Below are 56,171 nucleotides of genomic sequence, written 5' to 3'. Positions count from 1 at the left end.
GGGTCCCTCGTGCATATGCGGTCGCGCTACCTTCTGTTCAGGGGACTCATCCGGACGGCACATCCCTTTAAAAACCTGATACGGGCCGCGAGTACAGCTGGAACCTGTGTCATCTGTCGTGTTAGCAGGAGATGACACAGGCTCCAGCTGTGTGAATTGCGGCTCTGTTGAAATCCCGGCCTTGCCCCCTTTGCCCTGTGCTGTTCTTTTTGCGGTTCCCGGAATGCCGGCACGTTCCTTTACAGGTCCGATGTCTGCTGTGGCGGAAGCCGGAATGGCGCCGTCGTATAACGTTAGGGATACGACGGCGCGAGACGGGCTTATCGGGGACAGCAGGCTGAATCCATTCCCCCGAACCGCACGTTCCCGTGCTGGAAAAGACTGAAAGTTCTCATAATACCGGCACATGGCTTTATGCTTCCGATGTATCCCGCGTATGGGTCTTCTGCGGAGTCCGAAGGCGACGGTCAGCCGCCTTCAGACTCGGAAAGAAGACGTTGGTACGCGGGATGCCCAAACCTATTCCTTGAACTTTCCCGGTGTGCTCCGGTAACGGGTGCGGGACAGACGGCACATGACTTTAATTTCCCGATACATTACAGGCGCAGCCAGAATCGAGATGGGATTAACCGGGTGTTAGACCGGTTAATCTCGATATGGATTCTGGTTATAAGCCTGTAACGTTGAATAGCCTGCCCGTCCACCCGTTCTGCCGTGTGCCCGGCGTAACTTATAGCGATGCCACCAGCGTGTTGTACACCGCCCGGCTGGTCAGAAGGGCGTTACGCATGCAGCCGACAGTCAGGTAACCCGGTATGTCCCGGTCTGTTTTATCGCGGTTGGCCTTCACGTTGCGTCCCCGTCCCCGGACGATGCAGCCATCCGGTTTGGTTCGGACATATCCCAGACCGCCGATCTTGCACCTGCCCGTCTGAATGACTCTAAAGCAGTCCATCACGAACTTGTTCAGCTCGTTGAGGTCACTCTTCACATTACAGACCGGCAATACCTGTATCGCCCAGCTGAACTCGCCCTTGTACAGGTAACGGTTCACGGCGTCCACGGCTTTTACCAGTGTCGTGTCCCGGCAGCGGATTGTCCGCCGCTCGATCTCGTGCTGGAAGGTCTTGATGCGTGATGACGAGAGCGAGACCATGCCGCCCTTGATACTGAATCCTAAGAACTTGAACCAGACATCGGCTGCCAGGTATTCCACTTTCTTGGGATTTAGCTTCATGGATTTATCTTCCAGGCGTTTTTGGAGTGTGTCCATCGCTTTTTCATAATCCTTGCCGATAAAAAGCATATCGTCGGAATACCGGACGTAGTAGCCGTTCATTTGTGACAGTTCCCTGTCTAGGTCGTAGAGCAGTACATCCGCCAGCCAGCTAGCCACAGCACAACCCTGTTTCAAGGATTGATACTTGCTTTGCAACCGGTTATCTTCATCGAAATAGAGGTCCGAGTGGTAATATTTCCTAAGTACGTCTATCAGGGCAGACTGGCCGTGTTTGGCCTCCACCTTGTCGAACGCCTCGTCGATGAACCGTATCGGAACACTGTCGAAGTATTTGGAAAGGTCGGACTTCCAGCCCAGACAGCCGCTATTGCCGGTTTCTGTCATCCGGTGGCTGACTTCCGTAACTACCTTGCCGCACCCTATACCGGTCTGGTAGGACTTGCACGAAGAGTGCAGCATCTCCGGCATCAACTCGAAGAGCAGGTCGTTGGCGATACCCAGTACTACGCGGTCCATCGGCTCGTTTACGTACACTGTGCGGAACTCACCGTTGTCCTTGGGTATCTGCGCCGTGTGGGGAGGGGAAATCTCGTACTTTCCCCGGCGCATGGCATAGGCCATCGCCATACGGGTATGCTCGTCGGTCAGCCGAATAAGTTGGTCTTTCCTAATGTCTTTCAGCACGCCTTTTTCAATGGCCTTCGTCCACCGGCCTATGTCGAAGAACATTTGCAATATCTTATCTTCATTCATAGCACTCAAAACTTTTTTGGGAAAGGATAAAATTCAGTATGTCCATGCCGGATTCTACGTCACATTCCTGCTCGTACTCCTCGCCCGTGTAGTAACTGTAACCCATGATGAAGATTTTCCCGTCTTTCCGGAGCGATGCGTTCGTGATGACCAGTTCCACGGGGTCACGGTCCACAACATGGAGATAGGTCGAGGATTGTTCACCGTTGTCATCAAGGCTGCCGCCACACTCGGAAAGCAGCTCCACGGACAGGGCGTAACATTTTTCATTCAGGGCTTTCTCCGCCACGTGATGGTTGTTCATCTCTTCCGTAAGTGTTCGGATGCGGTCACCGCGTCTCTGCTCGGGAACCGGTTCGAAAGCGGTTTCGAACATCCAGACAGGCATCCATTTATGGAAAACGGCGGGTCCCAAGCGGCATATGTAAACTTCATCGTTCTCTTTCTCCGTCTCCGGGATATCCATTCCCAAGGCTCGTGCTGCCGCTACGCTCATGCGCTCGAAACCGCCGAGGCAGGAAGGTGCCGACTTCAAACGGTAGGGACGGATGTTTCCTACAGGGACACCCATTGACATAAGTAGCATCCCCTTAAAAGTGTCGGTAACGGGAGTGGTTTGCTGTTTGTTCATTCTTTTATTCATTTTCTGGTCTTTGTACATACATTATGATTTCTCACGCATCCTCCGCAAGGGCCACAAGCCGCTCTTCCGGCAGCAGGAACTCCTCGTCCGTGAAGTAATAGCAGATTTTCCGGTCCACGGCCTCCGCCTCGTCCGATATGGGTGCGCCGTCTTTGCCGACCAGCACGTCTTGCAGACCCGTTACAGAGACCAAGGTTTTGTATTCCCCGCCCGTTCCACGGAACAGCGTCAGTTCCCTGACAAAATATTCCCTGTCATTCCATGTGATAATCTCAAACATTTCCTCCACTTCCGGGAACAGCCGGCACAGGACCGGAAACAGTTTGCAGGCATCGCTCCGGAGCATCAGGAAGACACATTCCATCAGGCATAGTCCGGCATCTTTGAGCATGGGCAGCAATACGTCCGTGCCTGCTCCGTTTGCCTCTGCCACTATCAGGGCTTTCCAGTATCCTTCCTGGAATGAGTCCGTCCAAGGGATGAGTTCGGCTGCCCTGACGGAATAGGAAACCGCGATTTCTTCCGGATTGTCCTCGTCCGTGGAAATCAGTCCTATTTTCGTGTCATCTTCGACAGGCTCCTTTACCGGCAGGCAGACTTTCATTTTCCGGAACGTGTCCGTGTCCTCGTCCGCCCAGTTGACAAAGCCGCCGAATCTTATAAAATCATATCTGCTCATTTGTCATTATTGTTTATTGTTATTTACCTTACAATTCTTCCGGTTCTCCATCGTTGATACTCCGGTAGAAACGGTCTCCGTCCGCCCACTTCTTGGCGGTGATAGCCAGCTCGAAAGCTTCCTCTATGGAAAGGCCGTCGGCGGGAAGGGCATCAAGGAGTTCTCCCATGCATACGTCATTCTCGCGATACTCTTTCTGCACCTTTCCGAGTGTCATTCTGCCCTTGTCCGTCTTTTTACGCCACAAAAGCATCTGTTGTATCCAATTTTTCATGCGATTCTTTTATTAAAGGAAATCCTTGGCATAACTGCGGGCTTCATTGAAAGTGTTGAAGCCGATTCCACTCATGCAAGAGATTGCCCAGTATCTTAATTTCCTGCTTTCGGCACGGGCAAGATAGATTTGCCCGATACAAATCCCGTCTTTGAGAATGTCATGCCGCTTGTCTTTTGTAATCCGTACCATGTTCCGACATTCACTTGTCCATTTTCCAAAATCCGTAATCGGACCCGTCACCGAGATGAGCACCGAAATAGTACCCCTCCGGTGAGTAACTATCGAGCGTGTCGAACAGCGATTCCAGCAATCCCGCCGCGTCATCGCTGTTCCACCAGTCTGCTTCTTTGTCCTCCATGGCATGGGCGGGGATGGCATTCATCACCTGCACGTATTCCGGTGTGTCACGGATAACGTCCAAGAACGCCGGAATCAGGTCCTGCGTGCGCATCGTGCCGTGGGAGATACTCTCTCCCGGCACGGCATGGAGGCGGTTTTGTGTCCTCTCGTCTATGAACATGGCATTTAGATAAAGGGCAGACGGGTATCTTCCAGCATGGAGGCCAGCATTTGACACATCTCGTATGAAGCACGGTTGCGGTCGTCAATGCAGCGTGAATCACGCCCTGCCATAGCGGTAATGGAAGCCTTTACCGTTCTGAAGAATGTCTGTTCCAGTGTCTTGTGGAAATAAGGAAGAGCCTGGGCGAAACGTTCGGACTTGAATCCCAAATCGTTCATGGCGTATTCCAGCTGTTTGGCCGCCTTGTACTCGCGGCTGTTCTCCAGGCTTTCCGGAATATCACCGAACTGTGCGGTCCGGAGCTGGCGTTCCAGTTCGATGACGGCCACCGAAAGCAACAGCTTGATGGCTTCCGGGTTGCCGATACCGTGTTTCTGCCCGTCAGCGGTATGGAACTCGATCAGGTTTACACTGTTATTCTCTTGTAATTCTTTGTAGCATGCGAGGGTCTTGCTGAGCGCTTTTGCTTTCTCTTTATCCATAATTTTATCTGATTTGATTGTTATTGCACACAAGTACGTCCCCAACGATGAAGTCTTTCGACGCCGGGTGATGAGCACGGAATATCCTGCTCGCTTCAAGATTGAGGGACAGAGGGATAAGTTTGCCTTCCTCGTTGACGACCATTGTCGTGCTCCCGTCCAGTTCCACCAGTTCGATGTAGCCGCCGACAATCGCCTGCATCTCCTCCAGCGTGAAGTCTGAGCCATTGGCTGGCTGCACGGGTTGGCGTGTTCCGTCCGTTTTGATGATTTCTGTCATAGTTGCTTTGAAATTTTAAGATTCATGACTCGCCAGTATATCCAAAATCTGTTGCAAAGGGAATTTTTCAGTCCAGAATCGCTCGTCGGTATGTTTGCCGTACGCCCGGTATCTGGCTTCCCCGTTTGCAAATACCGCCAAGATATGGCTGACCAGCACATTGTCCGGCGGAACCAACCTTTCCAGTTCCGTTTCGGTCAGTTCCACGAAGCACCAGTTATTGTCTTCCGGCAAGTCCTCGCTGCCCAGTATCCCGTCCTCGTCCGGCTGGTAAAAACCAACCGATATGTCATAAAAGTTCAAAGACTGGAAACTGATGTCATCCTTGAATGGCTTGACGGCTTCCAGCCTGCCGGACTGTGTCTGTCTCCACTCTTTTGACAGGTACACGATTGCAAAGTCGCAGCAATCCCATGCACTGTCAGTTCCTGCCTTGAGCAGGAGGTATGGGGTAGGTTCATTTGAGATTTTCATCGTATTTCCCTCCTTTTATGCCACGCGTGATACCGTTTCACGGTGCGTAGCTGGTTAATGATATGGCCAAAAAGCTCGCGTGAATAGATGCGGTAATGGAACACAGCCGAATACTCGCATACATTGCCGTGAAAGTCCACGTGGGAGCGGTCATCCGCAAAGTCGAACAAGTCGCCCTGGATTTCCAGCGTGTATTTGTTCTTCCGTAGCCAGTCAAAAAACTCGAAGATGTCCTTCTTTTGGGAGTAGAAAGTGCAGTATTCGTAGCGGTTTCCGCGCAGGTTCCTCAGCAATGCCGCCATCTCGTTCCGTTCCCGGCGGTCGCCAAATTCGGATCCCGTCCGAGTGGCGAGGTTCTTCAGGAAATATATTTTACCTCCATACTCGAAATAGTACGGTATGTAGGTGACCGTCTTTTTGTACCAATTGACATATTTGACAAAGGAAGCCTTCTTGACGATGGCGGGATGCAGGTTTACTTTCTCCATGTGTTCCCGAATCTGGCGGTAGATTTCCGCATTGGAAAGACGTATGGGACGTTCCGCCCGGAAATACCTGCCGTCCGACTCGAAACAGAGCGCGTACAGGTTTCGGTAATACGGTTCCCCGACAAAGAACCAGTCGCTCTGCATGCGGGCCGGAGGCAGGCATTCCAGCAGTTCGTAATAACGTTCCTCCGTAATTTCATGGAAGGGCTTGCAAAGTGCCCGGGTATAACGCTTCACAAGCAGTGTCATGCGTACCGGTGATACAGCGACCAGGTACGGGTTCTTCTCCCTTTCGCGCAGTGCTTCCAGCGTCTCGCCGCCGTAGTCGCTGTGCATGTCATCCGACATCGACGTGAGGCATGTCCCGTCGAAATAACGTGAATCGATGATGTATCTCATGGGCACTGGATTAAATGGTTATTTTCAACACCTGACCGGCGGCATATTCGGCATTGTGGGTGAGCTGGCGCTGCCATGCCTGGTTGCGTGGCGCCCACTTGAAAGCGTTACGCTTCAAGGTTGTACGCATATCGGTATCGGGTATTTTGTCGAAGAGGATTTGCAGGCGGTCTTCTTCGAAGTTGTAGACCACCTTGCCGCCATCGAACGGAATCTCACGATTTTCACGGCTTGCCCGTTCCTGCTGCTTTTCCCGCACCTTGCGGACGAGTTCGGGATACTTGAAGATTGAATGGCGTGCCGTGACGACAGGTTTCTTGACTTTGTCGTTCCACTCTCGCAGACGAGCGACGGCACGGTCGATGATTTCCACGTTGCCATGGTTGACATAGGTGGAGAGTCGCCCGGCGAGGTTGCTGACGAAGAGAGCCCGGCTATAGCCTCGTGCCGTACCCGTATCGATACCGTGAATGGTCGAGGCGGCATCGTCGATAAAGGCTTTGACCTTCTGCCACTCCTCCTCGAGACGCTGTTCTTCGGGCTTGGCCGCTTCGGTAGCCTTGCGAATCGCTTCGAGTGCACGTTCTCGCCATTCCCGGAACGCCGTGACGCTCTTGGCGTGGCTGTTGCAGGCCTTTTCGTTGCGGCCCGTGTTGAAGCGTGCAGGTCCCGTAATCATCGCGCTGGCACAACGGCTGTTGGCGGCGATCATGGCAGAGAAATAGCGTTTGTAGTTTTCCATGTAACGTTCCCGCTGCTGCTCGGGCATCGACTGCAAATCCTCGTGCAGTTCCTTTTCGTGCGAGGCGATGTCTGACTCACCCCGCTCGTCGGGTGAGAAGGAGGTGAGGTTGTAGGAGCTGCACGCCTGCTTGAAATATTCTTCCAGATAGCCCGGGTGCGCCACTTCCACAACTTCCCAGTCCTTGAAGTCCGCCGGGGCGAGGATTTCTTCCTTGCCCGGATTCCCTACAAGATGGGAATAGCTGCAATACCCGTGTCTCTTTCCCCTGAAAAGAAACGCTACCGGTTCGCTTTCCGGGGCATCCACACGCCGCACCATGGTCACACGATGGGCATTTTCCTTTGTCAATAATGTTGTTTCCATACCTTTCTTCTTGATTTCGTTATTTGATTGTTTCCGATTTTTATTGTTGCTTCATCCGGGCGGCATGGTCCATTACAGAGGCGAACCCCACCTCGATACCTATCTGGTATCCGCCCTTGATAGTCGATTCCAGCTCCGCCTCGCTTTCGATCAGGGATTCCGAATCATCGGCATAAAGCCTGTACAGGGAGAATACGTCTGCCTCCCATAGCTTCCGGGCATTTTCCGCCGATACAAGCAGCCACACGAAACCGTCCTCACGGGTTACCTTGACGGCGGCTTCGCTATGGCTCAGAGTCCGCCACTCCTTGATGTCCAGTGCCACCCTCCACACGATATACATCAGCGCATCGTGGCGGCTTTTAATATCAGGGGAATCGCACAGGCGGCTGGCCACATCTTTGAGTGTCCGGAAAGAGTCCGCCATGAACTGCTCCACGACATACGGCTTTTCGGCAATGGCGGAACAGGCATCGTCCGCCCTGCCTGATTCCGGAACGGTCTGAATATCCTCCTCTTCAAGGAAGATTTCACGGTGCAGGTAGTCCAAGTAGTAATATGATTTCATTCCGCTTATTCTTTGGGGGTGAAAGTGATTCTCGTGTGCCCGTCATAACCGAAGGACGGTTTCAGGCCGAAGGCTTCGGCATCACTGCTGATGCAGCAGATGTCCCAAATCTCCAACCCTCCGGCGCAGGTTATGACGGTATTGTTTTCAGATATTTGCGGCGACTTGTCTTTCAATGCAGCCCCGCCGCAGATGCCGCGTAGAATAACACCACGCTGGTGGGTAGTAAGTTCTTTCGTTTCCATAGACCTAATCTTTTGCTTTTACACCGAACATGTTCTCCATTGTACTGGCGAGGGCTTCCTTGAAACCGTCGCTTACGCCCCAGTATTCAAGTAACCCGTTGCCGATGACCTGCATCTGTTTGTCGGTGGGCATATCGCCATCATACCCGTATTCCTTGAGCAGGGCACGGCTGATGATGACACCTTTTATCTCGTTGATTCTATGTTCCTCTCCCATAGCCGTTAATACATCTTTACCCGCAGACCAGATATCTGCTTTCTCGTTATTTCTGTCATTTTCTTTATCCGTTTATAAAAGCATAGGGGCATTCCGCCCCCATAGTTGTTATTAATTCATATTATTTTGCATGATTTTTTCCGGAACACCTATCCGGCATAGATGTACTTGAGCTTGGGCACTCCGTTCTGGAGCACGGTGAAGGCGTTTTCTTCCACCTGCACGTCCTTTGCCTTTGGCCACCATAGCCACGAGAGTTTCCCGTCGGGTTTGAGGAATGCCACGGCATTACCCTGCACTTTCCCGACCTCACGCACGCCGAGGTCTTTTCCGCCCTCGAACAGCCGGACGCACCGCCACTTCGAGCCAAGCGTCATTTTCCGTTTCACGTCTGCTAATGTTTTCATACTCATTGCGTTTTTATTATTGCATATAAATTCTGCATTTCCGGTTGCACCGTCTCAGGCTGTCCGCCGAGAGCGGATAACTGCGGTTCAAATGGTCGGGAAACCCTTCTCGGAACATCAGCTCCGCCGTAGCGTACTCCTTGCACCATTTTCGCCGACGTCTCCCACGGGCAGGTCTCGTTTCCGGCATCCGCCTTTTCGGAGATTTCGGCACACGCCATTTCCCACCGACAAACACCGCTTCATATTCCCGTTGTAACACGCCGCTGCAATACGCCGCCACGCTGACAGCGGGCACACTTCCGAGCTGTCCCGTCGCGGCAAGGCTGTCAAGCGTATCGGTGGCAGCCTTGAAACTGGCAAAGCACCCGTAACTGCGGGTGCGCTTTGCGTCAAACACTTCTATCATATTTATTCGTTTTATTATTGGCACATCCGTTCTCCGCTTCCCCGCACAGGATAACAGCGGAAGCACGGCAGGCGGTTCCGCAGAACGCCAGACCGTGCTTAACCGTGTTATATACAAGGTAGGCACAACGCCTCACGGCGCAAGGAAGTCATATCGGAGGGAATTTTAGAAAAGTGCGGGCATTTCAGGGTGCAATCCTGACACAGTGTATATCAATGCCCGAAAAAGCGCGCACGCCCCGCAGTTTCCGCAGCACGTGTGCGCGTCATGTCACTCGCCATCGTCCCCGCTGTCAATTCCTGCGGTGATGTTGCATATCTCCTGCAATGCCGATTCTATCTGCACAAGGTCGTCGATGTCGAACTTCACGGCATCGCAGTCCTTCTCCCACACTTGGCGGGCTATGAAGACGGCATCATGCAGCGACCGCTCGGACTCTTCCAGAGCGGTCTTCAGGTCGTCCACGGTGTACTCCCCGTCCTGCGGCGGAGGTACAGTCCCGGCACCGTTTTTTGCCGGGAAATTCTTTTCGCCTATCACGTTACAGTTGCTTTCGCCCGAAATGAAAAGCGCGTATCCGTGGCATACGTCACAAGAACACGCGCTTACGACGGCAGATACGAAAAGGGCAGGCAGTCCCACACGTTCAGCGGGCTGCCTGCCGTCCTTTTGCCTTTTTCGGGCAGGTTTCAGTTACTCCGTTGCCCTTATGCCGCCTTTTTGCTTTCGTCGGCAACCGTTCCGGCAGGCTGTTCCGCCACCTTTTCAGCCTTGCCGGTCTTGGTCGTTTTCTCGGTTGGCTTTTCGAGGCTGGCGAGGTTCGGGGCGAAATCCATGGCGTTGCGGATAGCCTTTGCAGCGGCATGGATTGTCTTTTGGAAATCACGGTTTGACTTCTCGAGGTCTACTTTGGTCGGCACAAGACCGATACGCGCCCAAACGCTGTCGGTAAGGTCGTACTTCTTGATACGATTTCCCGACTTCTCGCAGATGATGATTTCCGCAGGGGTTGTGGCACGGAATTTCGAGCGTATGCCGTCGGCATCGGCACGCAGTTTCTTTTCCTCCGCAATGGTGTGCCACATAGTTGCGACCATGTTTTTAATCACACGGAAAATCTCGTTGTCCGACTTGTCGGCAGGCTCAAAGTCCGCACCGAAAAAGTGCTGTGCCGTCTGCACGAGTTCACCGTCCTTGTTGGTAGAGTTGTAAACCAACATGATACCTGCAAACGAACCGATGTTTGCATACTGTTCCTTGTTCAATTTAGAAGTTGCCATAATGATAAAATTTTAGAAACACTGCGCAAAATCACGCATTGCGGGCACTCGGGGAGTCGAACCCCGAACTTTGCACCATAGCGCAAAGTGTGGCATTTCCTGCCACGCGCCCAAAAATTTGCCGTGCATTTCACCCTGCACGGCAAAATTTTTCGTAACTTTGTCGCACTTAAAACGTACCCCATAGCAGAGCTATCCAAATGAGCGCATTTTCGGCATATCGTATCTTTGCACGAGTTCTACTCATCGTGTCGTGGCTCTGCGCTGCTTTACTCCAATTTCGGCAAGACGCTTCTCTGGCACGTTCCGGATCTTTTCCAATCCGGCAGCTAACAGTAAGGCGGTGGGCGGCTGGTGATTATGGGCATAACATTGGCAATGCTCTTTTCTCAAGCTCCGTGCGGACTGTTTTTCCGCTACCGTGCATTTTATCTCCGTGCGCACAAGGGCGCAATTATGGCATTATTCTTGCACGTCCTTTTCAGTGGCGGTATTCTCAATACTCCCAGCGACTTGCAAAAGTCTTGACGTATTTCCGGCACTCGGAATAAATACGATTTATCCCGTTCCATAAATTTCCCTACTTTCGTAGGTTGGCAATACTGGTATTATTGCCCCGTGCGAAGCGTGGTTATTTAACGCACTCTTTAAGCGTACCTAAACGCACACGGTGTTGTTTCGGGTGTTACCCTTTGACGGCTCAACAACTCACTTTCGTGTAAACGCCGTTTTTGTTTCTCGCTCTCGGCGGTCTTTGCTTTTCTGTTTTTTAATTCTGTTTTTTACTATCTATTTTTTTATTCGTTTTTCTCCGTACTTGTTTGCCGTTTGTTTGGCTTTCGAGTACATGACTATTATAAAACCGTTTTTCAGAACTGCAAAACTTTTTGAGAAAAAAAATTTGGAACGTTCCAAAAACAGCCTTTTTGCGAATATGGAACGCACGCGCGCGAAGTGAATTTGTAAATGGTTGAATATCAATAAAATAGAAAAAATGATTTTCTTTGAAAAAAATTTTTCCTTTGCAAAAATCAAAAAAGCCCCGTTTCAACGTATGTATAAAATCAAAATCAGTTTTGTCTATTGATTATCAGATTATTAGCTGCTTAAAATGGATAAAATAGGACTGAAAAGATTTTTTTACTTTCAATTTGTAAGCAAAGATAATGTAAAAGACGTTTTTAGGCTTACTTTATACAAAAGTAAACCTAATAAATTATTGATATTCAATGGTGTAATAAAAATAAAAAGATTAGGGAGGGTGTACCCTCGGGTGCGGATTCGGTCTCTGTCCTCGGGCCGTTTTTTCAAGTCCGGTTTTCCAAAATGGCTCAAAATGCGGCTTTCGGATTGAAACTGTAAGCAGGTATCAAAAAATATACAGTAAAGTACTTGTATTTATCATGGTTGCTTAAGGTGCTGGTGTTCACCATGTCCCATATTTTTGAAATATTCTCATTTGTGGATGCCTGTCCTTTCAATTTTCACGGGTGTACAGACTTTCTGCACGATTTCCGGGTTCCGGCTTGAAGTTGTTTTTTAGATACGCTGAAAACGCATCAAAAAATATATAGAGACACGTCGGTATATTGACTGTTCTTAACCGGATTGGACGACGGAAAAGGAGGATGTGTATTCCTGTCATTCAGTATGTTCGGATATGCTTTTCACAATCGGACAATCTTGTAATGTTTTGTTCCTTAATCATATAGAATATACAGAACGAAGCTATCCACATGGATTCCGACTTATTTGTACGGTTTTTGTGACTTTATACAGGAAACCGTGGAAATGCAGAAGAAATGGGGTTCAGTCACCTGCCTTTTTGGTGAATTTTTGTATATTTGCCGTATTGTATCCACTTATGTATGAAGTATGGCATTTTGCTGTTACAGGAAATATCTGGATAAAGAATCGAAAGAATGGAATCATATCATAAGAAGAAAATCGGGAGTATTCCGAAAGACAGCACGGGTGGGTCGTCCATTCGCAAGGGAATGGTCGTCTTCAACGGTGGGACATCGGAAACCGGACTTGTGGGAGATGTCACGGGTAATTGCGTGTCGGTTCCGGTAAGGATGACTGCGGGCAGAGAACTCGTTACCGATGACGCGGTCATGTTTCTGAATGATTGCCGGGAAGCGAGCGCAGAGCAAAAGATTGCCCTCCAACGCCTGCTGAACGAAGGCCATCTTGCATGGGACAAGCGCCGGGGTGTATGTTCGGAATCTCTCTATGCTCCCAAAGACGGACAGTTGGTAAAACTCAGTATCCTGGATGAGCATGTAATACTGGGGGCTTTCAAGGAAATCGACGCAAAAGGACGTGTTGTGCTGTATTGCCTGCTGGACGAAGACGGGAGCCTGCGCTATTCCCTGCATGAAACAGTCGGGTACGCGGTGAATCTCCAGATACTGCCTATCGGAACCAGTGGCCGTAGCAGGCTTTCCGATGCTCTACGCCAGAAAGGGCTTGCATGGAACGGACGGCTGAAGGAACTCGAACGGCTGGCAACACGTGTCAGACGCGGTGACAAGTACTATTACCTGAATGACATACTGGAAATCCGTGAATGCAGGGACAACAACAGGCCGGCGGACAGGAAACGGTTGGAATGCGGGAACTATTTCATGGAGCGGAGGGATGCCGAACTGGTACGTGACTGCGTGCGCTCTGTCGTAAGGCTGAACCGCGACAAGGATGCCAGACGGTAAGAGGGTGACGGTATAAGGTATTCGTTCTGTTTCTCTCTCTTGTATCTGGGGAGGAAGTGGTCCTTTAATCCTCATCTTATCCGTTTTCAACACTTTCCGATTCAAAAAAACAAAAAAACAGACGGCGTGCCGTCTGTCATGATTTGTTTCTTTTTTGGTATCTTTTTTCTTTGCGTTAAAGAAAAAAGTACATCTTTCTTCTTTCTTCTTGTATAATACTACTTATAGTATTGTTGCTACATTTGTAACACCCCTCCTGTCAGATACACGGTACATTTGTACCACATTGAGGGGAAAGATGTGGCGAATTTCGCGTCTTTCCACCCAAATTCCACTATCGGGAGCATGAATCGCAAGCCGATGTTGCCGCTTCGGAAAATTGCAGTCGCCTTTTGCAGGGCAGCATTGCAAGAACGAAAACGGTCTGATTTTCACGTGCAGGAAAATAACCGCAAAAAGAGATCCGATAAAACATCTATATATGAAAAATATCCCCTATATTTGCATAAAATTTACATATAACTGCGATATAATATGATTATTCAGTTCACAGTCGAAAATTTCCTTTCGTTCAAGGAGCCGGCGACCTTGTCTTTGGCTGCTTCCGCGCTGAAAGAAAAACAGACCCGGTCCGATGAGATTGTTTTTGAGCTTGAAGGTACGAACCTCTCTTTGCTGAAGAGTGCGGTCATCTACGGGGCCAATGCCAGCGGGAAATCGAATCTGGTCAAAGCACTCGATTTCTTCAAATGGTTTGTCATCAATTCCTCCAAAGGCGTGCAGTCCGGCGAAAGCATACGGGTGGAAAGTTTCCGTCTCAACCGGAGGACGGAACAGGAGCCCAGTTATTTTGAGGCGGTCTTTGCCGACGAAACGGTCCAATACCGCTATGGGTTCGAAGTCGATGAAAAACGTGTACACCGGGAGTGGCTTTATCAAAAGGGCAACAAGCGCAAGGCAAAGGAGGTGGAACTGTTCCTGCGTGACGGCGATGAGTATGAACTGCATCCCAAATTTTCGGTCGGCAAAGAGGTTGTCGCCAAAAAAATGGTGCGCGACAATGCGCTGCTTCTTTCCGTGGCAGCACAGTTCAACGAAAGCGTCTCGGTGGAAATCATGGGATGGTTGGCCAACACCACGATTGTTCTTGGCAGCAGCGACGAGCGGATTTGGGAAATGGCGATAGCCCAGATCGATGATCCGTCCATGAAAAGGCGTATTGTGGAGTTTGCCCGGTTTGCAGACTTCGGAATCGACGACATACGCAAGGTTGACAATACAGTCATCAGTTCACACCAGCAATATGACGAGGAGGGCAACGCCACGAAGACGGTCACTTTCCCGTTCCGCGTAAACGAATCGGAGGGTACGATCAAATACTTCTCGCTGGCTTATCCTATAATCGACGCGTTGGATCATGGCAAAAGGCTGGTTGTCGACGAGTTCGACTCGAAAATGCACCCTCTGTTGACAAGTCGCATCATCGGGCTGTTCAATTCCAGAGTGACAAATCCCAGGAATGCACAGTTGATTTTCACGACACATGACACCAACCTGCTTAATGCAAGCCTGTTCCGCAGGGATCAGATCTGGTTTACACAGAAAGATTCGTTTGGAGCCTCGGAACTCTATTCGTTGGCGGAATACAAGGTTCGCAACAGTGCACCTTTCGAAAAGGAGTACCTGATGGGGAAATATGGCGGTATCCCTGTCATCGGCCAGTTTGAACGGTTATTTGACCTGAGGGAGGAAGAATATGGCAGCACGGACGAACAAGCGTGATCCACGCGCGGCACGGACACTCAGGCGTATCAGTTTTGTCCGTGAGGTCAAACAATCCTTCCTGATCATCTGCGAGGGGGTAAATACGGAACCGGATTATTTCAATGCATTTCGCCTGACTTCCGCCAATATTAAAGCGGTAGGCCAGGGACTCAATACGGTAGGTCTTGTCCAAAAGGCTTTACGGATGAAAGAAGAAGAGCGGAAGAAAGGACGCGAGTATGACCAGTGCTGGGTGGTATTTGACAAGGATGACTTTCCCGATCGGGACTTCAACCGGGCTATCGGTATGGCGGAAGCCGGTGGCATGAGGGTGGCATACAGCAACCAGGCTTTCGAGTATTGGTTCTTGCTGCACTATAACCTGGTACAAGGCCCGATGCACAGAAATCAATATGAAACAAAGCTATCCGGCTTGTTGGGCTTCTCCTACAACAAGGAAGCCGGTACAGGCGGTCGTGTTTTCAGGGAGCTGGGCGGTAAACAGGCTCAGGCCATCACGAACGCAAAAGCCGTATTGCGCCGAATGGAGGGAATACCGCCGGCACAGGCGGAATCTTCGACAATGGTGCATCTTCTTGTGGAAGAACTGAATAAGTATATTTAGCATATTCTGTCGTTTGCCCGGATAATATTGTACCCGGCTACCACCTCCTTCCGGTTTTATCGGATTTTATGTCGCAAAAACACAAAAACAGACGGCAAATCACAACGATGCCGTCTGTTTTTATTCATTTACGTTCCGTGGACAGATACGCTCAAACTTTTCGGTGTCTCTCTTTCCATTGGCTGACCTCTTCGTCAGAGACGGATGCCACGGTCCTTTTTTCCACATCGAACATCCGATGACAGAATGCCCTGGTAGAAAAAGGATTTCCAAGTTCCGCCAATATCCCTACAAGCCGGTTGTAGGAATCCATGTGCCACAGGTAATCGTACATCCCGCTGACCGGCACCCGTTCAAGCAATCCCATACGCGTTGTCTTTTCCACGCACTTGTCGAAAATCCGCGAACCCATCTCCATGTTCTCCATGTAGTACCGCTTGCTGCGCAAGGTGTCGTAACCTTTTTCACGCAGGCGTGTACGGTCTGCCATGTACAGCATGAAGATGACCTCTTCCGGGGTGAACGCGCCGACCAGCCCGGTGAAGCATTTCATAAACGGTATCACGTGTTGCCTTTTGTCGTCATTCCCTTTCATGTCCGTTTTCGCGTTCGTTCGTCCGTAATGTTTCCGCTTCCCCGTCATCCTTAATCGACGGATTGACATAGAACTGGCATATCCTGCCGTTTATCATCGGTTTATACACGGCGTATCCCAGTTTTTTGGCGTAACGCCCCACGGATACGCGGTTGGCGAACTTGCCGGTATGTTCCGTCAGGTGTTCCGACATCTCCCCGACGGTCATTCTGCTTTTCAGTTTCATATCATTCGCGTTTAAATGTTTTCCTGATAAAGGATAGCCGCGACTAATACGAACTGTTTGCAAATGGTATGAATTAATAAGAGGCGGTTCCATGAAATCGGCAAAGGAGGAATCAACCGGTTATACTGATACTTCATTCATGAAACCGTCCCTCATCTATTTTCCCATTATCCGGACAATCTCCCGTATCGTGTCGAAGTTCCGCTCGTCCAGCCATTCTTTGGCCACGTTCCACGAGAGCGACATTCCGAACTTCAGGTTCTCCATGGTGATGGTATGGTGCGACAACCTGCCTTCAGTGGGCTTGAGCCCTGCCGCATGCAGTTCACACAGTCCGTCCTGAAAGAATGTGCACCCGCCTGCTTCCTGTTTCGCCTGTACCATCGGCACGATATACGGGATTTTTCCTAACAGCAGGCCTACCGCCCACCGAGTGGGTGCAAGACGCTCCCTGTATCCGGCTTTCAGCAACCGGAGGATGTCTTCCGGCGTACCGAGGCACGGTATCCGGCATTGCTGCCTGCACAGACGGCAACGGCACTCTACCGGCCGTCTTCCTGTCTTGCGGATGATCCGCTGTAATGCCGTTTCCATCGCTATGCACCCGGTGGGCAGTATTCAGGGTTCCTCTTGCGCCACAGTTCTATGATACACTCCCGTCCGGCCTGTGTCCATCGTTTGGTGGATCCGAAAGTATATACCTTGCCCCGGCTGTTCTCCCACGTGTAAGGCACATCGCATTGCCAGGCCCGGCAGGAAGGAAAGACCACCCATTGCCGCTTCTCGTACTTGCAGATGCCCTCTTCGGCAAGGAACTGGTGCAACTGTCGCGGCGATATGCCGAGTTCGTCAGCGATGCGCGTGCTCTTGAACCAGTCCCTGTTCTCGATAAACTCCTCGTAGAATACGATTTTCGGCAGGGATTCACTCACCACCTTCCGCAGTTCCAGAATCAGTCTCGTCGCCGATTCCATATCCTGCGGCATGGGACAATCCATACAGGGCAGACCGGGTGCCGCCACCCTGGGGCGTTCGCGTACGATTGTCTTCCCTCGTTTCACGGAGAGTTTGCCGATAGCCTCGCCCAACCATTCCGCCAAAGACAGGTCAGGGGCGATCCATCTGGCCAACGGTATGACAAGCGGTGATTCCAACCAGGTCGCACCGTGCCCCCGCCCCCGTGTGGTGAAGACTTGCGACTCGTATTTCCCGGTATGTCCGTTGCCGGCCATTTCCCTGCGGAGCATATCCGTGGAAGCGATGCGTAGCCATTCAGACGGGATTTTCCCGAAGTGCATCGTGATCTGCGTGGCGTTGACCATCAGCTTGTCGCCGACACGCCGGAACGTGACGGGGAACCCTTCCTCGAAGTGCATGACGATGTCGTCCTGCGGGACGGCGTGCAGCTCCCCGGCTTCCAGTTCCAGAAGCTTGTTGCCCCACACTTCCAATTCATCAAGCAGGTCACGGGGTATAATAGTCTCCTTGCGTACCAGTTGTAAAAGCCGGCGCATATCGATGGGACGGAAACCCCACTGTTCCCTGCCGTTTTTCCGGAAACTGATTTTCAATGCCGTCGGGCAAACACGGGCGATGGCGCCGTTTTCAAGCAGTTCGTCCCGCTTGAGTATATCGCATATATCCACGGCGCAGATATGGAGCTGGCCGTTATGGTTCCGGGAAACCCTTATGTTCCAGTCCCGGAACGGAACATTCCTATTTTCCCTCATAGGTATTTCCTCCTTTCTTTTGGTTATCAGACTTACGTTTGTTTTCAAGCAAGGCTCTCTTATGTGCCATCTTGCGCACCGGATAGTACGTGCGTTTCTCGCCGCAAAGGGCGTCATAATCTTTCAGCATCAGTGTGCCGAGGTCGGCCAGCTCGATTTCCACATCCGGATGCAGATGCCTGAAATAGAGTCCGCCGCTGCATACATACTTGCCCGTGCAACAGAATGAGATAGCCTGCAAGTTGCCTTTTGTCAATTCCGCCGCGCTGTGCAGCGAGCGCGTGACCGCTACAAGAACCTGTGCCCCGTTGAAGATGAGCACCATCTTGGGTCGTTTAAATGTGCTGCGTCTCATGTTGTTCTAAAATTTGCGTTAATTCCTCCTTTGTAAATCTAAGACCGGCAGCCTGTACCAGCCAAGTGTCTGAAACCGTAAATCCACCGGACAGCAGTTCGTCCACGCGCTCCAGAAGGTAGACACCGAACGCGGGATCGATGTAAACGACAAATAATAGAGCCAGACATTCATCAATTAACAGGTGTCCCGACGCCTCGTCACGGATGATCATCTTTTCCCTGTCTATTCCGTAGGCGTCTGCCAACGCCGTTGCCCAGTGATGGAAAGCGACACGGAAATCACGGACATTATGCCGGCGTGCATCTCCTTTGGCCTGGATGAAGCGTGTCGCGTCGAAATAGACCGGTCCGTCTTCCCGTAACGTTCCGAAAAGCAGATCGGGGAACTCCCTGTACCGGATTATCCGGCAGGGAATCTTTTCTTCTTTCATGTTCTCTTTTTCATTGTTCTTGGATTTGTATCTAACGTGGTGCAAAGATATATCTTTTTAATATGAAATACACTATAAATATATACATAAATTACACTTTTAATAAATTGTTAATCACTGATAATAAGATGTTTACAACATAAATAAAACCGAAATATCTATATATTTAAGTTGTATATTTCGGTTTGTAAATCAAGCATTAAGAGTCCCGTTCTCCATATATTCTTTTAGCCGTAAAAACCTCTCTTGAGGATTGTCTCTACTCTTTGAACAAGAAACAAAAAAATTATGGCTACATCGGACAAATCATTTAACGGGGAACTCTTGGAGAGTATTTTTAAGACCTCCAAAAAGACAATTCAGGAGTATGTCCGCGAAATCGAGCGCAACAACCGCTACCGTTCATGCCGTCAGGATACCGGCTCGGGATATATTCTCGATGACCGCGCCCGGCTCATTGACCTGTATGAAGCCTGCCTGCAACAGGACGCTCATATACGTTCCGTTGTCGAGACACTGGAAAGCCAGATTCTCGGCGACCGCTATATGCTTGCCCGTGTAAACGAAAAGGGAAAATACATCAAGGACGTGGCGAACTCCCTGAAGATACAGGGTTCGCAGTTCGACAAGATAATCAAGGGCATAGTGGAATCCAAGCTCTACGGGTACACCCTGCTTGAAATCATGCCGCATACTGACCCCAGAACGGGCAGGCTGGCGGAAGTCAACATCATCGAACGGCGTAATGTGTTGCCGGACCAGAAAACGGTACTGAAGCGGCAGGGACTGTGGGAGCCGCATTGGGATTTACATGACCCGGCATATTACCGTTGTTATGTACTGGTAAACTCCGGCGACTTGGGACTTTTTTCCGCCACGACCCCTTTGATACTGGCCAAGAAATTCACGGTGGCCAACTATGTGAACTTTTCCCATACTTACGGACAGCCGATTATCCACGGAAAGACGGTCAGCGAGAGCAACGCCGACCGCAAGAGGCTGGCTAACGAGATAGCCAACGCGGCACAGAACAAGGTGGTGGTTACCGGCATTGAGGACGAGGTCGATATCAAGACATTCACCATGTCCAACTCGGAAAAGATATATACCGGGCTTATCGAGTTTGTGAACAAGGAAGTTGCCAACCTCGTGCTCGGCTCCGAGTCGATGGCCGGAGGGATGCAGTCGTACGTGGGTTCCACGAAAGCACACCAGGACATTTTCCGCGACCGTATCGAAGTCTACCGTCGGTATATCGAAAACGTCATGAACGAGGAGATAATCCCCCGCCTGGTGGCTATCGGGTATATCCCCGGAGGATTGGAGTTCCGGTATTCGAACCGGATAGAGATGAGCAACGAGGACCGCATCAAGCTCTATTCGCTGATCACGGACAAATATGAAGTGGCGGCCGATGAGATCGAGAAAGAGTTCGGTATCAATGTGGGCCGGCAGCTCAATGTTATCCCGGGATTAGGTTTCGGAGCCGAAGGCGGCTCATCCGGTCTCAGCCACAACGACCGGGGCATCATGTCGGACGAGGAGTATTTCCGGCGTTACGGACGCCCCCGGGGGGCGAAGGTCGGAAATTTTCTGCGGGGAGCGGAATAGAAGCCCGTCTTCCGCTCCCGGACAACGCTCCGTTCAGGGCTGTCAGGGCATCTGCAACCACGGAATCCGATACGGAAAAGGAGTATCGTGTCATTTTCGATGCATTCCGCAGGCTGATCCTCTATTGGGAGAACAGCGCGGAACGTCTCGACATTATAGAGGACATCATCACCCTGCGTGCCTCTTTCCTCATAGACCGTGCGCTGACAGGTCTGCGAATCGATATGGACCGGGCATTGGAGATACTGAAAAATCACAACTCCTTTACAACAGAGAGGGAACGGCAGCAGCGTGACATCCTGATTGCAGCTATAGACAACCTGGTGGATTTTGCCGCGGCAGAGGAGTATGCCATGCTCGGGGAACTGCCCGAGACAGCGGATGAACAGGACATGGAAGCATACGAAAAGATATGCCGCAGGTATAACCTCGTCCATGCGGAGGAAGAGAACAACCAGGTATTCTTCGCGGCCTCGATGGCCGCATGGTGGATGGCGGTGGATATGGATACCGTGCTTACCTACATGACACAAGGCGATGAACGGGTACGTGCCTGGCATCTTTCATTGGAAGGGATTTCCTTCCGCAAATCCGAGTTTCCTCCGGAGCTGATACCGCCGATCGAATGGGGATGCCGCTGCTTTCTGGTCGCGGAGGGGTTCGCCGCTGTCCGGGCGGCTTTGCCGGATAAGGGAGACTATCTGGAAAAGGTGGATCCGGTCTTCCGGGAGAGCCTGGCAACCGGCGGGCGTATCTTTTCCGATGCGCACCGCTATTTCTCCGTCCCGCTTCCGGGTTACATGAATGATATTGTGAAACGCATTAAAGGAAAGTTCGCCTATGCCCAAGATAACGCTTGATGAGTTTTGCAGCCACTGGGTAAGCAGGACCAGTACGCGCGTCATGGCCAGCCGGCTGGAGTTCAACGTATTCGACTTCGCAACTGCTGCCGGTGACTATACCAGGCAGCAGTTCGTGTCCTCATTCGCTTCGGGGGGATTCAACGGTAGCAAATGGGCGCCTCGTACCTCCAAATGGGGAAAGAGGTTCACCCATCCTCTCATGAACGATACGGGGACTCTGGCCCGGAGCATACAGTCGGAAGCCGGCCGGACAGACATAGTGGGACGGCGTTCGGACCGTACGCGCATCTTCCGGAAAGGCGCCAGGTATTGCATGTGGACTACGGAAAAGAGCTTTCCAGTCAAGGGCAAGCGGGGACGCAGCAAGGAGCGTTACGGGCATTATGCCGCCATACACAATACCGATCCGAAGTTCGGGCTGTACACGGTAAACCAGTATTCCACGCGCCGTCCCGTACACCGGCAGTTCATCGGATTCTCACCGAAGACGGACGACTATATCGCCGCCCATTTCATAGATATGATTTTTAAAGGATTTCCACACCAGCCGTTATGATAAAAGACAAACACCCAGCACCACAGCCCGCACAACCGTCGGCACCGGCGGAGAGCCTGCCTGAAGAAGTTTCCGCGAACCCTTTCGTGGAGATATACCGGGCCGTTAAGCGGGCTGTCCTGACCCTGCGGGAGAATCCGGACGACCCGTTGTCGCCGCCCCTGTTCAAAACCGTCGCTATCGACAACGGCCAGTTCGCCCGCATTGTCCGTGACGATAACACGGAGTATGAGACTGTGTTCCCTGCCGTGTTCATCCACTTTATCAACGTGAGGTACCTGGTACAGCAACAGCGTATCGGTGAGGGACGCGCCACCATGCGCGTGCGGTTTATCCTGAATACGCTCAACAATGCAGACGAAGACAAGGAATGCGAGGCGTTTCTGGTCTTCCAGCGGCTCAATGTAGCCATACAGGATGCCAAGAACCATGAGCCGGCGCTGAGCGAGCGGTGCAACCTGACCTATTTCGACATGCCGCTTTCAACCAATATGTTGCAGGCGTACTGGATAGACTACGAGGTATGGTTCAGGGAATCTTCCGCGTGGAAATACAGGGACTGGGTAAAAAGGTATGTGGTCATGCCCCCGTTCACCCAACACAGCGATGCGCCGCAACATGACAGCGGCGGACACGGCTTCCATCCGCGTCCGGAACATGACGAAGTATCTGGTTTTTCGGATACCGGATCGGAAAATTGAAATCCATGCAGGAGATTTATCCGCACTGCGTATAAACAGACATGAATCAGCAGATAATACAAGACTCATGATACATTTTCTGTACTTGCTGAATTTAGAATGTTCAGCATGCCGGTCTTGATACAAATAGTTGCAACCGGTCTGTAATTTGAACAATCTATTATACTGTAAAGATAATCGCATTTCCATAAATGGATGGATTCTCATATTTCCACTTCCATAAATAGCAGTGCAAAACCTTTTCTTTTTCCACCGCCTACTCTTGTTCAAATAACCCTTGCATATGGATATGAACACACTTCAATATGTCGTCGGAGAGGCGAAGGCAGGCCAGCCGGCTGTTATCCGTTTCTTCGGTCGCGTGACGGAAGAGACGACCTCACGTTTCAATGACGAGTTCGACTTTTTGGAAAATATCATCCGTCCCTCCTGTATCCGCGTGTTGATCAACTCGGAGGGCGGCAGTGTCCTTTACGGCATGTCCACCTATTCCACCATCGCCAATGCCACGGTGGATACGGAATGTATCATCGAAGGGGTCGCGGCATCGATGGCCTCCATCATCTGGGCGGCGGGCAAGCGTTCTCTCATGCGTGATTATGCCATACTGATGATTCATAACCCGATGTTGCCGGACGATGACGGAGGGGAACCGTCGGACATGGTAACGGCTTTTACCAAACAGATCGAGACGATTTACCGGAAACGGTTCGGCCTGAAAGCGGAGCATGTGCGGGCCATCATGGACGGACAGGCAGGAAAGGACGGGACCTATTTCGACGCACAGGCTGCCGTCAAGGCCGGCATCATACCTGCGGAGCATGTCATCCATACCTCGAAGCAGCTTTGCCGTAAAGTGCATGACGAGATAGAAGGATTGACCGATACGGCCGCCATCCAGGAACTGATGAGCCGTGTCAGCGCGGGAAATAAACCTTTCAAAGGCATTGAACCTACTCTTACAGAAACGGAAAACGATATGGCAAACGAAAACAAGACACAAGGCTTTGAGTACGGGGCGATTGCAGCCTCGCTGGGCATGAAGGACGGTGAGGTCAAGGACGTGATGGCACGTATCTCTGAACTGGCCGCGATGGAACCCAAATACAGAGAAATACAGAAATCACTGAGCGACGCGCAGACCGTCATCGCCGGAAAAGACGCCTCCATCCGGAACTTGCAGACAGACCTGGCCGCAGCGACGGCACGCCTTTCCGCCTACGAGCAGAAAGAGAAGGACGAGCAGGCTTCCCGTATCGAGACATTGGTGGAGAATGCCATTGCAGAAGGCAAGATTGACCGTGAGGCGAAAACGCAGTGGGTGGAGATGGCCGGTTCCAACTTCGAGTTGGCGGAAAGCACGCTGGCTTCCATTCCCGCGCGGGAGAAAATCTCGAAGGAAATCGCCGATGACCCTGCCAACATCCAGGCCACGGCGGAAGCGACAAAGACCGCCGAACAGCTGATGGCCGAGAAGGTGGCGGAAGTGGTCGGTGCGGATTTCAAGTTCCGAAAGCTCTGACAGACTATCCGCGGGCGTCCGCCCGATTTTAACTGACATGCCGGAGACCGCAGTGTCTCGCGCGGAAACAGCAGGTATCCGCCAGTCGGCCGAGTTTCATTCTTCAACGGAAAACTTAAAACGACAATGGCTGATACAGTAAACTTTCTTCAAAACGGGTATAGCGGCGAAGTACTTGAGGACTTGCTGACCTATACCGTGCAGGGCAATGATACAGTCCGCGAGGGACTGATTCATATCAAGACGGGCATCCAGCACCGCTATACGCTTCCTGCCATCAAGCTGGGCAACATTATCCAGGACAACGTGCCGACCCCACAACCCATCCACGGAGCCAAGGGCGATGACGGCACGAACGAGTACCAGTTCACCGAACGCCATCTTGAGCCGTCCGATTTTATGGTCTATCTCGAGTTTAACCCGAGGGACTACGAGAAGTACTGGCGTTTCGCGCAGCCGGAAGGCAATCTCGTGTTCCGCGAGCTCGACCCGAAAATCCAGGCGACGATGCTCCGTCTCCTTATGGACAAGAAAAACGAGTATATCGGAAACGCCATCTGGACTTCCGCCCGCGGAGGAGAGACGGTGGCCAAGATTACCGCACCGGAAGGCTGCACGAAAATCGGAGCCAACAAGGAGAAATATTTTGACGGGGTCATCAAACGGATCCTCGACAATGTGAACTCCTCCGATGCCGAGGTGGTTGCCGGAGGGCAGTGCATCATTTCGGGAACGACCGAGCTGACGGACGGGGCCGCGGTGGAGGCGGCGCTCTATGCGATGTGGAGGAAATGTCCGAAGCAGATCCGAAAGAAGACATCTCTGACCTTTGTGGTCGGATGGGACGCCTGGGACGCGTATGACCAATATATCTCGGACAAGCAGGTCAAGTATTCCGAGAATACCGAGGTCAACCGCTATCGCTTCAAGGGCAAGCGCATCGTCCCGGTCGTGGGAATCCCCGAACACACGATGGTGCTCGGCGAGTTCTCCACCGGCATGGACTCCAACCTGTGGATGGGGGTGGATTACGCGAACGACACGGACATCCTGAAAATCGACCGTCTGCAGGCCAACTCCGAGCTGTTCTTTTTCCAGATGCGCATGAAAATGGACGTGAACATCGTCCGCCCGGCGGAGATCGTGGTCCATACCGCCTACAAGAAGAGCGAATAACACACCTTTCTTCATTCTCAATATCCACCCGGGGAGCGGAGGCAAGGCCCCGTTCCCCATTTTCATTCTACTGTTATGGCAAAGAAAATCAACACGGAGGAAACTCCGCAGACAGACAACAATAATATTCCTGCACCGGAGGCTCAGGCGGTGCCCGTTCCGGAAACGGCATCGGAAAACCTCGGGACAGGCGGCGAGACTGAAGACAGGCTGCCGGCCAAGACCGCGGGGAAAGGGAATGCAGGGTCGGAGGAGACGACAGAGCCTCACATCCTGTCCCTGTTGAAAAAGTTCCCGGCATATCCGTCGCTGTACATCGACACGCACGGAGGAACCTATGCGCCGGACACGGCGGCCGCCATCAGGGGCAAGGCCGTACTCTACAGGAATCCTTTCTACAACGAACTTAAAAAGAAATCATAATGGCACTCGGTAATGTATTTATCAAGGATGTGGACGGCAATATTCCTTACGATACCGGCTCGTCGGGCGAGAAGGTGACGGGACTGCTGTTCGACGTGTCCCTCCAGCCGACGCTTTTCACGGAGGGGTATGGTAAAACCAATGAGACCAGGCTCAAGCCTGGCGATGTCTGCTACATCACCTCGTTCAAGTCCGCCGTGAACGACTTCGGTATCATCGAACGTGTGGAGGCAACCGACGAGGAGGAGATGAATGTCAATTTCCTGCACGGCATCCCGGCATACCATATCCGTGAATTTTTCCGCATGTCCGGCAATCCGGGCGGTTCAGGAAAACTCTACGTGATGTTCGCGGACTGTTCGGCGAACTGGGATGCGCTGGAAATCATGCAGCGTGCTGCCGGGGGTATGATCAACCAGATAGGCATATGGACGGAACAGCCGCTGTGGAAAGCGAACGGCGCATCGGAACAATACAACCTCAATCTGGTAAAGGGGCTCAACGACGTGGCCGTGGGGCTTGCGGAGCAGAACCAGCCGCTCTCGCTCATCCTTTCCGCCAATCCTTCCAATACGGGGGCGGATACGACTGAGGGGCGTCAGATTGACCTGAATAAAATACCTTCATGCATCTGTGAATCAAGCCGTATCAGCTGTATATTCGGCCAGGCGCATCACGAAAAGATCTCCACGATGCAGATGTGCAACAGGAACCATACGCCCGTGGGATTTTTGGGAGCGGTTATGGGAGCCATAGCAAAGGCCAACGTGCACGAATCCATCGCATGGGTCAAGCAGTTCAATCTCTTCGCGGACGATTTCCAGGAAATAGAGTTGGGGTTCGGGGACATCAACCTCGACGAGGCAGAGGAGAACTTCCTCAGCCTGAACCGGTACGAGTCACTCTCCCCGTCACTGCTGGACGAACTCGACGATAAGGGGTATATTTTTCCCATCAAGTATGCCGGCCGCGAGAACGGGATCTACATCTCGAAAGACCAGACATGCTCACATGGGGATTTCCGTACCATTGCCCGGAACCGCACCATCAACAAGAGCCGCCGTGCCGTGCGTGCAGCCCTGCTGCCGTATGTGAACTCACCGCTGATGGTCAATCCTTCAACCGGGTTCCTCGCCCCGTCGAAGATTACAGCTTTCAAGACACTCATCGGGGATATACTGGCCAAGATGCAGGCGGCGCAGGAAATTTCAGGATACGCCGTCACTATCGACCCGAACCAGAACGTGTTGGTGGACGACACGCTGCGCATCTCCTATGTCCTTGTCCCGGTGGGCGTGGCCGTGAAGATTTATGTAGAGGAAGGACTGTCATTAACCGCAAATAAGACATAGCATATGGCAATAATCAACAATGTAGCATACTCGTGGTCGATGATAACCCTGTCATCGACCGCCCTGGGAATCGATGAAGGTTCCACGACCCTTGAAGGCGTGTCGGCCATCAAATGGTCGAAGAAGCGCAAGGTCGAAAGTAACTACGGCATGGGAGGACGGCCGGTGTCGAGGGGGTTCGGGAACATTACCTATACGGCGAGCATCACGATGGACTATGCCACGCAACAGCTGTTGCGTTCGGTGTACGGCTCGCTGCTCGAAATCGGCGAGTTCGACCTGATTATCAGCTTTGCCAACCCGATGGCCGGCGAGGACTGGACAACGACGACCGTAACGCTCAAAGGTTGCATCTTCACGGAGGATTGTCTCGAGTCACAGCAGGATGATACCAATATCACCCATGAATTCGATCTCAACCCGTTCGATATCCAAATCGGCTCGGGTGATACAATCTAAGCTGTCATGGATGTAACTTTCGAGGGGAAATCTTCTACCGGAAAGAACGAATGGCTCACGCCTCCCTGCCTGCTTCGGAGGCTGGGGCCGTTCGATTTGGATCCGTGTTCGCCCGTAAACCGCCCATGGGATACGGCGCGACATCACTATACCATTGAGGATGACGGCCTGCAACAACCCTGGTTCGGACGTGTGTTCTGCAATCCTCCCTATGACACTGCACTGATTGTCCGGTTTATCCGCAGGTGTGTCGAACACAGGAATGCCGTCGCGCTCACTTTTGCCCGCACGGACACGCGCCTGTTCCACGAACTGATATTCCCAAACGCCGATTCAATACTCTTTATCAAGGGACGGCTCAGTTTTTACCATGTTACGGGGGAACAGGGTGGTACGGCCGGAGCGCCGTCATGCCTGATCGCCTTCAACAAAGAAAATACCGCGGTTCTGGAAACATGCGGTATCGACGGGAAGTTGGTGAAGCCACGACTTCAATAGTCAACCATAAATTTGTTACATAATAACCCGTCTGTTTGCCGGATATTGACCTTGGCTGACAGACGGGATTTATGTATGGCAGACTTAAATCGAAATATGCGCTTCCTTATCGAATGACGTATGCTCGTTACTGAACACATAGCCCAACTGGTTGCATATGCACCGGGTGTTTCCGATGACCTTATTGATATTGCGGTGCGAGTGGCCATATATCCAGTATTCAATCGGGCTGTCTGCAATGAAACCGCCAAGCTCCACGGTAAATGCCCCATTGAGCGGACTGCCCTTGAACTCCGGCGCCATCAGTTCGAATGACGGTACATGATGAGTGGCGACAATGAGATGTCTGGCAGTACTTTGTTTTACGCTCTGTTCCAGAAAACGGAAACAGCGCGAATGTTCGTCATTGAACCTTGTCCAGTCCAGCGGTTCGCTGCCGTAACGCATCCTGCGGAAATCTGTGATGGCTGCCTCAGTTTCATAGGCATCCTGCAACAGGATATGTGACCACAGTGTGGTAGCGATCAATTCTATATCGTTACCCAATGGGATAACGGCATTATAGTGGCAGGTGATGTTTTCCCTGATTTTGAGCGACCAGCCGTTATACAGCTTGTCTATGTCGAACATCTTGTAAAACTCGTGGTTTCCGGGAACCACGATGACCCGGCTGTAATTTCCGGAAGCCCAGTCCCAGAACGGATGTCTGGAGTAGTTCTCATCTCCGATATATCCTATATCTCCGGCAAGGACAAGCACTTCTCCGGCAACAGCCAGCGGGTTGTGCTTCAAAAAACTGCTGTTCTCCCGAAACTCGAGATGCAGGTCGGATGCGTATTGGATTCTCATTGTTGTGTTATGAAATTGGCTTCAAGTTGTTCCAATAACTGTTCTCCGGAAATGCTTTTAAGTCCTGCCGATTTGAAAAAATCAGAGTTTGGCACTTCTTCTTTGACAGCCAGGCAAAACCTGTCAACATCTTGTTTAAGCGAATCAGGAACTTCGTAGGTGTCGGCAGGAGCAAGCATGGCAACCAGCCGGAATACATCTTTCTTGTGCTTGACGATATGTTTGCTGTCCACTTGTTCTCCATTGCTTTTCCGCTCGGTCATTTCTAAATAGGCCCTGCATTTCAGACAGATAAGACTTTCAATGTTCGCAATATGTACGCCCTCCTCCAACGTGCTGTGTTCAATGGTATAATTATAATAGTCATCATCCATCAAAATGGCTGACAGACTTGACAGGTCATCATCAACCGGAATGGGGGTAATGTGGGCATCGTCCGGGAATTTGACAACCCCGATATTTCGTGAAAAGAGTTCTATCTGATACGGGAAATCCGGATTTCCCGGTTCCTTGAACCTGTAATATTCATGCCTGCATTCCCCGTTCCCGGTTCCCTTATTCCTTTGTCTGTACCCTGCGGTTTTTACAAACTCCCAGAATTTTGCAGCAAAATCCGAAGACAGCGCCTCCACAATCAGTATAATGTCTATGTCCTTGGTCGCCCTTGGAGTTTGTGCATATATTTCTTCATGCATTTCACAGGCAGTACCACCTATGATGACATAGTTTCCTTCATATCCGGTGAAAAACTCCCTGAATTTATCAATTCCTCTTACCATATCATATTATTTATCATAGTTTCCAATTCTATTTGAATGCGTTCATCATCCATATCCTTCATGGCCAGAAATAAAGACAATTTGTCTACAATGCCGTTTTTTGAGAAAAAACATGGATTGTAACGCCATATCTCTATGCGGGTCTCGCCATATTCCTTGTCTGTCCGGATTTGCAACCGTCGAGCTTCTTCTTTTGCAATGGCATAAGTGTCATTTTTTTCCTTGTTCAGCATTGAATATTCCGACAAGGCATTTACTCCACTAATACAAAATACTTCATCAGGCAGACTATCGGTATATACAATCCGCTCGATGGGGTTCGCCAGGAACGGCAACATCCTGTCCCATAATTCACGCTTTTTGAACTGAAATATCATACTCTTTGTCTTGCCGCCGGATAAAGCGATAACTTCTTTATCTTTCAGCCATCTGACCGCCCGGTTTACATTGGCATACGACACGTTGAAAAGATCTGCAATATCATAAGTTCCTTTCCCTTCGAGAGACTTTACTTCAAGATGATAAAGGATTATGCATTGGGCAATTGCAGGAATCTGCGTTTCTTCACCTCCCCCGATATTATTTTTATGCGGTTTCAAATCTATCAACAAATCCGGTATGAACATTTGCTTTTGCGGTATGATGAAATTTACACGATGTCTGACAAGACGCCGTACATTATAGGCCGCCACTGTACGCAATACAAATATTACCGGGCATTGGGCTTTTCGCTCAACCAGTTCTTTTTGTTTCCGCATCTGCCCCGGAGTATATGCAGAACTGTCTGCACTATACAGAAGAACTACGTCATGCCCCAACAAGTTAGCCGTACAAAATGTATAACCGGCAGTAATATTGGCTGGGAATGTATGCAAGACATCCTTTTCGACCGGCCTGATGTCCGCCCTCAAATCAAGCAATTCAGCGATGTACCGGCTTGTCACATCTATAAAATCATCTATTTTGCACATAATCATTTATGTTTGAGAATATGCAAAATTAACGATTATATACTATATATCAAAGAAATATATGAAATATATTCAGCGAAATTTCCTTTAAAGACTGATCTGGGAATATCAGGAGCAAAGAAGTTTTTTGTATAACATATGGATTACAAGTGAATAAGAACCGTGTCTTCAACCTTTCCACGATTCTTTGTCCTACTCTTTCGGTGAATCAAAACAAATTCGATATGGACGAAAAAATGCTTTCATTGGAACAGGAGATCAAGATCAAGGAAAAAGCCCTCAAACTGAAAGAGGAGAAGAAACTCCGCAAGATTTGTCCGATGGTCGTTTTCGGAGACACCGCAAACGGCGAGAAAGAGATTTATGTGGCCTACATGTCCGAACCGAGCTTTCCGCAGTTCAGCAAATTCATGGCCGCTTCCAAAAAGGACGAGGTAATCGCCATGCGCACGTTGGCCCGCGACTGCTTCGTGGACGGAGATAAGGAACTCGTGGACGACGAGTCGCTCTTCCTGTTCGGTCTGATGGGACAGCTTTCCGAGCTGATCACCACCCGCCAGAGTGTCCTGGTAAACTTATAAGCCGGTGGGTAGTGACCGACGAGCAGCGCATCCGCCAGCGGATGATCTATGTCCGCCACTACTTTCCCGGCGTCAACCTCGACACGATTTCCGACGAGGAGTTTGCGATGCTTTCCGAAGAGGCGTTGTGGCTGCACGAGCAGATGCTCATCAGCCGTATGCCCGTTCCGATGTCATTGCCGGAGAGGACTCCTTGACCTGCCGCCGTAAGCTTCCGGTTTGCGGCGGCCTTCGTTTCATAATCTCCGCCCTTGCGGAAAGACTATTCTTTTAACGCAGTACCCATTACCATGGCTCAGGAACAGAACTATCAGGTCAACTACTCCATCAACGTGGATGCCTCTCAGGGCACCAAGCAGGTTATCGCCTTCGGTGAGGCGGTAGGCAAGCTGGTACAGGCGAAAGCGTCCCTGACTCCGGCCGTCACGAACATCAAGAATATGATGGACGAGATAGACCGCGTGTTCCGCACCAAGAACGGCAAGAAACGTAATTTCGATTACCGCCTGACCATCGATACGAAAAAAAGCGAAGAGAAGCTGGAACGTATCAAGGGGTTACTCACGGATATTTCCACGCTTTCCAAAGGCATCAGCCTGACCATCAATGCCGGTCAGGCTTTGGACAGCAAGAAAATCAAGGCCAACGCCAAAAGCCTTTACGAGAAAAAGGCTGCCGAGATGCGCAAAGCGGAGATCGAAAAGAATGCCGCCTCGTCCGTTGGCACGATGGCAGACGCGCAGAAACGCATTACCAAAGCCATCGGGAAAATCAACTCCGCCCTGGTTTCCATGGAACGTGACCGGGAACTGCAAATCAAGACCGGGACGGCGGAAAACAGGTTGCAGCAGATACTTTCCCTATTGGGTCGTATCAAAAGTGCTTCTGTCATTTCTTTCAACATGCAGGGAGGCATACCATCCGAAGGACTCACACCTTCCGTTCCGGTGCCATATGCTCCGCAGGCCTTCGTAATGCCCGAAAAGGCCCGGCAAAAACTGATGGAACGGCTTTATGCAGGACAGCAGCTGCATCGCCAGAAACTGGTCCACGCGGAGGAGCTCTTTACCGCAGACCAGCGCCGTAAGGCGGCTCTGGCAGAAACCGCCGCGGCGGAAAAGCGGCGTGCCGATGAAGCGCGGGCTAAAGAACGGGAGTGCAAGAATGCCGCCCGTGCTGCGGAGAAAATACGCCGGCAGGCAGAACAGGCACGCCGTAAGGCAGAAACGGAACGTATAAAGGCCGAGCAGGCTGCAAGACGGCAGGAACAGCGCAATGCGATGCAGTCCGTCAGGCTCATGCAGCGGGAACATACTGCAGCCGGTACGCTCTACCGCAGTAAACGCCGTGCCGCCATCAACCGTATCCAGTATTCGAAAGCGCCGTCACTCAGGAACCTCCCGTTCGCTTCGATGCTCAATGCCTATATGGGTTACAGCCTGATCCGTTCGGAACTGACGAAGGCCATCGACTATTCCAACATCATGGAATCGGCACATTCCATCCTCCGTGTGGCGGACAGCGACCTCAAGACATTCGAGACCCGTTTTGACAGTATGGCCCGTCATGTCCGTAAAATCGGCATCGACACGAAATACACAGCCGTGGAGATTGCCGGTGCCGTCAAATACCTGTCGATGGCGGGCATGAATATCGAGACAATCAACAAGTCCATCCGCCCGATCACGAACCTGGCACTTATCGGTGACAACGACGTGTCGTATATCGCCGACCTGGCCACGAACATCATGGCCGGTTATGATATCCATAACGACAGCATGGACAGCGTGGCGGACATTATCTCCTCCACCATTTCCCGCTCGAATGTGAATATCGTGGAGATGGCGGAGTCATACAAGATGGCTGCCGGTTACCTGCGTATGGCGGGCGTGGACTTCACGGAAAGCAGTGCCGCCATCGGTCTTTTGGGCAATATGGGTCTGAAGGGAACGCTGGCGGGAACCTCGTTGCGTGCTCTTTCCACACGTTTTGCCAAACCTACCAAGGAGGCACAGGAAGTTCTGGACCGCCTGGGCATCCGGTTCACGGAAATGCGCGACATCGAGGGGGTGCAGGTCGAGAAACTCCGTCCTATAGCGGACATTTTCGAGGAATTGAACAAGAAGGGCGCGTCGATGGCGGATGTCCAGGCAATCTTCGGGAAAATTGGCGGTAACGCGGCGATGATGTTCCTGAAGAACTACGACAAACTACGAGAACTGACTTCATATAACCGGGGGTCCCAGGGCGTTTCCTCAGAACTGGCATTGGTAAAGCAGAATACGACCAAGGGATTGTGGGCGCAGGTGACCTCCCAGCTGACCGAAGGGTTCATGCAGGCATACGAGGTGTTGGAACCCTCTATCCGCACTGTGCTCCGCACTTTTCTGGCAAAGTTCAAGGCTCCGGAATTTACCCGTGGCCTGGTGTCCATCGGGAATGCCTTGTTGGACATCTTCACCGTGATCGGCAATATCGGCGCATGGGTGACCCGCAATTTCCATTGGATAGAACCGCTTGTCTTTACAGGCGTTGTCGCGACCCGGCTGTTCAAGGTGGCGGGAGCCCTGACGAATATCGGCATCGCCATGGGGTTTATCGGCAAACAGTCTGCGGCCACGACATCAATCAGTGCCGTGCAGGGGCTGCTGGGGGCGGGTGGTATCGGTAAGGTTTCGTTTGCCCAGAAGCGGGCCATCGTGTCGGCCATGCAGTCCGCAGGCGTGGCGGGACGGGGAGCGATGAACCGCGCCTTGATGGCCGGGGGCGGTGTCATCGGAGCCAAAGGAGTCCTGCAGTCGCTGTTTGCCACACAGGTGGCTACCGGCAGCGGACTGACCGGTGCTGCCGCCTCGTTGAGTGCCATCAGTACAGGCGCGGTTGCCGCCACGGCAGGTATAGCCGCATTGGTCGGGACTTTGGGATGGGTGGCTTACAAGACCTGGAAGATAAAGGAGGCGAAGGATGCCGTACTGGAAGAGATCGAATCGAACCGCAAGTACCGTTATCCGTCCATAGAGGCACTTTACTCCTCCCTGAGCGAGACCTATAACATGGCTGTCAAGACAAAGCGTGCCGTGGACGAGGTCGTTGCCGGCAAAAGTATCGAAGAGGCTTCGGGACATAAAATCGGAGCCTTCACATCCAACTGGTGGGCCGGGTTCTTGGGGGAATTTGCCATCGCTTCATCTGAGGGGATGGTATCGCGAGACCATGTGTATAACATGGACAAAGCCCGTCAGGATGACATAAGGGATGCGCTTGTCACCCTTGCCAAACGCGACAGCCAGACACGTATCGATGCCGCGTACGCCGAGTTCGGGAAGATGGGTACGGTATTGGAAGTGGACGCTTTCCTCAAGACGGTAAAGGAGCGTTTCGGGCAACAGGAGAAGGATCTCGACAAGTCTTTGTGGCGTATGCAGGATGGCAAGGCCGTCTATGTGAATGATATCGGGGACAGGTCGGAAGCGGTTGCCGCCCGCACATACGACTATGCCCGGTACATGAACACGCAGACCGTTCCGGAGATTGTGCGTGCCGCCACCGCTTATCGGAATGCCATATCGAGTGCCGCCAATGCGCATGAGCTGATGCGTAAGGGAGGGTTCGACTTTGACCAGTTCAGGGCCTGGGGATTCGAGCAGGACGAAAACGGGCTATGGAAACAGCGGGCACTGGGGCAGAACGCCACCGATGCGCAGCGTATAGACAACATCGCGCATCGCAAGCTGGCACATACGACACTCGTGAAGTTCTTTTCATCGCTCCGGCAGACTTTCGGAGGTTCGGCGGAGGCAGCCGAGAACATCCTCCGCGTGGCGGGCTTCACTCCCGACCAGTACGGCAACGAACCGGATTCCAACGATACACGTCCGTTTGCTGCCAACCCGATTACCAACACGCATCTGGATGACGGAGGGGCCGGCGGCAACTATTCCGGCACGGGGCGGTTGTCCTCGGCGGCACCTAAACAGGTCATCGTGAACATAGAGAGCCTGCTCAGTGTCAGGACCATCGACCTGATGAAGTCGAAGGAGGGGCAGACGGAAGAGATACAGAACCTGAAAGAACAACTGGCACAGGCGCTCATCGATGTCGTGCATGACTTCGATGCCTCCTGGAACGCATAAAATGAAAGGATTATGGGAAGACTGATACAAATCGCGGCCTCGACTTTGTTGAGCGGAGGCATACTCAACCACGGTTCGCTTGGCGGATACATCAGCAACGCCACGCGTCTGGCGTTGGGCATGGGGCTTGCCGAATTGCAGGACGGGCAGGTACATTACTTCTCCAGGCACCATGACCTGCTCAAACGGGCAGCCATACAGGTTGCCTCGCAGACGGCTTACGGGTTGCTACGTTCCTATCCCCGATACCTCAAATACTGGGAACAGCAGGTGCGGGACAAATATCTTCAGACACAGTCGCAGTCCAGCCTTGCGAACAAGACCGGACAGTACTACCAGCTCATCAGGGAACAGCAGGCGGTGGCGCAGAAGAAAAACCATATCGATTCCATCGTCGGCCGGACAGTGGCGGATTTTCTGGAACTGTCCATATCAGAGGAGGGGAAGTATTATGACAACAGCGAGTGCAAGGTTTTGCCGAACAGCCGGTATGGACTGGTGACATTCGTGGACCTGGGACCGCAGGTACAGGTCAGCAGCCGGAACAATATCCTGCTGACCCGGGTACAGGGGCGGGACTATACCCGCAAGGAATATATATCCGGGGGTGACCTCGAGATTACCATCAACGGCAAGATCACCTCCAAATACCCGGACGTGTATCCCGAGGCGGAAGTGTCCAAGTTTATCAGGCTGGTACAATACAAGGGTGTCATCGATTGCGACAACACGGTATTGCGCCAGTTCAACATTTCACGGTTGATTATACAGGGCTATACCTTACAGCCTACGGATTGCCGGAACGTGCAGCCGTATTCGCTGAACTGTGTCGCCGTGGAGCCATCGGAAGCCGTGGAACTGAAACTGGCGGAACAGGAAAAGGTGGACACGGCCATCAAGCACACGAACAAGTGGATCAAGTATGTTAAATTCGGTACGGAGGTCATCGACCCCGCCTCGTTGCTTAAACTGACACGTTTATGGGTATAGCTGCAATGGATATCCTCTGCTGTCGCATCACCATCGGGGATGCCGACCCGTCCAATCCGATGAGGATACAGAACGGCGTGGAGATTACGGAAGTCCAGTCGCTCGAAATCAACGAGAGTTACAAGAAGCTGATCGGAACGGCCAAAGTGATATTCCCGAAAGGGTCGGTATGCCGCTCCACGATTATCGGGAACGTGACATTGGAGGGCAAGGACGTGTCGAGGATAACGACGGAGGTGATGCAGGACGGTGTCATCATCGAGAAACGCAGCGCGCAGCGTCTGGTTGACGAGACGACATTCAAGGTCGGACAGCGCATCAATATCAAGCTGGGCTACAACGGCGTGCTGAAAAATATGTTCGACGGATACATTACCGGATACAATTCGGACAGCACGCTGGAAATCCAGTGTGAGAATATGGCCTACAAGCTCAAACTGAAACAGGCACCTCATTTCGAGACCCCGGCGAAAGGGACGACGGTGAACGAGGTGCTGGAAGGCAAGTATAATATCCTGAAAGATACCGGCTTCAGGATACACTCGGATACGAAGCGGTTTGAGATACATATCGGCAAGGTAAAGGTCACGGACAACTTCACGGTAGCGGATATCCTTTCCGAATGGTCGAAGTACAAGGTCTACTGTTTTTTAAAATACGATGCCGATGATGACGGGGCCATACCGTCCATTGCCGTCGGGCGTCCTTATTCGTCCAGCAAGGCTCAGCCGGTATTCCCGGAGGATGAATCGACAGGACCGTACAGGATATACTTCAACGAGCATGTGGCGCAGAGCAACCTGAAAGTGGTCAAGACCGATCCGAAGTTTTTGGCGGTGACGGGCAAGGCACTCGGGACGGATGAAAAATTCTTTGAGGTGACAGTACGCATGAATCCTGAATACGACCCGGCGACGCCGGGCAGCAAGGAGTTTCAGACGGTCAATGCCACGCAGATTTCAAAAAAGACGCACAAAGTAACGGGCAACACGACGGCATCAGGAGCGAAGACCAGGACCAAGGTGGATTTATCCACATATACCATCGTACCATATATGTCACCTCATGTCGGAATCAATTCCGACCGGCTTGTAGAAGAGACGACGGAATACTTTCGGAATTACAATCTGAACGGAATCACCGGCAATGTGACAGTATTCGGGGATTTCGGACTGTCTCCTGCCGTACAGGTGGAACTGATCGACTACCGTAATCCTTCCAAGAACGGCGTATACCTCGTGGAAGAGGTAACGACTACTTTCGGGGTGGGTGGATACAGGCAACAACTGAGTATTCCGTATAAAATTAGGAAATAAGATTTACCGTTATTCAACAGGAGGAATTTCTATCAATGGTTCTTCGTTTATTACCTTGATAATATTCGGAAGTTCGCTATTGTATTTATCGTCAGTAGAGCAATCAAAACCTTTTCTTCCACTAATGAAATCCGGTGTCGAAGTTTCAAAAGACCCTTTGCGTACAACCGGTATAAATTTAGTGGTTCCCTGATTGTTATATATTTCATGTGATATTATACCCCCTTCATAAGCGGCACCTCCTTTACCGGATTCAGCTTTCTCTTTATACTTTGGAGTCAGAATGCACAGAACTTTAGTTGCCTTACGGATGCTTTCAAGCATAAATTTAGGCAAGTCAGTTCCATGAGGTTGATACTGGTCTATTTGAGCATCAATCCCTCGTCTTCGCAAATCTTTGGCGAAAGTTTGAATCCAATTCATAAAGACATTGTCTTCTACCTCCCACGCATACGAAATCAACACAAACGGCTTGTTTTTATTCACAATTGGTTCTTCCGCCACTTTATTGAGAATTTCAGGCAGAGGCGTATTATCGATTGTAGGAATGTCTACATCTGCCCAAGGATTCAAAGCTTCTTGTATCGCATCTTTTGGAGTATTCATTAGCAGCAGCCTGTTTATTTTGATAGACAAATCTTTGAGGAATTTTTGTACATCATTCTCATCAAGAGCTAAAAATAAAGTCCTATACCATTTAATTCTTGATGTAAATTCTTCCTTTTCCCGCAATTCTGCCATATATTCCCCATATGTATGAGGTAACGACAATGTTGTTAAATATGGCCTGATTGTATTATAAAACAATGGTCCATCTACATACAGCGGCGCATAATCATTTTCTTTGTTCGATCCGATAATATTCCAAAGCTGTTCATATATATCTGATCTACTGGTCTCTTTTTCATAAATTGTCCGCTCAAGGGAAATTTTAGGAATAACACACTCTCCCCCATTTATAACATCGGCACCATTCTCCGTAAGAGCTATAAAATCTCTATCTTTTAAGTAGAGATAGCCATTATCAATGAGGGTATTTACCAGGAAATACAATATACCCAATTGATTACGAGTAAATTGCTTTTCAGCTGCAAATCTAAAATTTCTGAGCATGTTACCTTGCCCGGCTTTAAAGCATCTTGATTTTTGAAAGAAATCAAATATATATGTAATATAGGATTCTAAAATTTCTTGTTTCATAAGTAATATCATTGTCTTTGCAAAAGTACAAAATAATTGGCAACCAATAAACTATGCTCCTCCTATTCTTTCAAAAAACTCATGTCTTCAGACAAATCCAACCAGTTGCTTATCCGTGAGGCTATCCGCAAGATAGCCTTGGGACGGAGTATGGAGCGTATCAATCTGGCTCCCGGAGGCATGTCCGGTATCGGTACGGCCCGCATGATACACGGCTATGTCGCCAAGATACACGACAACCCCTCGGACGAGGAGTTTTCCGACTACGGCGGTACCATTGATGTCGGCGAGTACCCGGACGAGACGGCCTCCGCCGAACCTGTTATCCATAAAGGCGTGTTGCTCTCGGCCGCCACCAACAGCGAAGGCGGCTTCCTGATCGTCCCCGCACTTTTTTCCGACGTGACCATCTTCATGGATGCCGCCACCCGTTATGCCTATGTGGTTAACTTCTCCCATGTGGATATCCTGCGGCTCAATGCCCGCACGGAAACCGTCATCGGCGTGACCGAAATGGAGGAACTGGATCCGGAAAACGACTCTTCCCCGGACTACGACGAACTGGAAACCACCGGTAACGAGACCTCCACCCACTATACGCCGACGGCCGTCACAACAACCGTTAGGAATGACAAGGACAAGGAAGCGACAACCGTTATCGATGCGGAAAGCATCACGCATACGGTGGACAAGTCTGAAGTCAGACAGACAGCAGATAAAGTGGTACAAAAGGTCAATTCCACGACCGTTGCCGTTGCCGACAACAAGGTGACGCTCGGTGACGAGAATGCCACCGAGCCGCTGGTTCTGGGTAATGAGCTTGCCCGGCTGATGCTCGACTTCCTGACGGAATGTTCGAAAATCATGACTCCCACACTGATGGGCACGATGTCGCCGATCAATATGCCGAACTTCATCTCGCTGACATCACGTATCCAGAAATTTCTTTCCAAGACCAGCTATACCAAATGAGCGTACAACTGCATCCCGATATAGAAACCCTCGACAAGGAGAGCCTGTGCTATTCCATCTATGCACAGCTGTACCATAACTTTTTCAATGCCCAGCAGAAAAAGGACGACGAGCATCCTTACGGCATCGAGGAAGGCGACGAGACCAGCCTGAGACTGAAGAATACCGCTTACGGTTTTGCATCCGCCATTGCCGGAGCCGTTACGGGAGAAGGCGGTTCCGGAAGCGGTGGCTTGCTGTTGGATTACCTGAAGAAATCGGGCGGTGACATGACCGGCAAGCTCAGTGCCAATTACGGTTTCGAAGCCGGCATTGGAAACACCCGTATCCTGGAAACCTATTCGCAGGACATTACCGATCCGGAAGGTGTGGTAACTGCCATCGAGTACGGTATCAGGATTACCGGCAACCTGAAAGTCGGGGGCGACAGCCTGCATATCGGCGGCAGGCAGTTGCTCCGTTACGACGCGGACAAGGCCACCGCTACAATCAACGCTTCCCATATAGACTTTCTGGATGCGACGGTACATTCCAAAGGGGCATGGATTATCGGGGACGAGGATACAGGAATATCCATCTCCCCGACACGGCTGGCCGTGGGCGGGCAGGATGTCTATCATCGTGGCAACGCCAATACGGACACGGTGGATTGGACGATGCGGGACGGCATGGTGAGACGGAATCTGACGGTGCGAGGGAGTACGGTCATGGATGGCGGACTGAAAGCCTTGCAAGGCGTGGAACTGGGCGACAAAGGGAAATGTCTGCTTTCGTTTTCGGAAGAGGATGTCGCGCTCGGCGGGTTCCTCTCGTTCCTGGACGGATTCGGCATCCGGATCGGAGATGTTCCCGTACTGCTCTGTACCGACAAGGACAAGATACAGTTCGGGAGTATCGGCGGTGACCTTCTTTTAGGCGGCGACCATACCCCGAAGATACGCCTGTTCTCCGGCATATCGGACGTGGACGGCGAGTGTCTGATGCTTTCCCCTTACGGAAAGGCTTGTTTTCCGGGCTCGCTGACTGTCCGCCACAACTACGGCGCCGACCTGCTCTCCTCATACCGGGTAGACACTTCCGATGAAGGTATCGTTATCCACAAGCGCTTGCGGATGGGCACAGCAGAGGGATTTATGTTCACAGGCGACAGGGAGCGCGTATCGCTTTCTTCCGAGGTAATCTACGAGGAAGAGGACGTAAGGACGGCTATCCCTCACAGCACGGATTTTTCACACCGTCCGTCCGTGAGCTGTTATGCCCCGCAGAACCGTCACAGCGAATCGTTCCATATCCGCACCGATGCCGATTTCGTTACGGTCGCTGTTCCGTTGGAAGCAGCCGGGCATATCGGAATCCATGCGTCGCCCACCCGGATTACTGACAGAATCCTATACTTGACAGAGGCGTTACGCCTGCAAGCGGTGGAGGACGGTATCCGGCATTACGGAAACAGCGTCTTTACCGGGTCGCTCTCTTCGGAGTTCTTTTCCCCGGGCCTTTCCGGAAGCGGATGGGCTGTCCGCCGGAACCGGACGACAGGAGGCGTCTCCGCCACATTCGACGAGGTGGTGGCCCGCCGTAAGTTCCGCGCCTATGAGTTCGAGGTCGAAAAGACTTCGGTAACCAACGGTTCCTTCTGGATCAGCGACAGCTGTTCGGGAGACACCGTGGAAAAACTGTCATAATCCATGTCCGTATTCCGTTATCCGACATACAAGATCCGTATTGCCCCCGACTCGCAGAAGACACAGGGACTGCAAGCCGGGGATATCATCCGCAGGCAATATGCCGAACGGGAGCGTACCGTCTATTCGCTGATGTGCGTGACAGAAACCGGAACGGAGCTTGTCGGAGACAAGGACGCCCCTTATTTCATCGGGGCATTGCTGGACGGGGACGAACCGCAGGGCGGTGAACTGCTGGACTTCGTGCGGATTACCAACCTGTTCGATACGGCACGTAGCGGCGCCTTGTACCTGACGGCTTCTGACAGCGATTCACCCTATATGGATGTCATCGACGGCATGGCGACCGAACGCTCCCTGTGCTATCCCGTCATGGACGGAGGCATGGCGGGAGTGCCGGACAAGTCCAGGTACGCCGTTTATGGCAGCATGCTGCAAACGGAATATCTGGATGCCGATTCGGAAGCGACACGCATTGTCCGCATTATCCGCAACGCGGAACCGGCAGGAAACGCTTCCTTCGGGCTGATGCTGACATTGGAAGAACCGGTCGGATACCCGGAGCGCCTGCTGGTATCGTTCAAGGTCAGGTCTTCCAAAACATCAGGTTCCGTACCGATCCGATTCGGCTATACGAACCGTGAAAAGACGGATGCGGAAGATGAAATCTCCATCGGCCGGGAATGGAAGTACAAGTTATGGGTCATCACCGTGGATTACCCGGCACAGTACAGCCGGAGCCTGTTTCTTGACCTGACATCAAGCCTGGCCTCCGAGGGGGACTGGTGCGAGGTCGCCGACCTGAACATTGTTCGTCTTGCCTCCGTATCCGCTTTCAGCGAGGCGAGCAAGGCCCGTGTGGGAAAGGTCAGCGGCATCATCGATCCGGTCTTCGGCATGTTGGATGGTTACGGGGCCTATTTCCAGAATCTCTATGCCACACGCAATGTCAATATAGCCGGCACGCTTACCGCGGGAGACGAGAACGGTTTTTCAAGCACGTTTTATGTGGGCAAAATCCACAAGAATGTCATACCCGACAGCCTGTCCTGCCGGTTCAGCCATTCGGAAGAGCTGGATGAAACATCTCCCGCCGGACTCGGGCGGTGTGTACGGATAGCCGGAGACAGTCTTCTTGGTGCGCAAAGTGCCGCCTGGCGGGAGGCTCATACAGGAGTCTGTTATTGTTTCTCAGTCTGGATAAAAGCGGAAGATACGGCAGCCATCCGGTTCTATCAGGATGAACATCTTGTCGGTGATCGGACGGTGGCTGCCGGTAAAGGATGGGTCCGTTATAATGTCCCGTTCCTCATACGCGGGTCAGATTCCCCCGTCATGTGTCTCGGCATTGCCGCTTCCGTCCCCCTGTCGTTGTCCGCCCCTCAATTGGAGGCCGGAAGGAACGTGACCCCCTATCAGGCGACCGATGAAGCCTTGTCCTACACGGACGATTACGGTGCCTGGTTCAATAAGGGAGGTATCGGGGGTACCATACAGAATCCCCTGTTGCGGCTGAACGAAGACGGCTCGATCGTTTCACGGGACGGTTCTTTCGTCATCCATCCGGACGGGACGGGCCATTTCGCCTCGGGACGGTTCAAGTGGGGCAAGGATACCATCGAACTGCGCGATGTGACCATCCGCTGGGAAGACCTCGATGAGGAGGCGCAGGAACTGCTCAAGCCCCGTTCCGTCTCCCTGACAGGCGGCACGGCGTTCCATTTCAAGGACGAGCTTTCAGGCGCATGCGAGCCGGAGAATATCCCGCTTGTGGCGACCGAATACAATTTCGAGCCGGAAAGTCGGCAGTGGGAATACCTTGCCGTTGACGGCATATGGAAAGATGCCGGATGCAATGCCGCCGTATTTGAAATGACACCCCCGTTTCATGGCTGGGAAGGGCGCGACGTGCTGACCCTCCGCTACACGGCAACATACCGTAATGAAAAAATCAGTGCGACCCATACCTTTTTCAAACTTTACGACGGATCTCCCTCCTATACTGTTTATGTGGAGTCTGAAAACGGCACGACATTCCGCAACGGAATCGTCTCGACGGTACTCCGTGCCAGGGTGTACAGGGGCGGTGAAGAGATTACATCGCTCATTCCCGACGGCAATTTCCGCTGGATACGGACGAGCCGCGATACGGAGAGTGACAGGATATGGAACGCCGCACCGCGTTACGGCAGGGAGATAGAGATAACCGGCGGGGACGTGTGGCGCAAGGCCGTTTTCGATTGCGAAGTGGAAATAACAAATAACCGATAATCTATTATGGCAGTAAAAGTAGCCCGCGGGCAGGTCACCATCATCGACCAGAACGACGCGGTATCGTTGCAGGCATTCATCGGCTCCTCGCAGCCCCTGACACAGGTGTACAACAGAGACAACAATGCCTATGCCCCTTCGTGGGCGGCTTCTCCCTATCTGGTACTTACCCCTTCGCTCTTCGTCAGCGGTCAGGCGGCGACCGACCAGATCACCTCGGTAGGCAATGCCGCGACGCTTACGGCAGGCGTGAAGAGCGGCTCGGCCAAGTGGTACAAGAACGGTACGGCGATCGTCTCCGGACAGGACAGCTGCACCATCGGCGCGGCATCGGCCAAGTATGCCCTTACCGTCAAAGCCAACCACATGACCGTTTCCGCTCCGCAAGTGCGTTATACTTTCGAGGCGGTTTACATCGACGCCAACGGGCTGGAGATTCCGTTCCGGGCGGAGATTCAGTTCACGCAGCACCTGAACGCCGGAGCGATGATCGCCGCCGTGGCGTATGCACCCGACGGCATCGTATTCAAGAACGACGAGGTGGCGACGCTCAGGGCGCATTGCGACCTGTGGCGCGGAGCCTCTATCGACACGACGAACGTCACCTACGCGTGGGGCATCAAGGATTCGGCGGTATTCGCGGGCACGACACTGACAGCTGCCGCGGCAGCCGGAGCCACGACCATAACGGTCGCTTCGGTAATGAACATGGAGGCGGGAGGCAGGATAACCATAGGATCGGCACAGTACACCATTTCGGCAGTCAACGCCTCCACGAAGGTCGTGACGCTGACCTCCGCACTGAGTGCCGCAGCCGCATCGGGAGCCGCCGTTTCGTGTCCCTACTACAACTCCATGCTGGGTGCCGGCTGGGCATGCCTTACCTCGACCAATCCTCGGGGCGTGACGGCAGGCTGGACGACAAACGAAATCACGATTACGGCAGATGCCGTTCTCAACTTCGAGACCTTCAAGTGCGCCATCAAGGATACGGACACCTCGGCGGGCAACGCCTCGGCGAACAAGGTCGTCTGCGACATCATCTCCTTCACGGATATGTCCGACCCCATCACGGTTGATCTGGTCAGCCAGAAGGGGTTCACCATCAAGAACAACGGCAATGACGTGGATGCCAAAGCCGTGTTATACAGGGGCGGTGAGGAAATCGACACGGGCGGGACAGCTTATACCTATACATGGAAACTGTGGAACTCTGCCGGGACTTCCGTCGTGAAGACCTACACGGGAAAATCCATCACGGTCTCGAAAGCCGATGTGGCGGGGAAAGGCGTGCTGATGTGCGAGGTATCGAAATAAACGACATGTCTTACAACGAATACGAGGGTGCCAAATACTTTTTGGGACACCCTCATTGCGTCTGACGTGTTTCCCGACAGGAAAGTCAGTCTCTTGGCATGGATTTCACGATCCCGCTCACGGGGTCGAATTGTACGGCGGCATTGTTGAACAGCCGCTCGATATGCCCGCTGCGGATCATTTCGGAGGTCGGCAGACAGTGAAGGACGGGCGTATCGATAAGGGCTATTCTGTCACTCAGCGAGAGGGCTATATCCAGTTCGTGAGTGGAGAACAGAATGCATTTGCCCTCAGCATGCGCTAACCGTGCGAGCAGGGAACACAATTCGTAACGGTTGGGCATGTCAAGAAACGAGGTCGGCTCGTCCAACAGGATGACGGGCGTTTCCTGAGCCAGAGCACGGGCTATCATAATGCGCTGGCATTCACCGTCCGACATCTTATCCATCGTGCGGCCGGCATACGCCTCCATTCCGACCGAAGAGAGCGACCGCATGACGATTTCCCTATCTTGAGGCTGCATGCGGCCGATCCAGTTGGTGTAAGGGGCGCGGCCGATAGCCACGACATCCTCGCACCGCAGGTTGGCGATGCGTGTGCGCTCGGTCGTGACAAATGCCAGTTGCCTTGCCTTCTCCGGAGTTCTCATGTTTGCGATACAATGTCCGTCGAGCAGGATTTTACCGCAATAATTATGATTCAGTCCGGCTATGGCACGGAGAAGTGTAGATTTCCCCGTGCCGTTCCTGCCAATAAGGGCAGTCAGCTGTCCTCTTTTGAAAGAGGCATCGACCTTATCGAGAAGCCTCTTCTCTGCGTAGCCTATGGAAAAATCGCACAGTTCTATCATACCGTCATCGATTTATTGCGTAAAACCACCCATACGACTATCGGGATTCCCAGCAGTGCGGTAATGGCATTTACGGGCAAAGTGAACATTTTGGAAACGATATCGCAAAGAAGCAATACCGCCGCCCCCGAGAGAAGGGTTCCCGGCAGGAGCACGCGGTGGTCGGCCTCGCGGAAGAGCATCCGCGCGACGTGAGGCATGGCAAGACCGATGAAGCCGATCGGGCCGCAGAAAGCCGTTACCGTGCCGGCCAGCAGCGTCGTCGAGAGAAACAGCAGACCGCGCGAACGGCGGATATTCAGTCCCATCGTTACGGCATATTCCTCGCCGAAGAGCAGGAGGTTGAGCGGTTTGATCGTCCATACGGCCAGCAGCAACCCGACGATGACCGACGGAAGGAGGATGGCGAGCTGCGGCACCGTCACGTCGCCGAGCGACCCCATCGTCCAGATGACGAACGCCTTTAACGCCTCCTCTTTGCTCAGATATTGCAATATCTGCACGACAGCGCTCACGCCTGACGAGAACATCATACCCAAAATCAATATCACCATAATGTCCTTTATGCGGTGTCCGACGGCAGCGATTACGAGCAGCACGACGGCCGCACCCAGCCAAGCCGCTCCGGCGATGCCTATCGACGAGCCGACGCCTGCCAGCACCACGAGCGCCACGCCGAGGCTTGCACCCGAGCTGATGCCCAGCACGTAGGGGCCGGCCAGCGGATTGCGGAACAATGTCTGCATCTGCAAGCCGCTGACCGATAGCGCCGCCCCGGCCAGCAGAGCCACAACCGCCTTTATCAGCCGTATGTTCAGTACGATTTTCGCCGTAGTCCGCGGGCAGTCGCCGCCCGTCAGGGCCGCCCATACGTCGCCGACGGGAATGCGAACCGCGCCCACAGCCAAATCCAACAGGAAGAGGCCGACCGTAAGCACGGACAACGCGGTGAACAGGATGACGGGGCGTGAACGCATCTATTTCAGTTGTTTGTAGTATACGAAATCTTCTTCGACCAACTCGGGGTGGAATATCTTCACGAGGTCGCGCAGAAGAAGGTCGGGATTCACGACGGCCGATTCGTAGTAGTCGTTGCCTCCGGCGGCATTGGTGCGGGCGTTGTTGTTATAGACATAGCCGTTTCGGACGCAGCGGGTATCGGCGAACTTCGGGCAGGCGGCTTTCAGTTCGTCGAGTGTGTTCGCCATGCCGACGTTCAGCCACATATCGGCCTCCGAAGCGAGCAGGTATGCCTCCTCCAAGTCGATAGGCGTCGAAGAGTTGCCCGTGTTCTTCTTGTAGATGTAGTCGCCTCCGGCGTCGGTAATCAGCCGCACGGCATAGTTTTCCGTCGAGGGCATGAACCACGAATCGCCGTAGGGCGTATTGAGCATGACCGACGGGGCATCGAGAACGGCACCGGACACTTTCTGTTTCAGCGCATTGTATCGGATCGGAATATCCGCGAATACCTTTTCGCCCTTCGCGCGTTTCCCGACGACCTCCGAAAGCGCCACCAGCCATTCGGCTTTGCCCAGCGGAGATTCTTCGAGATAATCGCCGACATACATGAACGGGATGCCGAGCTCCTTGAGTTTGCTCTCCATCGCACTGGCCCCGTTCACGCCGAAAAGCAGCACAAGGTCAGGGTCGAGCGACAACAGAAGTTCATAATTGATATTTCCCTCGTAACCCACGTCGCCGATGCTGTCGCGGCGTGCCTGAATGTCGGGATTGGAGATATAGTCGAGTCCCGAAACGCCGACCACACGTGCCGTCTCGCCGATGGCGTCGAGCATGGCGATATGGGTCGAGGACATCGCCACGATGCGCTGCGCATCCCCTTCGAGGACCTGCCCGTCGAAACCCTCGGGAACGGGTTCCCCGTTACGGGAGATGAACAACCGGGTGGTGACGCTATCCGCGCCCTGCCACGGATTCATGACGGAAACCAGCACGCTCTGTCTGCCGTCTGCTCTTTCAATCTTGAATCCCGAGGCATATTCGGGAGCGTAAAGCTGTTTGTTGAAATCGGCAAGTTGGGAACTCTTGCCACGACAGCCTGCAAATGCCAGCGCAAGCAGCACCATCAGGCTCAAATTCTTTAATACTTTCATATCATTACCTTATTTACGTTTACATTATTTTCTGCTTTTCCCGAATTTCGGGGTGATGCCGATGAAGAACTCGAAGTTGATGCCGGGCATAGGACGCGACAGCACCGAGAGATAGTCCTCGTTGAACAGGTTATTGACGGCAAGTTTCAACTGTACATCCAGCGGTTTGAACGACAGCATTTTCTCCAGTGAGATATTGCTCATGAAATACCGGGGCAGGTGGCCTGTCAGCGTGTAATCGTTGCTCGACATGGTGAAACGTTCCGAGTAGTAAGCCCACTTGTAGAGGAACGCCCACGTCCGCCATGACAGCCGTCCTGTCAGCGAGGCGGAGTGCTCCGGCACGTAAGGCAGTTGTTTTCCCACCGACTGGTCGGCGGGCGACATCTTTTCGCCCTCGTTGATGGAGGGGGTCCACGAATAGGAACCGTTCAGGTCTATCAGCCAGTCCTTTGCCGGCTGCACGGCAAGGTTGGCCTTCACTTCGACACCGTAGGCATGGACTTTCTTCACGTTGCGCGGCGAGAAGAACCCCTTGGTCGTCGGCAGCCAGATGATCCAGTCGTCGATGTAGGAGTCGAACCAGCTTGCGCTGCCGCCCAGTTTATATACCCCCTTTTTGCCGACATCGAAACTCACTCCGGCGTCATAGCTGAAGCCGTGTTCGTTTTTAAGGTCGGGGTTGCCGCCCGGCAGAAAGTAGAGGTCGTTCAAAGTCGGAAAACGATAGTTGCGCGATACGGAGGCTTTCACCATCACGTTCCCTTTGCGCGAAATCAGTCCGTCGATGAAGAATGCCGGGATGAGCGGAGCCCATTTGTCGCCCGACATCTCCTCGCGCAAGACCAGCGACAAGCCCAACGGCTCGACAGGCTGCCATTTGGCCGATACAGAACCGGAGAGCTCGACACGCCCCTTGTCATATCCGACGACGGCTTTGTTGCCATCCTGAAGGATGATGTTCTTGTCTTCGCTGCGCACGAGATGCTGGTACACGGATACGTTCGAGGTGAAGAACCATTTCCTGCCGGGCGAGTATTCCGCTTCCGCCTGTCCGTAGAACGTGTTTATCTTGCTCCGCGAACGGGTCATGGAGGCCCAGTTGTCCGGCGCCACCTCACGACGGTAGTCGTAGGCCATCCACGTATGGATATAACCGCCTTTCACGCCGACTTTCCATTTCTCTTTGATATGGTCCCATGACAGGACACCACGAAACGTCTGCTCCCGCTGGCGGTTCTCGAAGGCGGTCTCATCGCCGTAATCGGTCGTGAGCATCGGCAGTTCCCGGTTGGAGTTGATATACCATGCGTTCAACCCGAAACGGTCGCCTTTCAGGGTGTTGTAATATACCTCCTGCAACAGGTGCAGGTCCTTGAACGAACCCGATCGGTTGCGTTCCTTGGGATGATACTGTCCGATGATGTTCTTCTCCTCGTCGTAGATATTTATCTTCTTGTCGTGGTTGGTGTACTTGTAATCGTTGGGCGACGACGAATAGACCGCGCGGGTCGAGACCTGCCATCGGTCGCTGCCGTAGGTGAAGCGGGCGAACTCGTCGAACGTGCGGAACGACCCGATGCCCTGCACGTATTGGGCATGGAAGCCCTCGCCGACCTGCGGCGTAGTACCGAGTTTGACAAGTCCGCCGAGTCCGCCGCCCGTTTCATTCACCGACGACGTGCCATGAAGCAGCGAGGCCTGATCTATGAAGTAGGACGGTATGGTGGAAAAGTCGGTCATACCCAGCATGGGATTGTTGATGCGCATGCCGTTCCACGTCACCTGCGTGTGGCTGGGCGACGTGCCGCGGAAAGCAACGGTGGAGAGCGTGGCGCGTCCGTAACTCTTGACGAACACGGACGAATTGAACGTCAGAATGTCGGCCATCGATAAGGCAATGTTCTCTTTCAGTGCGAGCGAGTCGAACTTCGTCTTCTGCACGCCGATTTCTTTCATCGGGCGTTTGCCCCACACCGTGACCTCGTCTATCTGGTGGATGCGTCGTGTGATTCCCTGCGCGGACAATACGGACGGACAGACGAGCAGTAGCGAGAAAAGTATGTATTTCGTATAAATCATTTGATTCCGTTTTTAGGGTGGGTATTCGCGGAAAAATGTACCGTGGAGGATGCCGGCACGGACGTTTGATGCGGGTCGAACCCATTCTCTTCAAGCAGTTGTCCGTATTCTTCCTCGAACGAGATCTCCTGATGGATTGTATGCTGCTCCTCGATGTGCCGTCTGAGCCGGTGAAGGTCGCTGAACGACACGCTGAACGAGTCGAATCCGGCAGCCCAACCGGAGAAGTCGGCATATTCCGGGGTTTTCTGGTATACCGTTCCCGTGGCGCCTTTCACCTTGTTCACGATCTTGCTGAAATCCCCGGAATTCGGAATCTCGACAAGTACATGCACGTGGTTGAGAAAGGCATTGGCGGCATGTACGCGGCAACCTTTCCCTGTAAAAATCCGTGTCATCCGCTCGAGCATCAATCCTTTTCCCGTTGTCGGAATCGTCATCTTGCGTCCTTTGGTAACGAAGATGAGATGGTATAGGTGTCGTATCCTGCCCATCACTTCCAACAAAATGCGCCGGGGATTATCCCGACATAGAATTCATCGATCAGTTCACCTTCGGACGAGTAGCGGTAGACAATGCCCTGCTGCTGGTAGTCGATGGCATCGGCCACGTAGACATCGCCACGCACGGGGTCGACGGTCAGGCCGTAATAAATCGTACCGCTGTATTCGAGGAACGGGCGCACGGGAACACGTTCCGCATCCACGTCCATCGACCATATGTCCTTGTTGATCCAGTAGAGCTTGTCGCCCGTACCGTTGAGCTGCACCTCCGAAGGCCAGTCGCCCATCTTGAACTTGAACTGCTTCTCTACGGTGAACGTCTCGGCATCGATGCGGTAGAGAGACGGGGCTTCGTAGCCGTAGGGCGAACCCTCGTACCCACCGTCGGTGATCGTCCACATCTTGTGGTTCTTGTCCATTACCAGCGAGGTGGGCTGGATGCCGACTTTCAGTTCTTCTACCACCTGATCCGTTTCGGTATCGATCTTGATGATGCGGTTTTGGTACGACCAGCAGTTGCAATAGACATATTTGCCATACTGCACCATCTGCTCCGTGGAGCCGCTTTCCATCGTCATGTCCGGCACCTGGATGTAACCGGTGATTTCATATTTCTTGGGGTTGATGATGAAGATGCGGTTGTCCCACAATTGGGTGACATAGGCTTTCTCGTCGCTGAGGAAATGGATATAGCGCGGCGAAGTCAGGTTCGTGATACGGCCCACCTCTTTGAACGTATTGAGGTCGATGGCGAAAATCACGTGGGAATTGTTCACCACGACCCAGCCCTTATTGTCGTGGATGCACATCGATTGCGCCACGTCGCCCAGCTTCATGCCGTTGGCACGGAAGAACACTTCATTCTGCACCTGTTGGGTTTCGGGGTCGTAGTACGACAACGTGGCATTGCCGTACTGGAAGTTGCCCTCGTTGGTGATGAACAACCCGGCTCCGGTAGCGTTGAAATCTTCCACCGCATCTCCGTAGTCCCACTCCATGCAGCCCGCCAGCAACAGCGGCAACCCGCATAGAAGAATGATATGTCGTATCAGATGTTTCATTGGCTTGTTATAAACGGGAAAGAGTACCGGTCTTTCGGCCAGTACCCTGTTCCCTTGTAAAATAATGGGTGTTACTGCTGGGTATAGCGACCGGCTTGCATATCCTCGTAGGTGGGGTTATAACCGCAATTGGTTACAAGCCAGTCTTCTTTCTTGATTTGCTCTTCTTCTACAAAAGATTTGAAGAACGTATAATCAACAAACCGTGTCAACCGGATAAATCGAACTCCTGAGAGTTTTGTTAAAGTTGGCATATTGAAAGTCGTAAGCGATGCTGCATTTGCAGCACAAAGTGTTCCATCAATGGCCTGCAATTTGGGGCATGAAATAGTTTTTACGGCACGAACAGTCATACCAACACCCCCGACATGTTCCAATGACGGAAATGTAAAATCTTTATTTGATGCCATAAAATCTAAAGAACCATATAAAATATTATTAATCACCCCTTCTTTGATATATTGAGGATTGCTTGAACAACCGACTGACTTTAAATTCGTAAAATCATAATCATAGTTAGAAACAGCGTTCAGATTACCGATAATACATAACTGACCTCCGACAATTTCCAATTTCGGGAACGAGATATTGTTTGCCATTGTAGTTTCGATGCTTAAATATCCATCTACACTTACCAAGTTAGGGGCTGAAACGCCTTTTTTTGAACCTCTTATAATTTCCATATTCCCGTAAACTCGTTCAAATTGGAATACAGGATCTGTTGTCATATTGCTAGAATACTTAAAATTCTTAATACTCTTAAAATTCAATTCTGGATCTATTCCAACACTTGAACCGGTAATACCGCTCGGAGCTAGAAACATGCTAACTTGCGACATATCCTCTTTTGTGATAATTTTTGAGAATATAGTCCCGTCTGTAATAGAAATTAAAGGTTCGTTATCCTCAAAAGGTACAAAATTTACTTTGCTCAAATCTAAAATTCGATCAGAACACTCCAATAAACGCAGCAAGGTCAGTCCTCCGAGTTGTTCTAATTTACTCCAATCCGGCAATTTTTTCAAGACTTGGAATTTAGATATTGTCAATGTGCCTTTAACAATCGACAAGTTAGACAGTCCATCTATTTCTTGTAATTTATTATTTCCCGTAGATGTAAAAGCATCGGACGCAATATAACTGGAAACGAGATTAAGGTCGCCGTTTACTACCGATAATTCCGGCAATGAAAGGGTCTCCAACGGAATCGGTATAGAAGCAAAATCCACACTTCCAACTTCTTGTAATTTCGGAAATTCCAAAGAAATCATTTTGCCTAAATTATTAACCCCTAAGCGACCGTTTACTTTTGTCAATTCAGGAATTCTCAAAGATGTGATTTCTCCTCCTGGTTCTCCGTCACTTGTCAGACACTGGAGATCAAAATCCTTTACGACAGTGGTTAATTTAGGGAATTCAAAACTTTGTAGAGATGAAGTCCTGAATATTATATTTCCATCAATCGTTTCAAGGTTGTCGAATTGCACATATGCTACTTGATTGTTGCAGACAACGATGTCGCCAGTAATATGCTGCAAAGATCTCATACTGACCATCTGCAATTTACTGTTGGTCGCAAAGGCAGTTTCAGTTCCTATTTGCAAACCTCCAATTGAAGTGATATTATCAAGTCCCGTAAGATCTTGTCCAACATAACTTTTCCGAATGATGATGTTTCCTTCGACTTCCTTCAATATTTTTAATGCGGCGATATCCGACAATTCTTCTGCATCCTCAGCATCCGACCCGATAATCAAATCACCTTTGATAACCGTTACGTCCGTATCAATGAAAGCCGTAACATCCGCTGTTGTCTTCAATTCCACATCCCCTTCATAGCGAATCTCGTCTTTAATGACTTTATATGTATAATCATTCGCTTCTCCATTGTAAGAGGTTACACGAAACGTTCGTTCCGTATCCCAGTCAGTAATGCTTGCCGGATCGGGAATAATTGTTGCCGAGGATGTGTATTTGAATTCGACTTGAGCATTATTTAACGAAACAGTATATGGAACTGTTATGGTAATTATATTGTCAATTATTTCCGCTGTATAGGATTGACTTGCCACAGTCATCACGACTGATGTGATAAAATTGTCATCGGCATCAGCAGGACTTTCTGGAGTCTGATTATCTTCTGAACATGATAAAAAAAGAAATGGGGCAATGAATAGTAAAAGCCAAAACTGTCTCATATTATTGATTATTAGTTATTGATAAGTCTTCAAATGAAAATACTTCTGTGGATATCTCTCCAAGCCAACCACTTTTCGATAATACTCCACACTGAACTTTGATAAAGTCTATATATTGCAATTTTACTGGAGTCCCGTCATGATATATTGCATTGGCTATTTTGAATCCGTTGCGCTGACCGCTACCATCAATGACATTTCCTCCTACCAGATTATCTGAACCCATATTATCCACATACCCCCACTCATAAGCGTTATTCGCCCAATATCCTGTAACGGGATCTTGATTGTTGCGAGGAGTCAGACGCGTCCCATATAATGTATAGCTATCTTCTTTAATCCAATTGGGATAATAATATTCTTGGCCATGGTATGCATTCATATCGACAGAACCTGAATTACCTTCACTATCTACCCACGGAGTATGTGCTCTGGGTGCAGGTCTATAGTAAGTTACTTCGTAGTCTTGTATTGTACCATCGATGCCGGTTTCAGATCCTTTTAATTCATACCATTCATCGTCTGGCTGGCCATTGCCATTTATATCTTGCATTACCCAAACAATGCCCGGCTCATTTGAGCCACCGCTCGAACTGTTAAAAGCATTTCCTTGTATTGCAAAATCGTATTCTCGGCCACTCGGAGCAATACTATGGTCAAAACCGATGATGATATAACCACCGAAAGATCCCAGTGAAACATGCGCTTTTTTGTTCAATCGTTTCGTTGCATACTCTATGGCTTGTTGGGGCGTCGTTTCATTTCCTATAAATCCGGTATTTTGGGATAACTCATTAATAAACTGTCCGGGAGCAGGAATGAATTCATAAACCTTATCCCAAATACCTGAACTTGTCGCTGTCGCTTGCCGATAGCGTTCTTGTTCCGTTTTTTCTTCACAAATAACCTTAACTGTCGTTGTAATTGAAGTATTACTACGTGTTATGTTACGTGAAAGTGGCTGTGTGTTGGGCATTTTTTCTGTAACAGTAACAGCAACGAAATATTCTCCAGGAGTCGTCGGCGTGAATTTAAAAACCCTGTCGGTAGCGGCTTCCATAATTTTTCCATTGACCTGCCATTGATACTGTGGATAATCGAAATATTCCAGCAAAGGCCGCAAATATACAGGACGCCCTGCAAAAGTATAACGATCCGTAGAAGTTTGTGTATAGGATGGTGTCGGAAACCGTACGGAATAAGGCATTGTTTCCACAACTTCTACGTCGAAATCACGGATTGTTTCTCCGTCTATATTGGATGCCCGGATTGTTATCGAATATGTACCGAGTTCTTTTTCGTGAAACGTATATGCTTTTTCTGTTCCGACGATTTCTCCATCGCGTACCCATTCAATTCTAAAATTTTCAAGATCGTCATGTTGAATATCTGGAGATAAAATATAATCCGTGTTTTGAGGCACTTTTAATCCTTTAGAGGGGATTATGATTGAAATTGTAGGTGGAGTTAACTCCAATACTTCTACTTTTAACTCTTCTTCCGCATAACCCTCTGGTGTATCAACTCGCAATTTGATATATAGATGTTGTTCCTGATTCCATGTATACTTCAATATTGATTCAGATGAAAGAAGTTTTCCATCTACTGTCCATGCATAAAGTGCATTATTCGCATATTTATATGTCGGGGCAATTGTCAGTTCACGCCCAACTTTGATAGTGTAAATGCCAGTCTCACTATCGAGTTCAATTATAGGAGCTTGTTTTATTTCTTCAGTAATTACATCGTTCTTATTACAGCTTGTAATAAAAAACAAAAGTACAAGAATACTAAATATGAAAGCCTTCATAATAAAAAAGGCATATGAACTGAAATCAGTTCTATGCCAAACTATATTAAATTGTTATTCTATTGTAACGTCGTCTATACAAAGATACGCCGGAGTATTGAGTCCATATATAGGATCGACATCAGATCCTTCAAAATTGAATTTTACACTTTGCACATCCGCTACATTAATATCCCAATATGTCCATGTAGTTACGGGGGACACTGTTGGTTTATCATATCGGTAGTCGGCCAACAATTTCGATACAGTGGTGATCAAATTTCCATCTACGTCATAACATTCGATGTTGACTTGGAAATATCCTATATTGTTGCCGTCAGAATCTTTCAGATTACTCAACGGTGTTGCAACACCCGATGTTCCGAACTGATTACCATTTATAATCACACCATAGGTATATGCTGTGTTACA

60 protein-coding genes (1 of these 60 cut by a window edge) are annotated in these 56,171 nt (G+C 51.2%); 23 read left to right on the top strand and 37 right to left on the bottom strand.

From position 1 onward, the window contains the following. Positions 1 to 223: 223 nt before the first annotated feature. Entirely contained in the window at positions 224 to 385 is a 162-nt protein-coding gene (locus HMPREF9448_RS14685; protein ID WP_198283339.1) for a hypothetical protein, read from the top strand. Between the two features lie 345 nt (positions 386 to 730). On the opposite strand, the gene HMPREF9448_RS01230 is transcribed toward HMPREF9448_RS14685, so the two are convergent. From HMPREF9448_RS01230 to HMPREF9448_RS01145, 18 genes are all read right to left on the bottom strand, one after another. After that, positions 731 to 1,993 (bottom strand): RNA-directed DNA polymerase, encoded by a 1,263-nt coding sequence (locus tag HMPREF9448_RS01230; RefSeq protein ID WP_008860789.1) that lies wholly within the window; start codon positions 1,991 to 1,993, stop codon positions 731 to 733. Further along, positions 1,986 to 2,654 carry a hypothetical protein gene (locus HMPREF9448_RS01225; protein WP_040295805.1) on the bottom strand — a complete coding sequence of 223 codons (669 nt, stop codon included), beginning with the start codon at positions 2,652 to 2,654 and terminating at the stop codon, positions 1,986 to 1,988. Before HMPREF9448_RS01225 ends, HMPREF9448_RS01230 begins: the two co-directional genes overlap by 8 nt. Positions 2,655 to 2,667: 13 nt before the next feature. Then, positions 2,668 to 3,315 carry a hypothetical protein gene (locus HMPREF9448_RS01220; protein WP_004293639.1) on the bottom strand — a complete coding sequence of 216 codons (648 nt, stop codon included), beginning with the start codon at positions 3,313 to 3,315 and terminating at the stop codon, positions 2,668 to 2,670. Between the two features lie 28 nt (positions 3,316 to 3,343). Continuing rightward, the gene (locus HMPREF9448_RS01215) at positions 3,344 to 3,589 is read right to left on the bottom strand and encodes a hypothetical protein (RefSeq protein WP_004293638.1); all 246 of its coding nucleotides are present in this window, start codon (positions 3,587 to 3,589) and stop codon (positions 3,344 to 3,346) included. A gap of 12 nt (positions 3,590 to 3,601) precedes the next feature. Further along, positions 3,602 to 3,781: a hypothetical protein gene (locus HMPREF9448_RS01210; protein WP_008143020.1), complete on the bottom strand. Its 180-nt coding sequence runs from the start codon at positions 3,779 to 3,781 to the stop codon at positions 3,602 to 3,604. Between the two features lie 10 nt (positions 3,782 to 3,791). Continuing rightward, positions 3,792 to 4,112, bottom strand: coding sequence for a hypothetical protein (locus HMPREF9448_RS14930; protein WP_004303957.1), 321 nt, complete (start codon positions 4,110 to 4,112; stop codon positions 3,792 to 3,794). 5 nt (positions 4,113 to 4,117) lie between these two features. After that, a complete protein-coding gene (locus HMPREF9448_RS01200) occupies positions 4,118 to 4,597 on the bottom strand; it encodes a hypothetical protein (protein ID WP_004293635.1) in 480 nt (159 codons plus the stop codon). A gap of 4 nt (positions 4,598 to 4,601) precedes the next feature. After that, positions 4,602 to 4,877 carry a DUF3846 domain-containing protein gene (locus tag HMPREF9448_RS01195; protein WP_008143017.1) on the bottom strand — a complete coding sequence of 92 codons (276 nt, stop codon included), beginning with the start codon at positions 4,875 to 4,877 and terminating at the stop codon, positions 4,602 to 4,604. A 15-nt stretch (positions 4,878 to 4,892) separates the two neighbouring features. Beyond that, entirely contained in the window at positions 4,893 to 5,267 is a 375-nt protein-coding gene (locus tag HMPREF9448_RS01190; protein ID WP_232297229.1) for a hypothetical protein, read from the bottom strand. Positions 5,268 to 5,347: 80 nt separating this feature from the next. Further along, positions 5,348 to 6,238: a hypothetical protein gene (locus HMPREF9448_RS01185; RefSeq protein WP_008860787.1), complete on the bottom strand. Its 891-nt coding sequence runs from the start codon at positions 6,236 to 6,238 to the stop codon at positions 5,348 to 5,350. 10 nt (positions 6,239 to 6,248) lie between these two features. Continuing rightward, on the bottom strand, positions 6,249 to 7,346 hold the full coding sequence (locus tag HMPREF9448_RS01180) for a hypothetical protein (protein ID WP_008860786.1): 1,098 nt from the start codon (positions 7,344 to 7,346) through the stop codon (positions 6,249 to 6,251). A gap of 40 nt (positions 7,347 to 7,386) precedes the next feature. Then, on the bottom strand, positions 7,387 to 7,914 hold the full coding sequence (locus tag HMPREF9448_RS01175; RefSeq protein ID WP_004293630.1) for a hypothetical protein: 528 nt from the start codon (positions 7,912 to 7,914) through the stop codon (positions 7,387 to 7,389). 5 nt (positions 7,915 to 7,919) lie between these two features. Then, positions 7,920 to 8,159, bottom strand: coding sequence for a hypothetical protein (locus tag HMPREF9448_RS01170; RefSeq protein WP_004293629.1), 240 nt, complete (start codon positions 8,157 to 8,159; stop codon positions 7,920 to 7,922). Between the two features lie 4 nt (positions 8,160 to 8,163). Beyond that, positions 8,164 to 8,376 carry a hypothetical protein gene (locus HMPREF9448_RS01165; RefSeq protein ID WP_004293628.1) on the bottom strand — a complete coding sequence of 71 codons (213 nt, stop codon included), beginning with the start codon at positions 8,374 to 8,376 and terminating at the stop codon, positions 8,164 to 8,166. A gap of 149 nt (positions 8,377 to 8,525) precedes the next feature. Further along, on the bottom strand, positions 8,526 to 8,783 hold the full coding sequence (locus tag HMPREF9448_RS01160) for a hypothetical protein (protein WP_004303959.1): 258 nt from the start codon (positions 8,781 to 8,783) through the stop codon (positions 8,526 to 8,528). Positions 8,784 to 8,799: 16 nt separating this feature from the next. Next, a complete protein-coding gene (locus HMPREF9448_RS14330; protein WP_004303960.1) occupies positions 8,800 to 9,192 on the bottom strand; it encodes a hypothetical protein in 393 nt (130 codons plus the stop codon). Between the two features lie 270 nt (positions 9,193 to 9,462). Next, entirely contained in the window at positions 9,463 to 9,732 is a 270-nt protein-coding gene (locus tag HMPREF9448_RS01150) for a hypothetical protein (protein WP_008143004.1), read from the bottom strand. A gap of 167 nt (positions 9,733 to 9,899) precedes the next feature. Further along, complete coding sequence (locus HMPREF9448_RS01145) at positions 9,900 to 10,472, bottom strand: hypothetical protein (protein ID WP_004293623.1); 573 nt, start codon at positions 10,470 to 10,472, stop codon at positions 9,900 to 9,902. Positions 10,473 to 12,394: 1,922 nt separating this feature from the next. Between HMPREF9448_RS01145 and HMPREF9448_RS01135 the strand changes: the two genes are divergently transcribed. The 3 genes from HMPREF9448_RS01135 (at position 12,395) to HMPREF9448_RS01125 (ending at position 15,575) form a co-directional block, all read left to right on the top strand. Next, positions 12,395 to 13,186: a hypothetical protein gene (locus HMPREF9448_RS01135; protein WP_004293621.1), complete on the top strand. Its 792-nt coding sequence runs from the start codon at positions 12,395 to 12,397 to the stop codon at positions 13,184 to 13,186. A 534-nt stretch (positions 13,187 to 13,720) separates the two neighbouring features. Then, on the top strand, positions 13,721 to 14,968 hold the full coding sequence (locus HMPREF9448_RS01130) for an AAA family ATPase (protein WP_004293619.1): 1,248 nt from the start codon (positions 13,721 to 13,723) through the stop codon (positions 14,966 to 14,968). Continuing rightward, positions 14,943 to 15,575: an RloB family protein gene (locus HMPREF9448_RS01125; protein WP_008860785.1), complete on the top strand. Its 633-nt coding sequence runs from the start codon at positions 14,943 to 14,945 to the stop codon at positions 15,573 to 15,575. Before HMPREF9448_RS01130 ends, HMPREF9448_RS01125 begins: the two co-directional genes overlap by 26 nt. 151 nt (positions 15,576 to 15,726) lie before the next feature. On the opposite strand, the gene HMPREF9448_RS01120 is transcribed toward HMPREF9448_RS01125, so the two are convergent. From HMPREF9448_RS01120 to HMPREF9448_RS01095, 6 genes are all read right to left on the bottom strand, one after another. After that, positions 15,727 to 16,170: a hypothetical protein gene (locus tag HMPREF9448_RS01120; RefSeq protein ID WP_004293617.1), complete on the bottom strand. Its 444-nt coding sequence runs from the start codon at positions 16,168 to 16,170 to the stop codon at positions 15,727 to 15,729. Next, positions 16,157 to 16,396, bottom strand: coding sequence for a hypothetical protein (locus tag HMPREF9448_RS01115; RefSeq protein WP_004293616.1), 240 nt, complete (start codon positions 16,394 to 16,396; stop codon positions 16,157 to 16,159). Before HMPREF9448_RS01115 ends, HMPREF9448_RS01120 begins: the two co-directional genes overlap by 14 nt. Before the next feature lie 156 nt (positions 16,397 to 16,552). Beyond that, positions 16,553 to 16,990 carry a hypothetical protein gene (locus HMPREF9448_RS14960; RefSeq protein WP_004293615.1) on the bottom strand — a complete coding sequence of 146 codons (438 nt, stop codon included), beginning with the start codon at positions 16,988 to 16,990 and terminating at the stop codon, positions 16,553 to 16,555. 2 nt (positions 16,991 to 16,992) lie between these two features. Continuing rightward, positions 16,993 to 18,126, bottom strand: coding sequence for a phage antirepressor KilAC domain-containing protein (locus HMPREF9448_RS01105; RefSeq protein WP_004303966.1), 1,134 nt, complete (start codon positions 18,124 to 18,126; stop codon positions 16,993 to 16,995). Continuing rightward, positions 18,113 to 18,451: a hypothetical protein gene (locus tag HMPREF9448_RS01100; protein WP_004303967.1), complete on the bottom strand. Its 339-nt coding sequence runs from the start codon at positions 18,449 to 18,451 to the stop codon at positions 18,113 to 18,115. The genes HMPREF9448_RS01105 and HMPREF9448_RS01100 overlap by 14 nt, the downstream gene beginning before the upstream one ends. 10 nt (positions 18,452 to 18,461) lie before the next feature. Further along, the gene (locus HMPREF9448_RS01095; RefSeq protein ID WP_004293612.1) at positions 18,462 to 18,914 is read right to left on the bottom strand and encodes a hypothetical protein; all 453 of its coding nucleotides are present in this window, start codon (positions 18,912 to 18,914) and stop codon (positions 18,462 to 18,464) included. A 288-nt stretch (positions 18,915 to 19,202) separates the two neighbouring features. Between HMPREF9448_RS01095 and HMPREF9448_RS01090 the strand changes: the two genes are divergently transcribed. The 10 genes from HMPREF9448_RS01090 to HMPREF9448_RS01045 all read left to right on the top strand — a co-directional run bounded on the left by HMPREF9448_RS01090 (position 19,203) and on the right by HMPREF9448_RS01045 (position 28,075). After that, positions 19,203 to 20,525 carry a phage portal protein family protein gene (locus tag HMPREF9448_RS01090; RefSeq protein ID WP_008142945.1) on the top strand — a complete coding sequence of 441 codons (1,323 nt, stop codon included), beginning with the start codon at positions 19,203 to 19,205 and terminating at the stop codon, positions 20,523 to 20,525. Positions 20,526 to 20,749: 224 nt separating this feature from the next. Further along, on the top strand, positions 20,750 to 21,385 hold the full coding sequence (locus HMPREF9448_RS01085; protein WP_008142943.1) for a phage minor head protein: 636 nt from the start codon (positions 20,750 to 20,752) through the stop codon (positions 21,383 to 21,385). Then, complete coding sequence (locus tag HMPREF9448_RS01080) at positions 21,366 to 21,944, top strand: hypothetical protein (RefSeq protein WP_008860784.1); 579 nt, start codon at positions 21,366 to 21,368, stop codon at positions 21,942 to 21,944. Before HMPREF9448_RS01085 ends, HMPREF9448_RS01080 begins: the two co-directional genes overlap by 20 nt. Further along, a complete protein-coding gene (locus tag HMPREF9448_RS01075; protein WP_004293608.1) occupies positions 21,941 to 22,645 on the top strand; it encodes a hypothetical protein in 705 nt (234 codons plus the stop codon). The genes HMPREF9448_RS01080 and HMPREF9448_RS01075 overlap by 4 nt, the downstream gene beginning before the upstream one ends. Before the next feature lie 283 nt (positions 22,646 to 22,928). Further along, positions 22,929 to 24,167: a Clp protease ClpP gene (locus HMPREF9448_RS01070; protein WP_004293607.1), complete on the top strand. Its 1,239-nt coding sequence runs from the start codon at positions 22,929 to 22,931 to the stop codon at positions 24,165 to 24,167. A 126-nt stretch (positions 24,168 to 24,293) separates the two neighbouring features. Further along, entirely contained in the window at positions 24,294 to 25,343 is a 1,050-nt protein-coding gene (locus tag HMPREF9448_RS01065; protein WP_004293606.1) for a hypothetical protein, read from the top strand. Positions 25,344 to 25,418: 75 nt separating this feature from the next. Then, positions 25,419 to 25,766: a hypothetical protein gene (locus tag HMPREF9448_RS01060; protein ID WP_004293605.1), complete on the top strand. Its 348-nt coding sequence runs from the start codon at positions 25,419 to 25,421 to the stop codon at positions 25,764 to 25,766. Next, positions 25,766 to 27,118 (top strand): DUF2586 family protein, encoded by a 1,353-nt coding sequence (locus HMPREF9448_RS01055; RefSeq protein WP_004303973.1) that lies wholly within the window; start codon positions 25,766 to 25,768, stop codon positions 27,116 to 27,118. The genes HMPREF9448_RS01060 and HMPREF9448_RS01055 overlap by 1 nt, the downstream gene beginning before the upstream one ends. Before the next feature lie 3 nt (positions 27,119 to 27,121). Next, on the top strand, positions 27,122 to 27,577 hold the full coding sequence (locus tag HMPREF9448_RS01050; protein WP_004293603.1) for a hypothetical protein: 456 nt from the start codon (positions 27,122 to 27,124) through the stop codon (positions 27,575 to 27,577). Between the two features lie 6 nt (positions 27,578 to 27,583). Continuing rightward, positions 27,584 to 28,075 carry a DNA N-6-adenine-methyltransferase gene (locus HMPREF9448_RS01045; RefSeq protein WP_004293602.1) on the top strand — a complete coding sequence of 164 codons (492 nt, stop codon included), beginning with the start codon at positions 27,584 to 27,586 and terminating at the stop codon, positions 28,073 to 28,075. A gap of 84 nt (positions 28,076 to 28,159) precedes the next feature. On the opposite strand, the gene HMPREF9448_RS01040 is transcribed toward HMPREF9448_RS01045, so the two are convergent. From HMPREF9448_RS01040 to HMPREF9448_RS01030, 3 genes are read right to left on the bottom strand one after another with little or no spacing between them, the layout of a single operon-like run. After that, on the bottom strand, positions 28,160 to 28,924 hold the full coding sequence (locus HMPREF9448_RS01040; protein ID WP_004293601.1) for a metallophosphoesterase: 765 nt from the start codon (positions 28,922 to 28,924) through the stop codon (positions 28,160 to 28,162). Continuing rightward, on the bottom strand, positions 28,921 to 29,703 hold the full coding sequence (locus tag HMPREF9448_RS01035; RefSeq protein WP_004293600.1) for a hypothetical protein: 783 nt from the start codon (positions 29,701 to 29,703) through the stop codon (positions 28,921 to 28,923). The genes HMPREF9448_RS01040 and HMPREF9448_RS01035 overlap by 4 nt, the downstream gene beginning before the upstream one ends. Continuing rightward, positions 29,697 to 30,674 carry a hypothetical protein gene (locus HMPREF9448_RS01030; protein WP_004303975.1) on the bottom strand — a complete coding sequence of 326 codons (978 nt, stop codon included), beginning with the start codon at positions 30,672 to 30,674 and terminating at the stop codon, positions 29,697 to 29,699. Before HMPREF9448_RS01030 ends, HMPREF9448_RS01035 begins: the two co-directional genes overlap by 7 nt. Before the next feature lie 224 nt (positions 30,675 to 30,898). Between HMPREF9448_RS01030 and HMPREF9448_RS01025 the strand changes: the two genes are divergently transcribed. The 5 genes from HMPREF9448_RS01025 (at position 30,899) to HMPREF9448_RS01005 (ending at position 37,694) form a co-directional block, all read left to right on the top strand. Beyond that, complete coding sequence (locus tag HMPREF9448_RS01025; RefSeq protein WP_008860783.1) at positions 30,899 to 31,255, top strand: hypothetical protein; 357 nt, start codon at positions 30,899 to 30,901, stop codon at positions 31,253 to 31,255. 11 nt (positions 31,256 to 31,266) lie between these two features. Continuing rightward, on the top strand, positions 31,267 to 31,452 hold the full coding sequence (locus HMPREF9448_RS01020) for a hypothetical protein (RefSeq protein WP_004293597.1): 186 nt from the start codon (positions 31,267 to 31,269) through the stop codon (positions 31,450 to 31,452). A 93-nt stretch (positions 31,453 to 31,545) separates the two neighbouring features. Then, positions 31,546 to 35,388, top strand: a complete 3,843-nt coding sequence (locus HMPREF9448_RS01015) for a phage tail tape measure protein (protein WP_004293596.1) — start codon at positions 31,546 to 31,548, stop codon at positions 35,386 to 35,388. Positions 35,389 to 35,400: 12 nt separating this feature from the next. Then, entirely contained in the window at positions 35,401 to 36,378 is a 978-nt protein-coding gene (locus HMPREF9448_RS01010) for a DUF6046 domain-containing protein (protein WP_004293595.1), read from the top strand. Next, positions 36,369 to 37,694, top strand: coding sequence for a hypothetical protein (locus HMPREF9448_RS01005; RefSeq protein WP_004293594.1), 1,326 nt, complete (start codon positions 36,369 to 36,371; stop codon positions 37,692 to 37,694). The genes HMPREF9448_RS01010 and HMPREF9448_RS01005 overlap by 10 nt, the downstream gene beginning before the upstream one ends. Before the next feature lie 9 nt (positions 37,695 to 37,703). On the opposite strand, the gene HMPREF9448_RS01000 is transcribed toward HMPREF9448_RS01005, so the two are convergent. Further along, positions 37,704 to 38,894, bottom strand: coding sequence for a toll/interleukin-1 receptor domain-containing protein (locus tag HMPREF9448_RS01000; RefSeq protein WP_224200102.1), 1,191 nt, complete (start codon positions 38,892 to 38,894; stop codon positions 37,704 to 37,706). An 81-nt stretch (positions 38,895 to 38,975) separates the two neighbouring features. Between HMPREF9448_RS01000 and HMPREF9448_RS00995 the strand changes: the two genes are divergently transcribed. From HMPREF9448_RS00995 to HMPREF9448_RS00980, 4 genes are read left to right on the top strand one after another with little or no spacing between them, the layout of a single operon-like run. After that, entirely contained in the window at positions 38,976 to 39,866 is an 891-nt protein-coding gene (locus HMPREF9448_RS00995; RefSeq protein ID WP_004293592.1) for a hypothetical protein, read from the top strand. Then, entirely contained in the window at positions 39,863 to 41,551 is a 1,689-nt protein-coding gene (locus HMPREF9448_RS00990; RefSeq protein ID WP_004293591.1) for a hypothetical protein, read from the top strand. The genes HMPREF9448_RS00995 and HMPREF9448_RS00990 overlap by 4 nt, the downstream gene beginning before the upstream one ends. Before the next feature lie 3 nt (positions 41,552 to 41,554). Continuing rightward, positions 41,555 to 43,822 carry a hypothetical protein gene (locus tag HMPREF9448_RS00985; protein WP_004293590.1) on the top strand — a complete coding sequence of 756 codons (2,268 nt, stop codon included), beginning with the start codon at positions 41,555 to 41,557 and terminating at the stop codon, positions 43,820 to 43,822. Positions 43,823 to 43,828: 6 nt separating this feature from the next. Beyond that, on the top strand, positions 43,829 to 45,139 hold the full coding sequence (locus HMPREF9448_RS00980; RefSeq protein ID WP_008860782.1) for a hypothetical protein: 1,311 nt from the start codon (positions 43,829 to 43,831) through the stop codon (positions 45,137 to 45,139). 85 nt (positions 45,140 to 45,224) lie between these two features. Here HMPREF9448_RS00980 and HMPREF9448_RS00975 read toward each other — a convergent pair whose 3' ends face one another. The 9 genes from HMPREF9448_RS00975 to HMPREF9448_RS00935 all read right to left on the bottom strand — a co-directional run. After that, complete coding sequence (locus HMPREF9448_RS00975) at positions 45,225 to 45,989, bottom strand: ABC transporter ATP-binding protein (protein ID WP_004293588.1); 765 nt, start codon at positions 45,987 to 45,989, stop codon at positions 45,225 to 45,227. Further along, entirely contained in the window at positions 45,986 to 46,966 is a 981-nt protein-coding gene (locus HMPREF9448_RS00970) for a FecCD family ABC transporter permease (protein WP_004293587.1), read from the bottom strand. The genes HMPREF9448_RS00975 and HMPREF9448_RS00970 overlap by 4 nt, the downstream gene beginning before the upstream one ends. Beyond that, complete coding sequence (locus tag HMPREF9448_RS00965) at positions 46,967 to 48,106, bottom strand: ABC transporter substrate-binding protein (RefSeq protein ID WP_004293586.1); 1,140 nt, start codon at positions 48,104 to 48,106, stop codon at positions 46,967 to 46,969. Between the two features lie 24 nt (positions 48,107 to 48,130). Continuing rightward, positions 48,131 to 50,188, bottom strand: coding sequence for a TonB-dependent receptor (locus HMPREF9448_RS00960; protein WP_004293585.1), 2,058 nt, complete (start codon positions 50,186 to 50,188; stop codon positions 48,131 to 48,133). Continuing rightward, entirely contained in the window at positions 50,185 to 50,682 is a 498-nt protein-coding gene (locus HMPREF9448_RS00955) for a transposase (protein WP_004303978.1), read from the bottom strand. The genes HMPREF9448_RS00960 and HMPREF9448_RS00955 overlap by 4 nt, the downstream gene beginning before the upstream one ends. After that, positions 50,682 to 51,752 (bottom strand): glutaminyl-peptide cyclotransferase, encoded by a 1,071-nt coding sequence (locus tag HMPREF9448_RS00950; protein ID WP_004293583.1) that lies wholly within the window; start codon positions 51,750 to 51,752, stop codon positions 50,682 to 50,684. The genes HMPREF9448_RS00955 and HMPREF9448_RS00950 overlap by 1 nt, the downstream gene beginning before the upstream one ends. A gap of 71 nt (positions 51,753 to 51,823) precedes the next feature. After that, positions 51,824 to 53,950 carry a receptor L domain-containing protein gene (locus HMPREF9448_RS00945; protein ID WP_004303979.1) on the bottom strand — a complete coding sequence of 709 codons (2,127 nt, stop codon included), beginning with the start codon at positions 53,948 to 53,950 and terminating at the stop codon, positions 51,824 to 51,826. Position 53,951: 1 nt separating this feature from the next. After that, complete coding sequence (locus tag HMPREF9448_RS00940; protein ID WP_004293581.1) at positions 53,952 to 55,760, bottom strand: PKD-like domain-containing protein; 1,809 nt, start codon at positions 55,758 to 55,760, stop codon at positions 53,952 to 53,954. A 54-nt stretch (positions 55,761 to 55,814) separates the two neighbouring features. Next, positions 55,815 to 56,171 carry the final stretch of a DUF4465 domain-containing protein gene (locus HMPREF9448_RS00935; protein WP_004293580.1) on the bottom strand. The gene runs 603 nt beyond the window's last position, so only the last 357 of its 960 coding nucleotides appear in the window; its start codon lies beyond the right edge, outside the window; the stop codon is at positions 55,815 to 55,817.

It is taken from the genome of Barnesiella intestinihominis YIT 11860, from assembly GCF_000296465.1.
Taxonomy (GTDB): Bacteria; Bacteroidota; Bacteroidia; order Bacteroidales; family Barnesiellaceae; genus Barnesiella; species Barnesiella intestinihominis.
The sequence above is the reverse complement of the archived record's forward strand: the minus strand, read 5'-3'. Positions and strand labels throughout refer to the sequence as shown.

What these genes read in the sequence shown, in the direction of transcription:
- HMPREF9448_RS01055 (WP_004303973.1), top strand. Translation starts at nt 25,766, where the DNA reads ATGGCACTCGGTAATGTATTTATCAAGGATGTGGACGGCAATATTCCT.
- HMPREF9448_RS00955 (WP_004303978.1), bottom strand. Translation starts at nt 50,682, where the DNA reads ATGGGCAGGATACGACACCTATACCATCTCATCTTCGTTACCAAAGGA.
- HMPREF9448_RS14960 (WP_004293615.1), bottom strand. Translation starts at nt 16,990, where the DNA reads ATGGAAACGGCATTACAGCGGATCATCCGCAAGACAGGAAGACGGCCG.
- HMPREF9448_RS01000 (WP_224200102.1), bottom strand. Translation starts at nt 38,894, where the DNA reads ATGAAACAAGAAATTTTAGAATCCTATATTACATATATATTTGATTTC.
- HMPREF9448_RS01185 (WP_008860787.1), bottom strand. Translation starts at nt 6,238, where the DNA reads ATGAGATACATCATCGATTCACGTTATTTCGACGGGACATGCCTCACG.
- HMPREF9448_RS00960 (WP_004293585.1), bottom strand. Translation starts at nt 50,188, where the DNA reads ATGATTTATACGAAATACATACTTTTCTCGCTACTGCTCGTCTGTCCG.
- HMPREF9448_RS01100 (WP_004303967.1), bottom strand. Translation starts at nt 18,451, where the DNA reads ATGGTGCTCATCTTCAACGGGGCACAGGTTCTTGTAGCGGTCACGCGC.
- HMPREF9448_RS00970 (WP_004293587.1), bottom strand. Translation starts at nt 46,966, where the DNA reads ATGCGTTCACGCCCCGTCATCCTGTTCACCGCGTTGTCCGTGCTTACG.
- HMPREF9448_RS01165 (WP_004293628.1), bottom strand. Translation starts at nt 8,376, where the DNA reads ATGGGAGAGGAACATAGAATCAACGAGATAAAAGGTGTCATCATCAGC.
- HMPREF9448_RS01195 (WP_008143017.1), bottom strand. Translation starts at nt 4,877, where the DNA reads ATGACAGAAATCATCAAAACGGACGGAACACGCCAACCCGTGCAGCCA.
- HMPREF9448_RS01060 (WP_004293605.1), top strand. Translation starts at nt 25,419, where the DNA reads ATGGCAAAGAAAATCAACACGGAGGAAACTCCGCAGACAGACAACAAT.
- HMPREF9448_RS01045 (WP_004293602.1), top strand. Translation starts at nt 27,584, where the DNA reads ATGGATGTAACTTTCGAGGGGAAATCTTCTACCGGAAAGAACGAATGG.
- HMPREF9448_RS01220 (WP_004293639.1), bottom strand. Translation starts at nt 3,315, where the DNA reads ATGAGCAGATATGATTTTATAAGATTCGGCGGCTTTGTCAACTGGGCG.
- HMPREF9448_RS01210 (WP_008143020.1), bottom strand. Translation starts at nt 3,781, where the DNA reads ATGGTACGGATTACAAAAGACAAGCGGCATGACATTCTCAAAGACGGG.
- HMPREF9448_RS01225 (WP_040295805.1), bottom strand. Translation starts at nt 2,654, where the DNA reads ATGTACAAAGACCAGAAAATGAATAAAAGAATGAACAAACAGCAAACC.
- HMPREF9448_RS01010 (WP_004293595.1), top strand. Translation starts at nt 35,401, where the DNA reads ATGGGAAGACTGATACAAATCGCGGCCTCGACTTTGTTGAGCGGAGGC.
- HMPREF9448_RS14330 (WP_004303960.1), bottom strand. Translation starts at nt 9,192, where the DNA reads ATGATAGAAGTGTTTGACGCAAAGCGCACCCGCAGTTACGGGTGCTTT.
- HMPREF9448_RS00990 (WP_004293591.1), top strand. Translation starts at nt 39,863, where the DNA reads ATGAGCGTACAACTGCATCCCGATATAGAAACCCTCGACAAGGAGAGC.
- HMPREF9448_RS14685 (WP_198283339.1), top strand. Translation starts at nt 224, where the DNA reads ATGCCGGCACGTTCCTTTACAGGTCCGATGTCTGCTGTGGCGGAAGCC.
- HMPREF9448_RS14930 (WP_004303957.1), bottom strand. Translation starts at nt 4,112, where the DNA reads ATGTTCATAGACGAGAGGACACAAAACCGCCTCCATGCCGTGCCGGGA.
- HMPREF9448_RS01145 (WP_004293623.1), bottom strand. Translation starts at nt 10,472, where the DNA reads ATGGCAACTTCTAAATTGAACAAGGAACAGTATGCAAACATCGGTTCG.
- HMPREF9448_RS01120 (WP_004293617.1), bottom strand. Translation starts at nt 16,170, where the DNA reads ATGAAAGGGAATGACGACAAAAGGCAACACGTGATACCGTTTATGAAA.
- HMPREF9448_RS00950 (WP_004293583.1), bottom strand. Translation starts at nt 51,752, where the DNA reads ATGAAACATCTGATACGACATATCATTCTTCTATGCGGGTTGCCGCTG.
- HMPREF9448_RS01075 (WP_004293608.1), top strand. Translation starts at nt 21,941, where the DNA reads ATGATAAAAGACAAACACCCAGCACCACAGCCCGCACAACCGTCGGCA.
- HMPREF9448_RS01025 (WP_008860783.1), top strand. Translation starts at nt 30,899, where the DNA reads ATGGACGAAAAAATGCTTTCATTGGAACAGGAGATCAAGATCAAGGAA.
- HMPREF9448_RS01050 (WP_004293603.1), top strand. Translation starts at nt 27,122, where the DNA reads ATGGCAATAATCAACAATGTAGCATACTCGTGGTCGATGATAACCCTG.
- HMPREF9448_RS00945 (WP_004303979.1), bottom strand. Translation starts at nt 53,950, where the DNA reads ATGAGACAGTTTTGGCTTTTACTATTCATTGCCCCATTTCTTTTTTTA.
- HMPREF9448_RS01085 (WP_008142943.1), top strand. Translation starts at nt 20,750, where the DNA reads ATGGACCGGGCATTGGAGATACTGAAAAATCACAACTCCTTTACAACA.
- HMPREF9448_RS01030 (WP_004303975.1), bottom strand. Translation starts at nt 30,674, where the DNA reads ATGTGCAAAATAGATGATTTTATAGATGTGACAAGCCGGTACATCGCT.
- HMPREF9448_RS01135 (WP_004293621.1), top strand. Translation starts at nt 12,395, where the DNA reads ATGGAATCATATCATAAGAAGAAAATCGGGAGTATTCCGAAAGACAGC.
- HMPREF9448_RS01215 (WP_004293638.1), bottom strand. Translation starts at nt 3,589, where the DNA reads ATGAAAAATTGGATACAACAGATGCTTTTGTGGCGTAAAAAGACGGAC.
- HMPREF9448_RS00940 (WP_004293581.1), bottom strand. Translation starts at nt 55,760, where the DNA reads ATGAAGGCTTTCATATTTAGTATTCTTGTACTTTTGTTTTTTATTACA.
- HMPREF9448_RS00980 (WP_008860782.1), top strand. Translation starts at nt 43,829, where the DNA reads ATGGCAGTAAAAGTAGCCCGCGGGCAGGTCACCATCATCGACCAGAAC.
- HMPREF9448_RS01040 (WP_004293601.1), bottom strand. Translation starts at nt 28,924, where the DNA reads ATGAGAATCCAATACGCATCCGACCTGCATCTCGAGTTTCGGGAGAAC.
- HMPREF9448_RS01230 (WP_008860789.1), bottom strand. Translation starts at nt 1,993, where the DNA reads ATGAATGAAGATAAGATATTGCAAATGTTCTTCGACATAGGCCGGTGG.
- HMPREF9448_RS00975 (WP_004293588.1), bottom strand. Translation starts at nt 45,989, where the DNA reads ATGATAGAACTGTGCGATTTTTCCATAGGCTACGCAGAGAAGAGGCTT.
- HMPREF9448_RS01160 (WP_004303959.1), bottom strand. Translation starts at nt 8,783, where the DNA reads ATGAAAACATTAGCAGACGTGAAACGGAAAATGACGCTTGGCTCGAAG.
- HMPREF9448_RS01080 (WP_008860784.1), top strand. Translation starts at nt 21,366, where the DNA reads ATGCCCAAGATAACGCTTGATGAGTTTTGCAGCCACTGGGTAAGCAGG.
- HMPREF9448_RS01095 (WP_004293612.1), bottom strand. Translation starts at nt 18,914, where the DNA reads ATGAAAGAAGAAAAGATTCCCTGCCGGATAATCCGGTACAGGGAGTTC.
- HMPREF9448_RS01175 (WP_004293630.1), bottom strand. Translation starts at nt 7,914, where the DNA reads ATGAAATCATATTACTACTTGGACTACCTGCACCGTGAAATCTTCCTT.
- HMPREF9448_RS01065 (WP_004293606.1), top strand. Translation starts at nt 24,294, where the DNA reads ATGGCTGATACAGTAAACTTTCTTCAAAACGGGTATAGCGGCGAAGTA.
- HMPREF9448_RS01180 (WP_008860786.1), bottom strand. Translation starts at nt 7,346, where the DNA reads ATGGAAACAACATTATTGACAAAGGAAAATGCCCATCGTGTGACCATG.
- HMPREF9448_RS00965 (WP_004293586.1), bottom strand. Translation starts at nt 48,106, where the DNA reads ATGAAAGTATTAAAGAATTTGAGCCTGATGGTGCTGCTTGCGCTGGCA.
- HMPREF9448_RS00985 (WP_004293590.1), top strand. Translation starts at nt 41,555, where the DNA reads ATGTCCGTATTCCGTTATCCGACATACAAGATCCGTATTGCCCCCGAC.
- HMPREF9448_RS01015 (WP_004293596.1), top strand. Translation starts at nt 31,546, where the DNA reads ATGGCTCAGGAACAGAACTATCAGGTCAACTACTCCATCAACGTGGAT.
- HMPREF9448_RS01125 (WP_008860785.1), top strand. Translation starts at nt 14,943, where the DNA reads ATGGCAGCACGGACGAACAAGCGTGATCCACGCGCGGCACGGACACTC.
- HMPREF9448_RS01070 (WP_004293607.1), top strand. Translation starts at nt 22,929, where the DNA reads ATGGATATGAACACACTTCAATATGTCGTCGGAGAGGCGAAGGCAGGC.
- HMPREF9448_RS01005 (WP_004293594.1), top strand. Translation starts at nt 36,369, where the DNA reads ATGGGTATAGCTGCAATGGATATCCTCTGCTGTCGCATCACCATCGGG.
- HMPREF9448_RS00995 (WP_004293592.1), top strand. Translation starts at nt 38,976, where the DNA reads ATGTCTTCAGACAAATCCAACCAGTTGCTTATCCGTGAGGCTATCCGC.
- HMPREF9448_RS01090 (WP_008142945.1), top strand. Translation starts at nt 19,203, where the DNA reads ATGGCTACATCGGACAAATCATTTAACGGGGAACTCTTGGAGAGTATT.
- HMPREF9448_RS01170 (WP_004293629.1), bottom strand. Translation starts at nt 8,159, where the DNA reads ATGGAAACGAAAGAACTTACTACCCACCAGCGTGGTGTTATTCTACGC.
- HMPREF9448_RS01200 (WP_004293635.1), bottom strand. Translation starts at nt 4,597, where the DNA reads ATGGATAAAGAGAAAGCAAAAGCGCTCAGCAAGACCCTCGCATGCTAC.
- HMPREF9448_RS01115 (WP_004293616.1), bottom strand. Translation starts at nt 16,396, where the DNA reads ATGAAACTGAAAAGCAGAATGACCGTCGGGGAGATGTCGGAACACCTG.
- HMPREF9448_RS01035 (WP_004293600.1), bottom strand. Translation starts at nt 29,703, where the DNA reads ATGGTAAGAGGAATTGATAAATTCAGGGAGTTTTTCACCGGATATGAA.
- HMPREF9448_RS01130 (WP_004293619.1), top strand. Translation starts at nt 13,721, where the DNA reads ATGATTATTCAGTTCACAGTCGAAAATTTCCTTTCGTTCAAGGAGCCG.
- HMPREF9448_RS01105 (WP_004303966.1), bottom strand. Translation starts at nt 18,126, where the DNA reads ATGAGGGAAAATAGGAATGTTCCGTTCCGGGACTGGAACATAAGGGTT.